The organism is Nocardioides sediminis, from assembly GCF_003047295.1.
Taxonomy (GTDB): Bacteria; Actinomycetota; Actinomycetes; order Propionibacteriales; family Nocardioidaceae; genus Nocardioides; species Nocardioides sediminis.
Genome location: NZ_PZYZ01000003.1, coordinates 282,411 through 337,436, shown reverse-complemented (window position 1 = coordinate 337,436; position 55,026 = coordinate 282,411). Strand labels below are relative to the sequence as shown.

General features: G+C 73.4%; 58 protein-coding genes and 1 other RNA gene (2 of these 59 running past the window's edge). 30 read left to right on the top strand and 29 right to left on the bottom strand.

The features are described 5' to 3' along the window. On the top strand, positions 1–382 hold the 3' portion of the coding sequence (locus DAI17_RS10515) for a GNAT family N-acetyltransferase (protein WP_107772870.1). It extends 179 nt beyond the left edge of the window; only the last 382 of its 561 coding nucleotides appear in the window; its start codon lies off the left edge, out of view; the stop codon is at positions 380–382. Positions 383–441: 59 nt separating this feature from the next. On the opposite strand, the gene DAI17_RS10510 is transcribed toward DAI17_RS10515, so the two are convergent. The 9 genes from DAI17_RS10510 to DAI17_RS20960 all read right to left on the bottom strand — a co-directional run bounded on the left by DAI17_RS10510 (position 442) and on the right by DAI17_RS20960 (position 7,503). Next, entirely contained in the window at positions 442–1,305 is an 864-nt protein-coding gene (locus DAI17_RS10510) for a universal stress protein (protein ID WP_107772869.1), read from the bottom strand. 74 nt (positions 1,306–1,379) lie between these two features. Next, on the bottom strand, positions 1,380–3,047 hold the full coding sequence (locus tag DAI17_RS10505) for a CocE/NonD family hydrolase (protein ID WP_107772868.1): 1,668 nt from the start codon (positions 3,045–3,047) through the stop codon (positions 1,380–1,382). Positions 3,048–3,062: 15 nt separating this feature from the next. Continuing rightward, positions 3,063–3,524, bottom strand: a complete 462-nt coding sequence (locus tag DAI17_RS10500; protein ID WP_234412433.1) for a methyltransferase family protein — start codon at positions 3,522–3,524, stop codon at positions 3,063–3,065. A gap of 88 nt (positions 3,525–3,612) precedes the next feature. Then, entirely contained in the window at positions 3,613–4,650 is a 1,038-nt protein-coding gene (locus tag DAI17_RS10495; RefSeq protein WP_107772867.1) for a zinc-dependent alcohol dehydrogenase family protein, read from the bottom strand. Between the two features lie 37 nt (positions 4,651–4,687). After that, positions 4,688–5,572 carry a homocysteine S-methyltransferase family protein gene (locus DAI17_RS10490; RefSeq protein WP_107772866.1) on the bottom strand — a complete coding sequence of 295 codons (885 nt, stop codon included), beginning with the start codon at positions 5,570–5,572 and terminating at the stop codon, positions 4,688–4,690. Further along, positions 5,569–5,862 (bottom strand): virulence factor, encoded by a 294-nt coding sequence (locus DAI17_RS10485; protein ID WP_107772865.1) that lies wholly within the window; start codon positions 5,860–5,862, stop codon positions 5,569–5,571. The genes DAI17_RS10490 and DAI17_RS10485 overlap by 4 nt, the downstream gene beginning before the upstream one ends. 88 nt (positions 5,863–5,950) lie before the next feature. Then, entirely contained in the window at positions 5,951–6,742 is a 792-nt protein-coding gene (locus DAI17_RS10480; protein WP_107772864.1) for an SRPBCC family protein, read from the bottom strand. Continuing rightward, positions 6,739–7,317 (bottom strand): ArsR/SmtB family transcription factor, encoded by a 579-nt coding sequence (locus DAI17_RS10475; protein WP_107772863.1) that lies wholly within the window; start codon positions 7,315–7,317, stop codon positions 6,739–6,741. Before DAI17_RS10475 ends, DAI17_RS10480 begins: the two co-directional genes overlap by 4 nt. Before the next feature lie 45 nt (positions 7,318–7,362). Then, positions 7,363–7,503 carry a hypothetical protein gene (locus DAI17_RS20960; RefSeq protein WP_159081476.1) on the bottom strand — a complete coding sequence of 47 codons (141 nt, stop codon included), beginning with the start codon at positions 7,501–7,503 and terminating at the stop codon, positions 7,363–7,365. A gap of 302 nt (positions 7,504–7,805) precedes the next feature. Here DAI17_RS20960 and DAI17_RS10470 point away from each other — a divergent pair, with 302 nt between their 5' ends. Continuing rightward, positions 7,806–8,180 carry an FtsX-like permease family protein gene (locus DAI17_RS10470; RefSeq protein ID WP_107772862.1) on the top strand — a complete coding sequence of 125 codons (375 nt, stop codon included), beginning with the start codon at positions 7,806–7,808 and terminating at the stop codon, positions 8,178–8,180. Positions 8,181–8,228: 48 nt separating this feature from the next. Here the strand turns inward: DAI17_RS10470 and DAI17_RS10465 are convergent, their stop codons facing one another. Next, on the bottom strand, positions 8,229–9,005 hold the full coding sequence (locus DAI17_RS10465) for a class I SAM-dependent methyltransferase (protein ID WP_234412432.1): 777 nt from the start codon (positions 9,003–9,005) through the stop codon (positions 8,229–8,231). 145 nt (positions 9,006–9,150) lie between these two features. Here DAI17_RS10465 and DAI17_RS21525 point away from each other — a divergent pair, with 145 nt between their 5' ends. Beyond that, on the top strand, positions 9,151–10,779 hold the full coding sequence (locus DAI17_RS21525; RefSeq protein ID WP_159081475.1) for a LuxR C-terminal-related transcriptional regulator: 1,629 nt from the start codon (positions 9,151–9,153) through the stop codon (positions 10,777–10,779). 63 nt (positions 10,780–10,842) lie between these two features. On the opposite strand, the gene DAI17_RS10455 is transcribed toward DAI17_RS21525, so the two are convergent. Both DAI17_RS10455 and DAI17_RS10450 read right to left on the bottom strand, forming a co-directional pair. Next, positions 10,843–11,508: an ArsR/SmtB family transcription factor gene (locus tag DAI17_RS10455; protein WP_107772859.1), complete on the bottom strand. Its 666-nt coding sequence runs from the start codon at positions 11,506–11,508 to the stop codon at positions 10,843–10,845. Continuing rightward, a complete protein-coding gene (locus tag DAI17_RS10450) occupies positions 11,501–12,811 on the bottom strand; it encodes an MFS transporter (protein ID WP_107772858.1) in 1,311 nt (436 codons plus the stop codon). The genes DAI17_RS10455 and DAI17_RS10450 overlap by 8 nt, the downstream gene beginning before the upstream one ends. Before the next feature lie 133 nt (positions 12,812–12,944). On the opposite strand from DAI17_RS10450, the gene DAI17_RS10445 reads away from it, so the two are divergent. Then, a complete protein-coding gene (locus DAI17_RS10445; RefSeq protein ID WP_107772857.1) occupies positions 12,945–14,261 on the top strand; it encodes an NTP transferase domain-containing protein in 1,317 nt (438 codons plus the stop codon). Between the two features lie 131 nt (positions 14,262–14,392). After that, positions 14,393–14,794, top strand: a complete 402-nt coding sequence (locus DAI17_RS10440; protein ID WP_107772856.1) for a hypothetical protein — start codon at positions 14,393–14,395, stop codon at positions 14,792–14,794. A gap of 19 nt (positions 14,795–14,813) precedes the next feature. On the opposite strand, the gene rnpB is transcribed toward DAI17_RS10440, so the two are convergent. Together rnpB and map are read right to left on the bottom strand one after the other, a co-directional pair. Then, positions 14,814–15,174: RNase P RNA component class A (gene rnpB / locus DAI17_RS10435), an RNA gene on the bottom strand. A 43-nt stretch (positions 15,175–15,217) separates the two neighbouring features. After that, positions 15,218–16,066: a type I methionyl aminopeptidase gene (gene map / locus DAI17_RS10430; RefSeq protein WP_107772855.1), complete on the bottom strand. Its 849-nt coding sequence runs from the start codon at positions 16,064–16,066 to the stop codon at positions 15,218–15,220. A 23-nt stretch (positions 16,067–16,089) separates the two neighbouring features. On the opposite strand from map, the gene DAI17_RS10425 reads away from it, so the two are divergent. After that, entirely contained in the window at positions 16,090–16,311 is a 222-nt protein-coding gene (locus DAI17_RS10425; RefSeq protein ID WP_107772854.1) for a hypothetical protein, read from the top strand. 53 nt (positions 16,312–16,364) lie between these two features. Next, entirely contained in the window at positions 16,365–16,592 is a 228-nt protein-coding gene (locus tag DAI17_RS10420) for a hypothetical protein (protein ID WP_107772853.1), read from the top strand. A gap of 6 nt (positions 16,593–16,598) precedes the next feature. On the opposite strand, the gene DAI17_RS10415 is transcribed toward DAI17_RS10420, so the two are convergent. The 7 genes from DAI17_RS10415 to DAI17_RS10385 all read right to left on the bottom strand — a co-directional run bounded on the left by DAI17_RS10415 (position 16,599) and on the right by DAI17_RS10385 (position 23,336). Continuing rightward, positions 16,599–17,801 (bottom strand): PQQ-dependent sugar dehydrogenase, encoded by a 1,203-nt coding sequence (locus DAI17_RS10415; RefSeq protein ID WP_107772852.1) that lies wholly within the window; start codon positions 17,799–17,801, stop codon positions 16,599–16,601. 59 nt (positions 17,802–17,860) lie between these two features. Continuing rightward, entirely contained in the window at positions 17,861–18,706 is an 846-nt protein-coding gene (gene panB, locus DAI17_RS10410) for a 3-methyl-2-oxobutanoate hydroxymethyltransferase (RefSeq protein ID WP_107772851.1), read from the bottom strand. 106 nt (positions 18,707–18,812) lie between these two features. Beyond that, positions 18,813–19,328 (bottom strand): hypothetical protein, encoded by a 516-nt coding sequence (locus tag DAI17_RS10405; protein ID WP_159081474.1) that lies wholly within the window; start codon positions 19,326–19,328, stop codon positions 18,813–18,815. Between the two features lie 23 nt (positions 19,329–19,351). Continuing rightward, the gene (locus DAI17_RS10400; protein ID WP_107772849.1) at positions 19,352–21,217 is read right to left on the bottom strand and encodes an alpha/beta hydrolase; all 1,866 of its coding nucleotides are present in this window, start codon (positions 21,215–21,217) and stop codon (positions 19,352–19,354) included. Further along, the gene (locus DAI17_RS10395; RefSeq protein ID WP_107772848.1) at positions 21,214–21,540 is read right to left on the bottom strand and encodes a hypothetical protein; all 327 of its coding nucleotides are present in this window, start codon (positions 21,538–21,540) and stop codon (positions 21,214–21,216) included. Before DAI17_RS10395 ends, DAI17_RS10400 begins: the two co-directional genes overlap by 4 nt. After that, complete coding sequence (locus DAI17_RS10390) at positions 21,537–22,070, bottom strand: hypothetical protein (protein WP_107772847.1); 534 nt, start codon at positions 22,068–22,070, stop codon at positions 21,537–21,539. Before DAI17_RS10390 ends, DAI17_RS10395 begins: the two co-directional genes overlap by 4 nt. Before the next feature lie 117 nt (positions 22,071–22,187). Further along, complete coding sequence (locus DAI17_RS10385) at positions 22,188–23,336, bottom strand: FkbM family methyltransferase (RefSeq protein ID WP_199905053.1); 1,149 nt, start codon at positions 23,334–23,336, stop codon at positions 22,188–22,190. A gap of 110 nt (positions 23,337–23,446) precedes the next feature. Between DAI17_RS10385 and DAI17_RS10380 the strand changes: the two genes are divergently transcribed. From DAI17_RS10380 to DAI17_RS10370, 3 genes are all read left to right on the top strand, one after another. After that, on the top strand, positions 23,447–25,492 hold the full coding sequence (locus tag DAI17_RS10380) for an NAD(+) synthase (protein ID WP_107772846.1): 2,046 nt from the start codon (positions 23,447–23,449) through the stop codon (positions 25,490–25,492). An 84-nt stretch (positions 25,493–25,576) separates the two neighbouring features. After that, the gene (locus DAI17_RS10375; RefSeq protein ID WP_107772845.1) at positions 25,577–25,957 is read left to right on the top strand and encodes a hypothetical protein; all 381 of its coding nucleotides are present in this window, start codon (positions 25,577–25,579) and stop codon (positions 25,955–25,957) included. 34 nt (positions 25,958–25,991) lie between these two features. Next, positions 25,992–26,393, top strand: coding sequence for a hypothetical protein (locus tag DAI17_RS10370; RefSeq protein WP_107772844.1), 402 nt, complete (start codon positions 25,992–25,994; stop codon positions 26,391–26,393). Positions 26,394–26,403: 10 nt separating this feature from the next. Here DAI17_RS10370 and DAI17_RS10365 read toward each other — a convergent pair whose 3' ends face one another. Both DAI17_RS10365 and DAI17_RS10360 read right to left on the bottom strand, forming a co-directional pair. Beyond that, positions 26,404–27,717 carry a sensor histidine kinase gene (locus DAI17_RS10365; protein WP_107772843.1) on the bottom strand — a complete coding sequence of 438 codons (1,314 nt, stop codon included), beginning with the start codon at positions 27,715–27,717 and terminating at the stop codon, positions 26,404–26,406. Between the two features lies 1 nt (position 27,718). Beyond that, on the bottom strand, positions 27,719–28,405 hold the full coding sequence (locus DAI17_RS10360) for a response regulator transcription factor (RefSeq protein ID WP_107772842.1): 687 nt from the start codon (positions 28,403–28,405) through the stop codon (positions 27,719–27,721). A gap of 47 nt (positions 28,406–28,452) precedes the next feature. Here DAI17_RS10360 and DAI17_RS10355 point away from each other — a divergent pair, with 47 nt between their 5' ends. Continuing rightward, positions 28,453–28,899 (top strand): hypothetical protein, encoded by a 447-nt coding sequence (locus DAI17_RS10355; RefSeq protein WP_159081473.1) that lies wholly within the window; start codon positions 28,453–28,455, stop codon positions 28,897–28,899. 62 nt (positions 28,900–28,961) lie between these two features. Next, positions 28,962–29,567, top strand: coding sequence for a hypothetical protein (locus tag DAI17_RS10350; RefSeq protein WP_107772840.1), 606 nt, complete (start codon positions 28,962–28,964; stop codon positions 29,565–29,567). Positions 29,568–29,600: 33 nt separating this feature from the next. Here the strand turns inward: DAI17_RS10350 and DAI17_RS10345 are convergent, their stop codons facing one another. After that, entirely contained in the window at positions 29,601–31,211 is a 1,611-nt protein-coding gene (locus DAI17_RS10345; RefSeq protein ID WP_107772839.1) for an AbgT family transporter, read from the bottom strand. After that, positions 31,208–32,569: a M20 family metallopeptidase gene (locus tag DAI17_RS10340; RefSeq protein ID WP_107772838.1), complete on the bottom strand. Its 1,362-nt coding sequence runs from the start codon at positions 32,567–32,569 to the stop codon at positions 31,208–31,210. Before DAI17_RS10340 ends, DAI17_RS10345 begins: the two co-directional genes overlap by 4 nt. Before the next feature lie 134 nt (positions 32,570–32,703). On the opposite strand from DAI17_RS10340, the gene DAI17_RS10335 reads away from it, so the two are divergent. The 5 genes from DAI17_RS10335 to DAI17_RS10315 all read left to right on the top strand — a co-directional run bounded on the left by DAI17_RS10335 (position 32,704) and on the right by DAI17_RS10315 (position 39,226). Beyond that, entirely contained in the window at positions 32,704–34,047 is a 1,344-nt protein-coding gene (locus DAI17_RS10335) for a glutamine synthetase family protein (RefSeq protein WP_107772837.1), read from the top strand. Between the two features lie 23 nt (positions 34,048–34,070). Further along, positions 34,071–34,784 carry a type 1 glutamine amidotransferase gene (locus DAI17_RS10330; RefSeq protein ID WP_107772836.1) on the top strand — a complete coding sequence of 238 codons (714 nt, stop codon included), beginning with the start codon at positions 34,071–34,073 and terminating at the stop codon, positions 34,782–34,784. Then, complete coding sequence (locus DAI17_RS10325) at positions 34,781–37,744, top strand: bifunctional [glutamine synthetase] adenylyltransferase/[glutamine synthetase]-adenylyl-L-tyrosine phosphorylase (protein WP_107772835.1); 2,964 nt, start codon at positions 34,781–34,783, stop codon at positions 37,742–37,744. The genes DAI17_RS10330 and DAI17_RS10325 overlap by 4 nt, the downstream gene beginning before the upstream one ends. A 77-nt stretch (positions 37,745–37,821) precedes the next feature. Continuing rightward, positions 37,822–38,472 (top strand): SatD family protein, encoded by a 651-nt coding sequence (locus DAI17_RS10320; protein ID WP_107772834.1) that lies wholly within the window; start codon positions 37,822–37,824, stop codon positions 38,470–38,472. Positions 38,473–38,482: 10 nt separating this feature from the next. Beyond that, positions 38,483–39,226 (top strand): hypothetical protein, encoded by a 744-nt coding sequence (locus DAI17_RS10315; protein WP_107772833.1) that lies wholly within the window; start codon positions 38,483–38,485, stop codon positions 39,224–39,226. A 42-nt stretch (positions 39,227–39,268) separates the two neighbouring features. Here the strand turns inward: DAI17_RS10315 and DAI17_RS10310 are convergent, their stop codons facing one another. Then, complete coding sequence (locus DAI17_RS10310; RefSeq protein WP_107772832.1) at positions 39,269–41,293, bottom strand: PhoX family protein; 2,025 nt, start codon at positions 41,291–41,293, stop codon at positions 39,269–39,271. A 118-nt stretch (positions 41,294–41,411) separates the two neighbouring features. Between DAI17_RS10310 and DAI17_RS10305 the strand changes: the two genes are divergently transcribed. The 3 genes from DAI17_RS10305 to DAI17_RS10295 all read left to right on the top strand — a co-directional run bounded on the left by DAI17_RS10305 (position 41,412) and on the right by DAI17_RS10295 (position 44,777). Further along, on the top strand, positions 41,412–42,113 hold the full coding sequence (locus tag DAI17_RS10305) for a hypothetical protein (RefSeq protein WP_107772831.1): 702 nt from the start codon (positions 41,412–41,414) through the stop codon (positions 42,111–42,113). A 110-nt stretch (positions 42,114–42,223) separates the two neighbouring features. Continuing rightward, positions 42,224–43,624, top strand: coding sequence for a PepSY-associated TM helix domain-containing protein (locus DAI17_RS10300; RefSeq protein ID WP_107772830.1), 1,401 nt, complete (start codon positions 42,224–42,226; stop codon positions 43,622–43,624). Positions 43,625–43,679: 55 nt separating this feature from the next. After that, positions 43,680–44,777, top strand: coding sequence for a threonine aldolase family protein (locus DAI17_RS10295; RefSeq protein ID WP_107772829.1), 1,098 nt, complete (start codon positions 43,680–43,682; stop codon positions 44,775–44,777). An 82-nt stretch (positions 44,778–44,859) separates the two neighbouring features. Here the strand turns inward: DAI17_RS10295 and DAI17_RS10290 are convergent, their stop codons facing one another. After that, complete coding sequence (locus tag DAI17_RS10290; RefSeq protein WP_107772828.1) at positions 44,860–45,135, bottom strand: HU family DNA-binding protein; 276 nt, start codon at positions 45,133–45,135, stop codon at positions 44,860–44,862. A gap of 145 nt (positions 45,136–45,280) precedes the next feature. Next, positions 45,281–45,811 carry a DUF6328 family protein gene (locus tag DAI17_RS10285; RefSeq protein ID WP_107772827.1) on the bottom strand — a complete coding sequence of 177 codons (531 nt, stop codon included), beginning with the start codon at positions 45,809–45,811 and terminating at the stop codon, positions 45,281–45,283. 265 nt (positions 45,812–46,076) lie between these two features. Between DAI17_RS10285 and DAI17_RS10280 the strand changes: the two genes are divergently transcribed. From DAI17_RS10280 to ctlX, 3 genes are read left to right on the top strand one after another with little or no spacing between them, the layout of a single operon-like run. After that, entirely contained in the window at positions 46,077–46,997 is a 921-nt protein-coding gene (locus DAI17_RS10280; protein WP_159081472.1) for a universal stress protein, read from the top strand. 10 nt (positions 46,998–47,007) lie between these two features. Further along, positions 47,008–47,607, top strand: a complete 600-nt coding sequence (locus DAI17_RS10275; protein WP_107772825.1) for a CBS domain-containing protein — start codon at positions 47,008–47,010, stop codon at positions 47,605–47,607. Positions 47,608–47,646: 39 nt separating this feature from the next. Beyond that, the gene (ctlX, locus tag DAI17_RS10270; protein WP_107772824.1) at positions 47,647–48,723 is read left to right on the top strand and encodes a citrulline utilization hydrolase CtlX; all 1,077 of its coding nucleotides are present in this window, start codon (positions 47,647–47,649) and stop codon (positions 48,721–48,723) included. Here the strand turns inward: ctlX and DAI17_RS10265 are convergent. Further along, entirely contained in the window at positions 48,713–49,444 is a 732-nt protein-coding gene (locus DAI17_RS10265; protein WP_107772823.1) for a GntR family transcriptional regulator, read from the bottom strand. The genes ctlX and DAI17_RS10265 overlap by 11 nt on opposite strands. Positions 49,445–49,561: 117 nt before the next feature. On the opposite strand from DAI17_RS10265, the gene DAI17_RS10260 reads away from it, so the two are divergent. The 7 genes from DAI17_RS10260 to DAI17_RS10230 form a co-directional block, all read left to right on the top strand. Beyond that, the gene (locus DAI17_RS10260; protein WP_107772822.1) at positions 49,562–50,806 is read left to right on the top strand and encodes an NRAMP family divalent metal transporter; all 1,245 of its coding nucleotides are present in this window, start codon (positions 49,562–49,564) and stop codon (positions 50,804–50,806) included. Next, positions 50,803–51,582, top strand: a complete 780-nt coding sequence (locus tag DAI17_RS10255) for a LamB/YcsF family protein (protein ID WP_234412430.1) — start codon at positions 50,803–50,805, stop codon at positions 51,580–51,582. The genes DAI17_RS10260 and DAI17_RS10255 overlap by 4 nt, the downstream gene beginning before the upstream one ends. Continuing rightward, positions 51,579–52,187 carry a 5-oxoprolinase subunit B family protein gene (locus tag DAI17_RS10250; RefSeq protein WP_107772821.1) on the top strand — a complete coding sequence of 203 codons (609 nt, stop codon included), beginning with the start codon at positions 51,579–51,581 and terminating at the stop codon, positions 52,185–52,187. Before DAI17_RS10255 ends, DAI17_RS10250 begins: the two co-directional genes overlap by 4 nt. Next, entirely contained in the window at positions 52,187–53,095 is a 909-nt protein-coding gene (locus tag DAI17_RS10245) for a 5-oxoprolinase subunit C family protein (protein ID WP_107772820.1), read from the top strand. Before DAI17_RS10250 ends, DAI17_RS10245 begins: the two co-directional genes overlap by 1 nt. Then, a complete protein-coding gene (locus DAI17_RS10240) occupies positions 53,088–53,879 on the top strand; it encodes a putative hydro-lyase (protein WP_107772819.1) in 792 nt (263 codons plus the stop codon). Before DAI17_RS10245 ends, DAI17_RS10240 begins: the two co-directional genes overlap by 8 nt. A gap of 107 nt (positions 53,880–53,986) precedes the next feature. Continuing rightward, on the top strand, positions 53,987–54,997 hold the full coding sequence (locus tag DAI17_RS10235) for a magnesium transporter (RefSeq protein WP_107772818.1): 1,011 nt from the start codon (positions 53,987–53,989) through the stop codon (positions 54,995–54,997). A 4-nt stretch (positions 54,998–55,001) separates the two neighbouring features. Then, positions 55,002–55,026: the start of an MBL fold metallo-hydrolase gene (locus DAI17_RS10230; protein ID WP_107772817.1), read on the top strand. Its footprint extends 1,358 nt past the window's final position; the window shows 25 of its 1,383 coding nt (coding positions 1–25); the start codon lies at positions 55,002–55,004; the stop codon falls past the right edge of the window.

Genomic DNA, 55,026 nt, shown 5'->3' with positions numbered 1-55,026 from the left:
CGACGAGGTGGACGGCACCGACCACGTCGCGCTGGTGCTGCTGGTCATCACCGCGGACGGGACCGAGCTGCCGCTCGGGCTGGCCCGGATCATCCGGTACCCCGACGACCCCAGCGCCGCGGACGTCGCGGTGACCGTGGTGGACGACTGGCACGGGCGGGGGGTCGCGACGGCGTTGCTGCAGGTGCTCATGTTGCACCGGCCGCAGGGTGTCGAGCGGATCAAGACGGTGGTCAGCGCGGGCAACCTCGCGTCGCTCGCCATGCTGCGACGTCTCGGCGACGCCCGGGTCGGCGAGCCGGAGGCGGGGGTGCAGCGCGTCGTGGTCGAGCTCGAGTGCTCCCCTCGGTCGAGCGAGGCGGCCACGCACCCGGTCTCGTAGGCGACGGCGCCGCCGGCGTCCGTGACCTGCCAGCGGAGTGGTACGTCGTCCGGGCCGGCTCAGTCCGGTGGGGCTGCCACGGGGACCACCGCCACCGGGCCGTGGGCGCGCTCGACGACGGTCGTGGCGATGGACCCGGTGAACACCCGGCCCAGCGAGGTCATGGGGTGGCGCCCGACGACGACCAGGTCCCACCCGCCGTGGCGCGGACCGAGCGCCTGGTCGGCGAAGCCGTGCTTGAGGGTGAGGGTGACCGGCACGTCGGGGTACTGCTCGGCGAGCCCGGCGACCGCCTCGGACAGGGCGGCGCGGAGCTCCTCGAGGTCCGGGGGCACGACGGTCTGGCCGCGGGCCTCGCGGTACTGGGCCACGGCGGCGGCCGCGTCCCAGAAGCAGTGCAGGACCGTGAGCGGCAGCCCGCGCAGGCTGGCCTGTCGGTAGGCGAACTCGATGACCGCACGGGACTCGGGAGTCCCGTCGGCGCCGACGAGCACCCCGGACTGCACAGGGTCGCCCCCCGAGGGCCGGCAGACCACGACCGGGCACGCCGACTGGGCGCTGACCGCGGCACTGACGGAGCCGAGCAGGATGCCACGCAGTGATCCCCGACCCCGGGAGCCGACGACGAGGAGGTGCGCCTCCGTCGACAGGTCGATCAGGACCTCGCGGGGCTCACCGGCCACGCTCGCACCTCGCACAGGAAGGTCGGGAGCGAGCCCGCGCGCCGCTGCGACGGCGTCCTCGGCCGCGGTGCCGGTGTCACCTGCCACCGCCACGGCCACCAACGGACGGGTCTCGAGGGCGGCCTGCTCCACCGCCCATCGCACGGCCCGGTCGGAGTGGTCTGACCCGTCGACCGCGACCACGATGCTCCCGGCGACGTCGCCGGCGGCGGTGCTGACCTGTTCCATCGGCTGGCTCATGGAGAGAGGATCGCGTGCCGGAGCACGCTGTGTCACCGTCGAAGGGCTACCGGGCAGGGGACCATGGGCCCGGTCTACAGGGGCACGCACGGCAGCAGGACCCTCGAGACGCCGCCGTCGCCGTGGAAGATCGCGCGTCGGGAGGGCGCCAGGGTGCTGCTCGTCACCGGGTCCTCGGCCGTGCCGAGGTTCCGCGCATACCGGGGGTGGGCGCCGCCGGACACCTGCAGGCGGATCCTGGTCCCGGGGGCGAAGCGGTGGGCCACGGCTTCCAGGCGCAGCCGCACGGTCCCGTCCGCACGGCCGGGCCCCAACCGGGTGAAGCCGTCGCTCACGTTGACCGACCTCCCGTCGGCAGCCGCCTCGCACAGTCGGACGAAGAGGTCGGCGTGGGGGTTGTCGGTCCGGTGCACCAGCTCGACCACCGGGCTGCCCATCACCTCCACGGCCTCGACGAGCGGCGGCCCGGTGAACGTCACGACGTCTGCTCGTTCCTCGAGGGGCCGGTTGTCGCGGTGACCGCTCATCCTCGGATTGACCACCCGGCCACCGACGGACGGTGTGGGGGCCGCCGGGTCGAAGGTGAAGGTCGTCGGACCGGAGTCGGCGGCCGGAAGGTGGTCGTCGAGCCCGCCGCCCGGCTGCAGGTGGAGGACGCGCTCGACGGTGGCAGGGGGCCAGGCCGGCAGGTGGCGCCACTCCCGGGCGCCCTCGACGTACAGGTGGACCGGGCTCGGCCGCCGACGACCGGCCGTCCTGCCGAGGTGCTCCGACAGCCAGTCCAGGCTCTCGGTCATGACGGTCCCGGCGCCCCTGGTGCCCACCTCGACGTGTGTCCATGGCCCGACCGTCAGCCCGACCTCGACCCCCCGGTCCCGCAGTCGCCGGTACTGCTCGAGCATCTGGTCGGCGAACGGGTCCTGCCATCCCGCCTGCAGCAGGACCGGTACGTCGACCCGCTCGAGCGCCTGCTCCACGCGCATGGCCCGCCACACGGCGTCCTCGGCCGCCGAGCCGGTGAGCCAGTCCAGGTAGGGCATGCCGCTCCCGGCGAGGACCGTGTCCAGGGCCCGCACGAGGGGGAGCTGCTCGAACGCGGGCGCCAGGCGCCGGCCGGCGGTCGCGGCATGGAGGGCGCCGGCGACGGGCCCGTCCGAGAGGTGCCCCAGGGCGTCGAGGAGGTCCACCACTCCCTGGAGCGCAACGGCTCCGCTGCCGTGCGTCATCTCGTGGTTGTCGTGGGCGGAGATCGCCACCACGGCCGCAGCCAGCTCCGGGGGCGGCTCCGCCATCACCGCCCATGCCGAGTAACCCAGGTACGACGCCCCCCACAGCGCGAACCGACCGCTGAACCACGGCTGCCGTCGCAGCCAGGCGACCGTGTCCGCCCCGTCGGCGACCTCCTGGGCGAACGGTCGGAAGACCCCGCCCGAGCCGGACGTCCCCCGACAGCTCTGGTTGACGACGTGGTAGCCGTGTGTGGCGAGCCAGCCCGCCGTGAGCTGGGCGATCAGGCCTGTGCGGCCGTACGGCGTGCGGATGAGCACCGTGCCGAGGGACGTGGTCGTCGGAGCGTGGACGTCGGTCAGGAGCTCGACGCCGTCACGCATGCGGACGCTGGTCCGGAGCACCGTGCAGTCGGCGCGACCCGGCGGCATCCGCAGGACGCGGGCGACGGCCGCGGCGAGCACCCGGCGGGGGAGCGCCACCGGCCGGGGTGCCGTGCTTCCTCGCTGCTCCATCACCGGGGTCCGGGATCAGGCGGTCAAGGACCGACGGTCCAGCCACCGGGGCACGGCGTCGCAGTAGGCGTCGTACTCGGCACCGAAGGACGCTCGGAGGGCCGACTCCTCCGCGGCGACCTGGAACCGGTCGATGACGCCCACGAAGACGGCCGCGGGGACGAGGGTCCTCCAGGACCCTCGGCGCACGGCGTGGGCGACGAGCACGCCGGCCATGCCGACGTACATGGGGTTGCGGCTGATCGTGTTGACGCCCGTCGTCACGAGTGCGGTCGACTTCGACGGGTCGAACGGCTCGACCGTGGTGCCCTGGCGCCGGAACTGCCACGCCGACGCCGTGGCCAGCGCCACCGACGCTGCTCCCACCGCGGCGGAGAGCAGCGCGCGCGGCGTGGAGGGGCGTGGTGCCGCGGGCGTCATCGCGCGCTGGACGAGGCCGGCAGCCAGCGCCAGGAGCGGGGGAGGTGGTCGCTTCACGGGAGCAACCCTGCCACCGCGGGGTACTCCCGTCGACGCCCCATGCAAAGGCCAGGGCCGCTCACCCGGCCGGCCGAGAGCCGGACGGTCAGCGGGCGGGGTCGACGATCGTCATCCCGGCCACGGTCGCCTGGTCGAAGCGGGGGAGCAGCGCTGCCGCCTCGTCGAGCCCGATGGTGCGCTCGACCAGGCGTTGCGGCTGGAGCCGGCCGTGTTCGATGAGCGCGAGCATGTCCGGGTAGTCGGCTGCGGCCATCCCGTGACTGCCCAGCAGGTCGAGCTCCCAACCGATCACCCGCTCCATCGGTACCCGGGGATGACCGTCCACGGGGGGCAGCAGCCCAACCTGCACGTGGCGGCCGCGACGCCGGAGGCCGAGGATCGCGTCGGCGCAGGTCTGCTCGCTGCCGACCGCGTCCACCGCGACGTGGCTGCCGCCGCCGGTGAGGTCGGCGACCGCGGCCGCGACGTCGGAGCCGTCGGCACGCACCACGTGCTCCGCGCCGAGCTCGGACGCGACGGCCAGGGCCTCCGGGTTCCGGTCGACGGCCACCACCCGGCCACCCAGCGCGCGCGCGATCATCACCGCGCTGAGTCCCACGCCGCCGGCGCCGACCACGGTCACCCACTCGCCCTCGGCGAGCCGTGCGCGGCCGACGAGGGCGCGGTACGCCGTGGCGAACCGGCAGCCGAGGCTCGCGGCGGTCACGAAGTCGACCTCCCCGGGAAGGGCGACCAAGTTGGTGTCCGCCGCGTGCAGTGCGACGTGCTCGGCGAACGATCCCCAGTGGGTGAAGCCCGGTTGCTGCTGGTCCGGGCACACCTGGGCGTCCCCGCCCACGCACCACTCGCACCGGCCGCACCCGCAGACGAACGGGACGGTCACCCGGTCGCCGACCGCCCACCGCTCCACGCCCGTTCCGACCTCGGCCACGACGCCGGCCAGCTCGTGGCCGGGCACGTGCGGGAACGCGATCTCGTCGTGCCCCGCCCAGGCGTGCCAGTCGCTCCGGCACATCCCGGTGGCCATCACGCGGACCACCACGCCGCCGTCCGGGGCCGTCGGCTCGGCCACCTCCCGGACCTCGGGACGACTACGGACGGCATCGACGACCACGGCACGCACCGGTGCATCCTGTCAGCCGAGGTGACGGCGCCCCGGCTCAGGCCGAGGACAGGGTGGCGCGGATCGCGGCGATGTGCGCGGGCGTCGAGCCGCAGCAGCCGCCGACCAGGTCGATGCCGAGGCCCGCCAGCCGGGCGGCGTGCTCGGCCAGGTCGTCGGGCGTGGCGTCGTACTCGAAGTGGTCGCCCACGACGTGCGGGAGGCCGGCGTTCGACTGGGCGACCAGGAGCAGGCCGCGGGGCCGGACCTGCGCCATCTCCGCGGCGATGAGCTCCATCTCCTCCGGACCGCGACCGCAGTTGGCGCCCACGGCGTCGGCACCCGCCGCCGCGAGGTGCGCCACCGCGTCGCCCGGACGCACCCCCATCATGGTGCGCACGTTGGTGTCGAAGCTCAGGGTGACGACGACCGGCAGGTCGGGGGCGGCCTGTCGTGCCGCGGCCAGGGCCGCGTCGGCCTCGCCGAGGTCACTGAGCGTCTCGACCAGGACCAGGTCGATCCCGCCCTCGACCAGCGCGGTGAGCTGCTCGGCGAACAGTTCCTGCGCGTCCGCGGGCGTCATGGTCCCGAGCGGTTCGAGCAGCTCGCCGGTCGGACCGAGGTCGCCGGCGACGAGGAGTCCGTGCTCGTCGGCCACGGACCGTGCGATCCGCGCGGCACTGCGGTTCACCTCGGCCAGCCGGTCCCCGAGCCCGTGCATGTCCAGCCGCGGCCGGGTGCCGCCGAACGTGTTCGTCGTGAGCACCCGTGATCCCGCCTCGGCGTAGGCCTCGTGCGCCGCCCTGACGGCGTCCGGGTTGTCGAGGTTCCAGAGCTCACCGGGGGCACCGTCCTCGAGGCCCCTGTCCTGCAGGAGCGTGCCCATGCCGCCGTCGAGCAGCACCGGACGGTCGACGCCCAGCAGCGCCGCCAGCCGGTTCATCCGGCCAGCCCGTCGAGGTACCCGGCGATCCTGTCGGCCGGCCACGCGGCATCGAGCTCGGCGACGACCCGGTCGAGCACCTCGACAGGGGTGCCTGCGGCCTCGGTCCACGGGGATCGTTCCCAGCCCGCGAGGTAGTCGTCCGTGCCGGTGTCACCGAGCCGCATCGCCGCTTCGTCGATCGCCTCCTGGAACCGCGGTGCGAGCTGGGCCTTCGCCGTCTCCTCGGCATCCCTGACCGCCACCATGGACGGCAGCTGGCGCCACCGCGTGACCTGGTACTCCGTCATGCATCGGAGCGTAGGTCCGGCGGCGCCGCTCGGCAGGGGCGTCCGGTGGTTGAACGCCTGTCGTCGCCATGGTCTCGGCGGTGAGGGTTCACGCCGGGACGGAGAGCCCTCGGAGCCACGTCTCCCAGCCCGGCTGCTCGCGCCGCACGTGATCGGCGGCGTCGGGGGAGAACAGGTAGGCCCGGACGCCCGCCAATGCCTTGCCGTCGCCCTCGTCGTACGTGAAGAGGGTGAGCATCCCGGGCACCGGGGCGATGAGCCGGACGAGCGCCTGCCGCTCACCGACGCGCTCGACCGTGCCGGTGCTGCCGCGCACCTCGAGCACCGAGCCCTCCGCTCCCAGGCCGAGCGCCTCGCGCATGGTCGACCACAGCGCCGCCGCGTCACCGGGGTGGGACGTGGTGACCTCGAGCTGCGTGGCCGCCTGGCCGGGGAAGTGCGACAGGTAGAGGCGCAGGTTGTCGAAGAACGGCATCCAGCCGGGACCCAGGTCGTCCCACCACTCCGACTCCCAGTCGGCGCCGGTCCCGAAGCCACTGGTGGTGACCCGCACGACGCAGGTGCCGCCGGACTGCGCCTCGACGACGAACTCCGACGTGAGCGGACTGAGCGAGTCGGGGTCCTGGCCCATGAGGGCGGCCCAGTCCTCCTCGTACTCGATCCGACGCGGCGGGTCCCACGCGGTGACCCGGCCGTCCGAGCCCATGTCCGGACCCATGCTGAAGTGCAGGGAGCCGCCCTGGCGCTCCTCCATCTCCGTCGGCAGGAACCAGGCGCTCATGCCGCGGGCGGTGGCGATGGCCTGCCAGACCTGCTCCGGGGTCCCGGGGACCTCGACGCTGAACTCCAGGCGGTAGGGGACGTTCGGTGTGCTGCTCATGGGTTCTCCTCGGGGAGTGGGTGGGCGGCCACGACGAGCCGGTGAGGGCGTCCGTCGTCGTGGTGGTAGCGCGCAGCCAGGTCGAGCACCGCGGCGGTGAGGTCGTCTGCGAAGGCCGCCCGGTCGGCGGCCGAGCGGAAGCCGATCTGCGTGTCGATGGTCAGCGTCGGCAGGCGCGTGCCGGAGGCTCCGGCGCGGCGCGCGAGCGCGCCGACCTCACGCACGACCCGGCCGGCCAGCGCGACGAGGTAGCCCGCCGACAGGTGGTCGGCACTGGCGCCCGGGTCCGCCGCGGACGGGCTGACCGCCGCCGGTGACACGACGTACGACGCCGCGGATGCCTGCAGGACCCGTTCGGTGATGCCGCCGTGGTGACGCTCCTCGGAGAGCTGCACCAGGCCGTGCGCCTCCAGCGCGTTGAGGTGGTAGTTGACCTTCTGCCGCGTGATGCCGACGCGGCTCGCGAGCCCGGCGGCGGAGGCGGGGACGGCCAGCTCGCCGAGCAGCCTGGCCCGGACCGGGTCCAGCGCGACGGCGGCGGCCTCCGAGTCCTCGATGACCTGGACGTCCTGCATGCCTCCACGATGCGCTTGACAAGATATGTTGTCAAGGGGTCCGGGTCACGAAGCGGCGGGGGTCGCGGCGCCGGGGTGGGTGATCGGCACCCGGCTGAAGTCACCGGCGTAGTAGCCGTTGTGGTGGTGCACGAAGGCGCCGGCGCTGACCCCTCGCTCCTCCTCGATGATGCGTGTCGCGGCCATGGGGATCATCTCCGGTGCTGGGTGGATGGCGGACTTCCTGATGACCTCCAGCCAACCCCCGAGGAGGGGTCGCGGCCCATCGTGCCCGGCGCACGTGCCCGGGGTTCCGACCGCATCCCACAGGCAGGTGGCACCGACGGACGTGCGGTATCCGCAGGGGTGCTGGCCCCCCTTGCCCCTGCGGGAACCACCCTCGCCCGGGCCTGTTCGGAGGAGCAGACTCACAGGCATGGGTAGGCAGTCCTGGTGGCACCGGCGGTCCCGTCGCGATGTCCGCTCCGCGCTGCTCGTGCTGACCGGTGATGCTGTTGCTGGCGGTCCTCATCGCCCTGCTCAGCATCGTGAACACGCTGGCCCTGTCGGTCTTCGAGCGGACCCGCGAGCTGGGCCTGCTCCGGGCGGTCGGCATGACGCGGGCCCAGGTCCGAGCGATGGTCCGCTGGGAGTCGGTGGTGATCTCGCTGATCGGCGCCCTGAGCGGGGCGGGCCTCGGCATCGGGATCGGCCTCGGGCTCTCCCAGGCGATGAAGGACGTGGGGATCAAGGCGATCTCGATCCCTGTTGCCCAGCTGGCTCTCTACGTCGCACTCGCGGCGGTGGCAGGGGTCCTGGCCGCGGTCGGGCCGGCCCGGTCAGCCGCGAAGGTCGACATCCTCGACGCCGTCGTCACGGACTGACCCATCACCGAACGGCCCGCCAGCGCTGCTGGCGGGCCGTTCGTGGCTCTAGGTCCCGTTTCGCCATGTCACGACCGTGAGCCCGCGAAGGGGGAGGGAGAGCCGGCCATCGGCGGCAACGTACGGTGCCAGCACCAGCCGCAGGTCGTTGACGATTCGGTCGTAGGCCTCGTCCGTGATCCGCGCCGCGAGCGGCGTCCCCTTGATCTCGATGGCGGCCAGGGCGTCGATGGACGGGAAGCGCGCGGTCCCGACGCGGCTTCGTGTCTCGATGACGAGCAGTCCCGCATCGTCGAGCGACCGGGTGAGCTCGGTGACGTCGCCGCAGGACCAGTACGTCGAGAGCAGGACCGCGGCGCCTGGGCCCGCGTGCCGCACCGCGACATCGACGAACGGCCCGTAACCCGGTTGCTCCGCCAGCCCCGCAAAGGTCAGCAACGCGACGGTGCCACCCGGTCGCACCACGCGCGCCATCTCGGCCAGCGCTCGCGGGAGGTCGGGGAAGAAGAACAACGCCGCCGAGCACACCACGATGTCGAACTCCGCATCTCGGAACGGCATCGCGGCGACGTCACCCTGCTGCCAGGTCAGCATGGGCGCCACGCGAGCCGCGACCTCGAGCATGGCCGGGTTCAGGTCGAGTCCGACCACCCGCCCGGAATCACCCACCCGCCGAGCAGCTTCGCGCGTGACCACTCCGGTCCCGCACGCCACGTCGAGCACCCGGTCGCCGTCCGAGATCGCGGCCGCGTCACACAGTCTGGGCGCCCATTCTCCGAACAGGGCCGGGACGAAGCGCGACTCGTACGCCTCGGCCTGCTCCACCGTGATCTGGAACGTCTCGGTCATCGGGACCACCTCCTCCCGCAAGACTGGAACGCGCCGCACGCACCCACATCGGTCAACTGACCCAAGAAGTGGCGCGATCCTGTGCCGCGTCCCCTGGTCGCGGGAACATGGAGACGTGACGGTGAGCGACGTGCTGGACGCCGTCCGCGAGGCTTCGGCTGCGGGCGAGTGGGACAGCGCGGTTCGCCTCGCCGAACAGGTGCCGCCCGGGCGGCGTTCTCCCGAGCTGCTCGAGGAGCTGGCCCGCGCGCATTGGTGGCGCGGCGATGTGCGCGCGAGCCTGCGGAGTCGGGACGAAGCATTCACCGGCTACCGCGATCGCGGTGACCGCGACGCTGCGGTGATGGTGGCCGTCGACCTCTGTGTCGTCTGGATGACCAACCTCGAGAACGAGGTCGCGGCGAGAGGCTGGGTGGCCCGGGCCCGGCGCTTGGTCGGCACGACGGATCAGGGCGTCGGCGGCTGGCTCACCCTGCTCGAGGGCTACCTCGCGTCCGATGCCGAGACCGGACATCAGTTGCTGGCACGGGCCCTCGATGTTGGCCGGGCCGGCGCCGACCGTGACCTGGAGCTGGTGGCGCTCGCCGACCTCGGGCTCGCCGCAGTCATGGCCGGGCAGGTCGACGAGGGGATGGCACTGCTCGACGAGGCGTTGGCCGGTGTGGTGGGTGGCGACTACCGGCGGCTCGAGACGTTCGTGTGGAACACGTGCAGCATGCTCGCCGCTTGTGCCACGGTCGGCGACCAGAGGCGGGCGGCGCAGTGGTGCCTGGCCGCCGACCGCTTCCAGGCCACCTATGGCTGCCCCTTCCTCCAAGCCCGGTGCCGCTCTCACTACGGGGCTGTGCTCGTCGGCTCGGGCCGCTGGCCCGAGGCCGAGGCGCAGCTCGTCCAGGCGCTGGCGATGGCCCAGGACTTGGGCCGGCAGCCGCACGTCGAGGCTCTGGCGGCACTTGCCGAGCTCCGGCTACGGCAAGGCAGCCCGGAGGCGGCGGACGCGTTGCTTGCGAGTGTGGAAGACACGTTGCCGGTGGCCGTCACGCTGGCCCGTCTGCACCTGGTCCAGGGCAACCCTTCCCGGGCCGTCTCTGTGCTGCGCGCCTGCCTGGACCGGATCGGGGACACCGGCCCGCAGTCCCATGCGGCGACCGCGATCCTGGTCGAGGCTCTGGTCGCCAGTCGCCGCCTCGAGGACGCGCGCCGGGTTGCTGAGCACCTGGGTCATGACGCCGAGGTGGCTTCCTACCCTCAGGCCAGTTCGCTGGCCGCCCGCGCGGCCGGGCTCGTCGCAGCTGCCGTTGGCGACCCGGCAGCGGCACGCCAGCACCTGTCCGCCGCGGTCCAGGGCTTCGTGCGACTGGACCTGCCGTTCGAGGCGGCCCGGACCCGCCTGGACCTCGCCCGCATCGTGGAGACGGACGACCCGGATCTCGCGGCCAGCGAGGCCTCGACCGCGCACGGGGTGCTCCAGCGTCTCGGCGCGATCACCGACGCCGACGCTGCTGCTGCGCTGCTGCGGCGCCTGGGCGTCGCCACGCGACCCGGGCCCCGCTCCGCGAACGCATTGACCACACGGGAGCGGCAGGTGCTGGAGCTGCTCGAGCTCGGCCTCAGCAATCCTCAGATCGCGGACCGACTCTGCCTGAGCCGGAAGACCGTGGCGCACCACGTGAGCAGCATCCTGACCAAGCTCGGACTGAGCTCGCGGGCCCAGGCCGCGGCCTGGGCAGCTCGGCGGACCGGCAGCTGACCAGCCGTCGAGCGTGGCGCGCGGTCGATGACGCCCGGGGACCTGCGACGTCGGGGTCGCCGGTCAGGCGGCGCCGGCCTCGATGGGTACACCGGCGAGACGCCACTCGAGGACCCCGTCGACGGCGCGGCTGGCTGCGAGCCCCTCGGCGTTGAGCAGTCGAACGGCGTCGTGAGCCAGGACGCAGTAGTGGCCGCGGCAGTAGGCGACGATCTCGTGGTTTCGGGGCAGCTCCCCGATCCGCGCGGCCAGCTCCTCGAGGGGGATGTGGATCGCTCCGGGGAGGTGGCCGGCGGCGTACTCCGGCTCGGGCCGGACGTCGAGGACGACGGCGTCACCGTCGGCGAGGCGGCGCATCAGCTCGTCGGTGTCCACGGCGCGGGTGTCCTCGGGGCCGAGGTAGGCGCGCCGGGCGAGCTCGGTGTGGGGGCGGTGCAGCTGCGCGACGCGCCGCAGATGGTCCCAGAGCCCGGCGATGTCGTCACCGACGAGGGAGTAGAAGATCCGCCTGCCGTCGCGCCGAGCCTCGACGACGCCGGCATCGCGCAGGGTCTGGAGGTGTGCGGAGCAGGTGCTCATGCCGAGGTCGGCCGCCTCGGCGAGGCCCTCGACGCTGCGGGGCCCCTGGATGAGGAGGTCGAGCAGCTCGAGCCGCTTGGGGTGGCCCAGCACCTTGCCGACCGCCGCGAACTGCGCGAACAGCGCGTCCTTGCTGGCCCGGTCACCCATCGTCGTCCGCCTGCCCGTCCGGCACCGGCGCGCGGTGCAGGGTCTCGTACATGCGCAGCGCGACCACGAGACCGGACGCGGCGGTGAGAGCGGCAACGGTCCACACGGCGGCTTCGACGCCCAGGGCGTCGGCCACCACGCCGGCGAGCAGCGCCCCGACCGCGAAGCCGCCGTCCCGCCACAACCGGTAGACCCCCACCGAGCGGGCACGCCATGCCGGGTGCGCCACGTCGCCGATCGAGGCCAGCAGCGTGGGGTAGACCATCGCGGTGCCGCCGCCGAGGAGCACTGCGGCGACGGCCCAGGCGGCGAACGAGTCCGCGAGCGCGATCAGCGCGAGGGCCAGGGCCTGCAGCCACATGCCGGAGGCGATCAGCCACTTCCGTCCCCACCGGTCGGAGAGGGCGCCGGTGAAGAGCTGCCCGACTCCCCACACCGCGGGGTAGAGCGCGGCGAGGATGCCGATCCTGCCGACCGAGAGTCCTGCGCCTGCGAACAGGATCGGGAGGAGGCCCCACGCGAGTCCGTCGTTGAGGTTGTTGACCAGGCCCGCCTGGCTGGCAGAGGAGAGGGCCGGCTCCTTGAAGCTGGTCTGCACGAACACCTGGCCGTCGGTCAGCCCTCCGTGGAGGTGGTCGTGCCTGCCGTCGGCGCGGGCGACGTGGCCGGCGGCCTCGAGGCGGGCGTGCTCGCGGGTCTCCTGCACGACCAGGGTCGACAGTCCGAGGCCGAGTGCGGCGAAGGCGATGCCGAGGAAGAAGGGCTCGGGACGCAGTCCGTAGGACTCCGCGACGTAGCCGGTGGCCAGTGCGGTGACCGCCACGGCGGCGTACCCGGCGGCCTCGTTGAGTCCCATCGCCAGGCCCCGTCGCGCCGGTCCCACGAGGTCGATCTTCATCACCACCGTGGTGGACCAGGTCAGGCCCTGGCTGACGCCGAGCAGCACGTTGGCGACGATGATCCAGGTCCACGACGGCGCCCAGATCAGCATGAAGGGGACCGGTACAGCGACGAGCCAGCCGGCCACGAGCACCGGCTTGCGGCCGAACCGGTCCGACCACGTGCCGGCGACGTAGTTGGTGGCGGCCTTGGACAGGCCGAAGGCCAGGATGAAGCTCAGCCCGGCGGTGTAGGCCGTGATCCCGAACTCCTCCTGGCCCAGGAGGGGGAGCACGGTGCGCTCCTGGCCGAGCATGCCGCCGACCAGGGCGTTGACCGCGACCAGCAGGCTGAACTGCGCGAGGTTCTGGCGGAGCCCGAGCTCGACACGAGTCCGGGGGGTTGCGACCGTGCGATGGCCCATGGGCACCTCCGGGGAGCGAGGAACTGACCCCCGCAATATTACGTCATTCCAAAGAACGATGGAATGTCGTGCAGGTGCTGCCCCGCAACCGAGCCCGGCGCGCGCAGGAGCGTGCTGACGCATACTGCGAGCCATGGACCCGCGCCCGGAGACCGAACCCCGGCCAAGGGTGACGACCGCGGTCGTGGTGACCGCGGAGTCGAAGCACCGGTCCCGCTCGCTCCAGCCGACGGTGCTGCGGCGGGTGGGCGGCGTGACCCTGCTGGACCGCACGGTCAAGGTGCTGCGCGAGGCAGGAGTGACCCGGATCGTGGTGGTGGCCGGCTACCGGAGCGAGGACGTGGCGGCGACCATCCACTCCCACGGACTCCCGGTCGAGCTGGTGGTCGACCCCGACTGGCAGCAGGGCACGTCGACGTCGGTGGTGGCCGGCCTCCGGCAGGTCGAGGAGGACCGGTGCCTGGTGGTCATGGGCGACCACGTGTTCGAGGCCGACGACGTACGGCGGCTGATGGCTGCACCGGGCCGCAACGTGCTGGCCGTCGACCGTGACCCCCAGCGTCAGGTGGGCGGCCTGGGAGGGGTGCCCCCGGTCCGGGTGCGGACCGCCGCCGACGGCCGGCTGCTCGAGCTGGCAGCCGACCTGAAGGAGTACGCCGCGGTCGACGCCGGCCTCAGCTCCGTCCATGTCGCCGACGTCCTGGCCGCGACCGCCGACGCACCAGCAATGCCGTGGGCCGCCGTGCGGCGGCGGATGCTCGACCACGGCCTGGAGATGACCACCTGCGACTTCACCGGGCTCTGGGCGGCCGTCGACACACCCGAGGGAGTGCGGGCCCTGGAGCGGGTGATGTGGCACCGGTACGGTCCGAAGCCGAGCGACCAGATCATCGCCCGGACCGTCAACCGGCGGATCTCGGGGCCCCTGACCCGCCAGCTGCTGCGGACCGGGCTCAGCCCGCACGTGGCCACGTTGCTGGCCTTCGCCACCACGCTGCTCGCGGCCGGCCTGATCGCGGTCGGCGACCGGTGGGCGATGGCCGCGGGCGGGCTCGGCGTCCTGCTCGGCTCCGCCCTCGACGGCGTCGACGGCGAGCTCGCGCGAGTGAGTGGCCGGGCCTCGCGCCGCGGCGCCGCGCTGGACACGCTGCTGGACCGTTACGCCGACCTCGCCGTGGTGGTCGGCCTGGTCATCGGCGCCGGCCACACGGAGACCGCCTGGGCCTGGGGGTTCGCCGCTGGGTGCGGCTGCCTGCTGATCTCCTACGTCCACGCGGTGGGCCGCGACACCGACGTGCGGTTGCTCTTCCGGCGCGAGGTCCGGCTGCTGATCTTCGCCCTGGCAGCGATCAGCGGCCTACCGCTGTGGGGGCTGGCGGTCGTCGCCGTCGCCGCCAACCTCGACACGGCGCGCGGCGTGGTGCTGCTCCTGCGCGCGATGCACACCTGATGCCCGCGTGGTGACGGACCACCCCTTTGTCCGCTGCATTTCCTGGAACGCCGGTCCACAGGGCACGCTAAGTCGCACCCACAGCGCTGCCCGGCGGGCCGGCGTACGTCCCCAACCCCCTGGGAGAAGGCATGAGCAACACCACGCACACCTACGACGAGGCGCGTCCCGGCACGAGCTCCGACGGCGTCGCCGAGGCATCTCCGTCGGCGGTCCGCCTCCTGGAGATGACTGCCCGCGACACCGAGCAGTGGCGCGCCGAGGCGAGGAGCGAGGCGGAGGCCGTGGTGGCCGCGGCCCGCGAGGAGGCCGAGGGCCTCAGGGAGTCGGCGCGGAGCGAAGCGGCCGAGATCGTGAACGACGCACGCGCCGAGGCCTACCGCGTGCGCGAGGAGACGACCGGGCTCCGCAAGCGCCACGACGAGGAGATCGCGCAGCTGCAGCAGGTCGCGTCCGAGCACAAGGAGCAGCTGCGGCGCCACCTCACCGAGATGCTCGACCGGGTGGAGTCGACCCCGGGAGCCGGCGAATGATCGTCGTAGGGGCCGGGGGCGAATGGGCTGGCCTGTAGGCCGGGTTCTGTCCGCCTGACGGCGGGGCGACCATCCATCTAGGAGAGCCGTTGCCGACTCCCTCGAGCGATCTACCCGTGTGCTCGGGCGGGCCGCCCTCGGACACACACTGCTCGATCTTGCTCCGGGTGGGGTTTACCTAGCTGCTCCGGTCACCCGGAGCACTGGTGGTCTCTTGCACCACCGTTTCACCCTTGCCGCTCCCCGTGGGGAGCGGCGGTCTGTTTTCTGTGGCACTGTCCCGCGGGTTGCCCCGGATGGCTGTTGGCCATCACCCTGCCCTGTGGAGCCCGGACCTTCCTCGGTCCCCGTGAGGGGAACGCGGTCGCCCGGCCAGCCCATTCGCAAGGTCGAGCATGGCAGAGCGGCCCGGGCCCGGGCCAGTCAGGGCAGGGTCAGGACCTCGGCGCCGGTCGGGGTGACGAGCAGGGTGTGCTCGAACTGGGCGCTGCGCCGGCCGTCCCGGGTCACGGCGGTCCAGCCGTCGTCCCACATCTCCCACTCGTGCGTGCCGAGGTTGAGCATCGGCTCGATCGTGAAGGTCATGCCGACCCGGATCTCGTCGTCGAAGCGCGGGTCGTCGTAGTGCGGGACCACCAGGCCGCTGTGGAACGACGTACCGATGCCGTGGCCGGTGAACTCGCGGACCACGCCGTAGCCGAAGCGGCGAGCGTAGGCCTCGATGACACGGCCGACGACGTTGATCCGGCGACCGGGCTGCACGGCCTTGATCGCCCGGTCCAGCGCCTCGCGGGTCCGCTCGACGAGCAGGCGGGACTCCTCGTCGACGTCGCCGGCCAGGAACGTCGCGTTGGTGTCGCCGTGCACGCCGTCGAGGAAGGCGGTGATGTCGATGTTGACGATGTCGCCGTCCTCGACGACCCGGGCGTCCGGGATGCCGTGGCAGACCACCTCGTTGACGCTCGAGCACAGCGACTTGGGGAAGCCTCGGTAGCCCAGCGTGGAGGGGTAGGCGCCGTGGTCGCAGAGGAACTCGTGCCCGATGCGGTCGAGCTCGTCGGTGGTGATCCCGGGGGCCACGTGCGAGCCGACCAGGTCGCGTGCCTGGGCGGCCAGCCGGCACGCGGCACGCATCCGCTCGATGGTCTCGGCGTCCTTGACCTCGCTGCCCTCGAAGGGCGTGGGCGCCGGCCGGTCGACGTACTCGGGACGGGGGATGGAGGCGGGGACGGCACGACGCGGCGAGATCGCCGCCGGGGCTAGGGCTGGCACGGGCGCGAGTGTAGTTTCTGGCCATGAGCGACTCGGAGTACTGGTACTGCCTGACCCACAAGACGGTCGAGGGGCGCGACGGCTGCCGCAACTCCGACCGACTCGGCCCCTACGCCTCCGCCGCGGAGGCGGGTCGTGCGCTGGAGAAGGTCGAGGAGCGCAACGAGGAGTGGGACAACGACCCCAACTGGAACGACGACGGTCCCGGTTCCGGTGCCGATGACGACGGGACGCCGAGCAGCTGAGCGCTCCCGGACCCGCTCCGCGTGACATCGCCTCACCGTGGGCGTTCGCGGGGATGATCGGGCTCGCGGCGGTGTTCTTCCTGCTCGCCGCGACGCCGACCGTCGTCGCCGCCCCGTGGTGGGTGACCGCCCTGCTGCTCGCGACGTGGACGGTCGCCCTGGTCCAGGGCTGTCGCTGGTTCGTACGCCGCCCGCGCGCGGTGGTCGTGCTGCCGGCGCTGCTCGCGGTGGGGTGGTTCGCGGTGGTGCTCGGCGGGGCGCGCTGGCTCGACTGGGGCTGAGGAGCGTCAGCGCGGCGAGACGCGCAACACCCTGTCGTTGCCCCCGTTGCTGGTCGTGACCAGCAGGTCGCCGTCGGGGAGACGGGTCACCGAGCGCAGGCGGCCGTGGCGCCGCAGCGCGCCCGGCGTCCACTCCCGCTGCAGGCGGAGCCGGTCGTCGAACCGGAGGAACAGCATCCGCTCGCCCCCCAGGGCCGCGACGGCGAGCGTGCCGTCGTACGCGCCCCAGCGGCTGCCCTCCACCCACGCGGCGCCCGAGGTGGCGATGGTGGGGTTGCCCGAGCTCCAGATCGCCTCGGTCTGCTGGCCGGGCAGCGACTGGTCGGTCATCGGCACGCTCTCGTCGTAGCCGGGCCCGGGCTGCCAGCCGAAGTCGGCGCCGGGGGAGAGGGCGTTGACCTCGTCGTCGCGGTAGGACCCGTGCTCGACGCTCACCACCGACCCGTCCGACGGACGCTGGGCCAGTCCCTGGACGTTGCGGTGGCCGAAGGTCCACACGAGCCGCTGACGGGGGTCGGCCGCGTCGGCGAACGGGTTGCCGGGCAGCGCCCGGCCGGTGCGCCGGTGGACGCGGAGCACCTTGCCGCCGAGCGACGTCAGGTCGCGCGGGTTGCCGGCGTCGGCGGCGTCACCGGTGCCGACGTACAAGGCCTTGGACCCCGAGTCGAGCAGCACGCGGCAGCCGCCGTGCCGCCCGCTGGTGACAGGCAGGCCGGTGACGACGTGGCGCACCAGGCTGGCCCGGCGTGCGTTGCCGCTGAGCTTCCACAGCGAGACGCGGACGTCGCGGCCGCCGCCGGCCCGCCACCCCTGGCAGGTCCAGAACCGACGCGTCCGGTCGAAGGCCGGGTCGACGGCAAGCGACATCAGGCCGGTCTCGCCGCTCACCCAGACCTTCTTCCGGGGGAATCGGACGGTACGCCGCTCGCCCTTGCGCACCACGCTGAGCCGGGCGCGGTCGCGCTCGGTGACGAGGAGCCGCCCGCCGCCGATGGGCTGGACGTCCCACGGGTTGGCGAGCCCGCCGACGACCGTGCGCACCCGGAGCCGCGGTGCGCTGGCGCGGGCGTCGGGCGCCTCGGCCTGGATGGGGGCGAAGCCGCCGGGGGCCTCACCCGCCGCCACCGGCGCCACGGGGCCGAGCGTGCCGAGCCCGAGGGCGACGGCCACGGCGAGGACGGTGGGTCGACCGGCACGGCGAGGCGTCATGGCGCGACGCTACGCGCTGGCCGGGCGGACCGCGAGGGGCAGCAGCCCGCCCCGCGCCGCTAGAAGGTGTGCTCGGGCCCGGGGAAGGTGCCGCCGCGGACGTCGTCGGCATAGGCGCGTGCGGCCTCGAGGAGCACGCCGTGGACGTCGGCGTACTGCTTGACGAAGCGGGCCATCCGGCCGGTCCGCAGCCCGAAGGCGTCCTGCCACACCAGCACCTGTCCGTCGCAGCCGTTGCCGGCGCCGATGCCGATGGTCGGGATGGCCAGCTCCTTGCTCACCTGCTCGGCGACGTCGCCGGGCACCATCTCCATGACGACGGCGAAGGCTCCGGCCTCCTGGACGGCGCGGGCGTCGGCGAGCACCCGGTCGGCCGCGTCGCCGCGGCCCTGGACGCGGTAGCCGCCCAGGGTGTGCTCGCTCTGCGGGGTGAAGCCGATGTGGGCCATGACGGGGATGCCGCCGCGGGTGCACGTGGAGATGACCGGGGCCATCTCGGCACCGCCTTCGAGCTTGACGGCGTGGGCGCCGGCCTCCTTCATGAAGCGGACGGCGGTGAGGTAGCCCTGCTCGGGGCTGGCCTGGTAGCTGCCGAAGGGCAGGTCGCCGACCACCATCGCGCGGCTGACGCTGCGCGCGACCGCGCGGGTGAGGGGGAGGAGCTCGTCGACCGTGACGGGCAAGGAGGTCTCGTTGCCGTAGACGTTGTTGGACGCCGAGTCGCCCACGAGCAACAGGTCGATGCCGGCCTCGTCGAAGGTGGCGGCGGTGTACATGTCGTAGGCGGTGAGCATGGTGATCTTGTCGCCGCGCTCCTTCATCTCCCGCAGGTGATGGGTGCGGACCTTCTTGACCGGTGCGGCCTGCGGGGCCCCGGTGCCGTACGGCGCGGTCTCTTCGCTCATGGTGCTCTCCTCTTGACATCTCGCGGCTCCCCGATGGAGTCCACGGACCACCAGTCAGGCTAGTGCGGTCTCGCGGGTAGGGCGCTGTGGCGCCGGTCACGCGCTGTCACCGGACGTAGGTGAGGTAGTCCTCGGCGGGGGCGCTCTCGGCGAAGTCGTCGCCGTCCTGGATCCCGCTGCTCCCGATGCGGATGTTGAGCCCCGACCCCTTCTTCTCGGCCGTGAGCAGCGACGCCTCGACGGTGACCGAGACGTTGCCCTTGGTCCCGGTGACGCGCTTGCGCTCGTCGTCCGCCTCGACCGTGTAGCCGTGCTCGACCAGGACGGTCTCGACCGCCGCCAGCGACTCGGTCATCGTGCCGGACGGCTTCACGATGGCTCCGCTCGCGACGTAGTCCCAGATGCCGAAGCCGCCCCGCTCGGAGAACGTCGCCAGCATGCCGTTGACCTCTCCGCCGACCTGGCCGAGGAGGTCCGGCAGCAGGGCCTTGGCCTCGCCGTCCATCTCGGCCTTGACGGTCTCGGCGTCCGGCTCGCTCCCCTCGGTGGCACCAGAGCCGGCGTCCGAGGTGCAGGCGGACAGGAGGAGCAGCACGGCCAGCCCGAGCAGGATGCGCGTCATGCCGGCCACCCTAGGTCGTGACGTCATCGCCACAGGTCCTGGAAGTCGTCGACCCGGTCACCGACCCAGTCCCGGCCGCCGTCGTAGGCGTCCTCGATCTCCCGGAGGGACTCGTCGACCTCCCTCTCCACCTGGTGGACGACCTCGTCCTCGGCCCAGTCGAGGGCCATGTCGTTGGCGTCCTGGGTCCGGCCATCCGTGACCTCGGGCTCGTCGCCGCGGACGATCGCGGCCAGGTTGTCGAGGGACTCGCGGTTGGTCTCCGGGTTGAAGTAGGACGTGTGGTTCTCGACCCCCTGGCCGATGGTGTCGGCGTGGAACTCCTCGCCGGGGGCCACCGGGAAGACGGTGGCGCCGAAGTCCTCCTGGGCGGGGTCGCGCCCCATGCCGAGGTCGCCGTCACGGCCGAGCCAGGTGACGAAGTCGTTGTCGGCGGACCCGACGTAGACCCTGCCCTCGCGCATGCCCAGGTCGCGCACGCTGTCGACGTCGTCGCCGCCGGCGCCGGGGCTGCCGATGAGGGTGAGGGAGTCGGCGTCCAGGCCGTGGTCATGGGCGGCGTGGGCCGCGGTGGTCGAGCCGTAGCTGTGGCCGATGACCGAGAGGTGCGACTGATCCCCCTCGTCGCTGGCGCGCAGTCCGTCGACGAAGTCGGCGAGCAGGGCTCCGCCGGCAATGGCCTTGTCCTCCCGGACGACGCTGCCCATGTCGACCCCGTCGCCGGGCCAGTCCAGGGCGTCCTCCGGGTTCCAGCTCGGGGCGTCGTAGCCCATCCACGCGATGGCCGCGGCGGACTCGCCGTTGCGGATGGCCTCGAGGTAGAGCGTGTAGGCGTCGCGACCCTGTCCGGCGATGTTGGTTCCGTCGTTGGTGATGCCCGGGACGATGACGGCCGTGTTGTCGGCGGTGTCGGGGTCTCCGTAGCTGACCGCCACCGCGCCGTCGCCACCGAAGGCACCCGGTTGATAGACGAGCAGGTTGACGTCGACGGGGTCCGCGACGCCGTCGCCGTCGAGGTCGGGCAGCCCCGTCGTGTCCGGGATGGCGAGCGACTCCTCCGCGGCCCGGGCCCGGTCGAGCAGCCGCTGCTCGGCCTTGGTCAGCTCCTCCCCGGCCTTCTGCTTGACGGCGAGGTTGTCGAGGTCGCGGTCCAGGGAGGTGCGGTTGGCCTCGTCCCGTTCACCGGTGGGGATGCCGTTGGTGTTGCCGACCAGGTCGGGGTCGCTGATCTTCAGCGCCTCCTGCTCGGCCTTGGTGAGGTACTTCCACCAGTCGTTGATGGCGTCCGGGTCGCCGCCGAGCGCCGTCAGCTCGGCGCGCAGCGCTGCGACGTCGGTCCGGTCGCGGGCCTCCGCGTCGGCGCCCTCACCCGTGGTGTCGACGGCCTGGAAGGCGGCGATGAGCCGGTCCTCGGCGGCGGTGACGTCGTCCCAGAAGGCGGTGATGTCGTCGACGAGCCGGTCCGCCCGCCGCTGGAGGGCGTGGGCCTCGGCCTCGAGGGCCGCGACGTCGTCGGCCGTCGATCGGCCGATCCAGGCGTGCAGGTCGTCGATGTCCTGGTTGAGGGCGCTGCGCCGGGAGACGAGGCGCTCGCGGTCGGCGGTGAGCTGGACGACCCGGTCGACGTAGCGATCACAGGCGGTGACCACGCGGGCGAACGCCGCCGTGGCGGCGGAGGCGTCCCTGGCGTAGCCCGTCATCGCGTGGTCGGCCGCCTCGGCGGCGCCGCCGGTCCAGTCGTCGGGGGCCCCGTGCGCCGTCATCCACTCGGCGACGTCCGACGTGGTCGTGGCCGTGGACCGCAGGCCGGTGGTGACCGCCGACGCGGCCGGGGTCGCGTCCATCTCGGCGATGGCCGCGACGTGGGCGGGGACCATGATCGTGGTCATCGCGGGCCCACCGTCGGGGAGACGTTGCGGTCGGCCCAGGTCAGCAACCGCTGGCTGCGCTCGACGACGTCCTGGTCGGACTGCTGGAAGAGCAGGCCGGCGTCCCGCAGTGCCTCGGCGTGGTTGCCGGCAGCGTCCTCGAGGCGCTTGACCTCCTTCTCCCAGGCATCGATGAACGCTTGGGCCGCGGGCTGCACCCGGGCACCGAGGAGGGAGGCGTCGACCTCGCCGAGGGACTTGCGACCGCCCCGCACGACCTCGCCCTGGTCCTCCCACGCCTGGGCGGAGCTGCGCAGCGCCTCGAGGTAGACGAAGAGGGTCATGGCCGGCTCCCCGTCGTGGACCGGAGCTCGGCCTGGAGGTCTGCGTGCAGCTCGGCCGGGACGTGGAGCGGGTCGCTCGTGATGGTCACCGACACCGTGTCGCCAGCTGCGCGGGCGATGAGCTCGAACGGTCCGGCCACGCCGCGCACCCGTGGGGAGCCGTCGGCGGCGGGGCGGGGGTCCCAGCCGAGGTGGACGAGGGTGTTGGCCAGTCGCCGCAGGAGCTGGACGGCACTCTCCTCGCCGAGGTCGCCGTAGCCGGCAGCGGTGACCCAGCGGCGTACCTCCGGGTGCTCCTGGCTCCACCAGTAGTCGGTGCGCGCCGTCGGCTCGCGGTCGAGCCGCTCGCTCAGGATGGCCAGGACGCGCCCGGCGTGCTGCATGCGGGCGAGGCACTGCGCGCGGGTGGCGCTCGGCTCGGCGAGCGGCGCGACCGGGGGCAGCAGCACGATGTCGACGTCGGGGTGCCGCTCGCGCAGCTCGCGCATCATCGGGTCGGCCAGGGCCGGGTCAGGTGGGAGCGAAGCCATGGCCTCCTTGTTCCGCAGGAGCCCGCGCGCCAAACCCGGTCTGTGGCGCCTGTGGAAGCGGGCTGCTGGTGCTGCTGCTGGGGCGGGACGGGGTCGCCCATCGGCCGGACCGTGGCCTCACGGGCGGTGCCTGGAGAGGCGCCGCACCCGGCGCGACACCCCCTGACGGACGCGCGTCAGACGGGGGCGTCCGGAGCCTGAGGCAAGCTCCGCGCGGAGACGCTGTCTGTCCCGGCGCAGGCGCGCCACCCTGCGGCGTAGGCGACGCACCTCCTCCCGCGCCCGAGCGGTCTCTGCGCGCTCGAGCTCGGCGGCGATGTCGGCCGCCCGCCGGTCCGCCAGCGCGCGGGCCAGGTCGTGCTCGAGCTCGCCGAACAGCGAGTCGCGGGCACGCGCGTGACTGATGCTGACGGTCAGGTCACGATCGCGGTCGTCGAACGACACGGCGATGAGACCGTCGCCGCTGAAGGACTCGCTGACGGAGTGCTCTGCGATGACGTGGGCGCCCGCCTCGAGGAGGAGCGTGAGCGCCGCCTGGTGCGTGAGGGCGTCGCCGGAGATGGTGTGGTGGTGTGTCGAGACGATGAGGAACCGGACGCGGCCGGCGCGCAACGTCTCCACCGCACGCTCCAGCAGCACGGTCTCGTAGCCCTGGATGTCCGCCAGCACCAGGTCGACGTGGTCCAGGCCCGCGAGCGCCATGAGCGAGTCCAGGTCGAACTGGGGGGTGGAGCGGCGCACGCCGTCGCTCTCCGCGAGGAACTCGATCTCCTCACCGGGTGAACCGCCGACTGCGCCGTCGACGAAGGTGACCCGGTCCGTGAAGCCGTTCAGCTCGGCGTTGAGACGGCCGACGGCCATGTAGGCCGGGTCGGGCTCGAGGGCGACGACGCGGGCTCGCGGCGCGACGTGGCACAGCCAGAGCCCGTAGTAGGTCCAGAAGCTGCCCAGCTCGATCATCGTCGGCTCCGGGGTGTCCGACACGAGGTGCCGCAGGACGGCGTCGAACACGACCTCCTCCTGCGGCTCGTGGTGACCCTGGAGGCACCGGATGATCTCCGCCATCCAGTCCCCGAAGTAACCGCCCTCGCGGACGAGCAGACCGTTGTGCATCACCTGGACCCGGTGGCCGCGGTGGTCGCGACTCTCACCGGCACCGGGGACCTTGGGAAGCGAGTCGGTGTCTCGACAGGACAGGGTCTGCACGACGCGACCGGTGATCGCCGGGTCGAGGTCGGCCAGCCGGGGCTCGGGGTGGGTGGTCACGTCGGACACCGTAGTCCGACGGGATGTCGGATCCTCCGACCACCGACGGCTCGCCGAGCGCCCACCTGTACGGGCGGGGCGGGGGAGGTCGTCACCCTAGAGTGAGGCGCGTGGACTTCTACTCCGCCTACGCCCAGGGCTTCGCGCGCGTCGCGGCCATCACCGTGCCGGTCGCGCTGGCTGATCCGGTTGCCAACGCCGAGCGGGTGATCGCGGAGGCGCGACGCGCGCACGACGAGCACGTCGCGGTCGCGGTGTTCCCCGAGCTGGGGCTGAGCGGCTACGCCATCGACGACCTGTTCCTCCAGGACACGCTGCTCGACGGCGTACGACGCGCGATCGACGAGGTGGTCGCGGCGAGCGCCGACCTGCTCCCGGTCCTCGTGGTCGGGGCACCGCTGGTCCGGGGCAACCGCGTCTACAACTGCGCGGTCGTCATCCACCGGGGCGAGATCCTGGGGGTGGCGCCCAAGTCGTACCTGCCGAACTACCGCGAGTTCTACGAGCGGCGGTGGTTCGCGCCGGGCGACGACACGCACGGCGAGTACATCGAGGTCGGGGGAGCGGAGGTCCCGTTCGGCCCCGACCTCATCTTCCGCGCGACCGACGTCGCCGGGCTGGACCTGCACGTGGAGGTGTGCGAGGACTTCTGGGTGCCGATCCCGCCGAGCGCGGAGGCCGCGCTGGCCGGCGCGACCGTCCTGGTCAACCTGAGCAGCAGCCCGATCACCGTCGGGCGGGCCGAGGACCGGCGGCTGCTGGTCCGCAGCGCCAGCTCGCGCTGCTCCGCGGCGTACGTCTATGCGGCCGCGGGCCAGGGCGAGTCGACCACCGACCTGAGCTGGGACGGCCAGACGCTGGTCTACGAGTGCGGTGACCTGCTGGCCGAGGGCGAGCGGTTCCCGGCCGACGCGGTGCACACGGTGACGGACGTCGACCTCGATCGCATCCGCCAGGAGCGGCTGCGGCAGGGGTCCTTCGACGACAACCGTCGGGGTGTCGGGTCCCGCCCGTTCCGGGTCGTCGAGCTCGAGCTGCGCCCGCCGGGCGGCGACATCGGGCTGCGACGCAAGGTCGACCGGTTCCCCTTCGTGCCCGACGACCCCGAGCGGCTCGCGCTCGACTGCTACGAGGCCTACAACATCCAGGTCTCGGGGCTCGAGCAGCGGATCGTCGCGATCGGTGCGCCCAAGGCCGTCATCGGCGTCAGCGGCGGCCTGGACTCCACCCACGCGCTGATCGTGGCCGCCAAGGCGATGGACCGCCTCGGCCGTCCCCGCAGCGACATCCACGCCTTCACGATGCCCGGCTTCGCCACCGGCGCGAGCACCAAGTCCTACGCCACCCGGCTCAGCAAGGCCCTCGGCGTGACGTTCGAGGAGATCGACATCCGGCCGGCGGCCGAGCAGATGCTCGACGACCTCGACCACCCCTACGCCCGCGGCGAGAAGGTCTACGACGTCACCTTCGAGAACGTGCAGGCAGGACTGCGCTACGACTACCTCTTCCGGCTGGCCAACCACCGCGGCGGCATCGTCGTCGGCACCGGCGACCTCAGCGAGCTCGCGCTCGGCTGGTGCACCTACGGCGTGGGCGACCAGATGTCGCACTACTCGGTCAACGCCGGGGTCCCCAAGACCCTCGTGCAGCACCTCATCCGCTGGGTCATGTCGCACGGCGAGTTCGACGAGGACACCAACGAGGTCCTCGGCGAGATCCTCACCCAGGAGATCACCCCCGAGCTCGTGCCGACCGAGGAGGGCAGCAAGCCGCAGGCGACCGAGGACTCGGTGGGCCCCTACAACCTCCAGGACTTCACGCTCTTCCACGTCGTACGACGCGGGCACCGGCCCAGCAAGATCGCCTTCCTCGCCTGGCACGCCTGGCGCGACGTGGCGGCGGGCGAGTGGCCGCCGGGCTTCCCCCAGGACGCCCACGTGGCCTACGACCTGCCGACCGTCAAGCGGTGGCTCGAGGTGTTCGTGAAGCGGTTCTTCGCCAACCAGTTCAAGCGCTCGGCGCTGCCCAACGGCCCCAAGGTCAGCGCCGGCGGCACGATGAGCCCGCGCGGCGACTGGCGGATGCCGAGCGACGCCAGCGCCGCGGCGTGGCTGGCCGAGCTCGCCGGCGTGCCCGACGAGGACCCGCGGCCTTAACCCCGCCTTAGCAGTCGCATGGTTCGCGCTTAGCGACTCCTCGACGAGTCTCCTCCGTGTCACCCCGACCGAAGGAGAACCGCAGTGAACCGCACCAGGATCATCATCGCGACCGTCGTGGCCCTCGTCGTCGTCGCCGGCGTCGGCGGCCTCGTCTGGTGGCAGACCGGCGACGACGAGGTCCGCCGGGCCGGGTCGTGCGACGGGGCGTCGTACACCCTCGAGCGCGAGCGCGAGGACGACACCACGGAGGTGTCGTTCGAGGTGCAGGCGAGCGCGCCCGGGGAGACCTGGGAGGTCCGTATCGAGCAGGGCGACGAGGTGCTCGTCGAGGGCACCCGCACCACCGACGAGGACGCCGAGATCGACGTCGACGCCTACGTCGCGCAGGACGCGACGGGCGACATCACCGCCTCCGCCACGCAGGACGACAGGACCTGCACCGCCACCATCACCGCCGGCTGACCGCGGTCCCCACCAACGCCGTCAAGGAGATCCCATGAGCACCACCACCCGCATCACCGTCCTGACCGCCGCCGCGACCCTCGTCGCCGCGCCCCTGACCCTGGCCGTCGTCGCGCCCGCCCACGCCGACGTCGACCGCAACGGCGCCTGCGGCGCCGGCCGCTACGAGCTGAGCGTCGACCGGGAGCGGCGCGCGGGCCAGCGGGGCTTCGAGGTCGACGCCGGGCTGGAGGGCGTGGCGCCCTACTCGCGCTGGACCTTCGTGCTGCGCCACGACGGCAACCGCGTCCTGGAGGTCACCCGCACCGCCGACGACGAGGGCGACGTCGACGTCGACGCGTTCCGCCGCAACAGCGCCGGCAAGGACCGCTTCTCCGTCCGCGCCACCCAGGTCGGCGGCACCACGAGCTGCGGCGCCAGCATCACGGTCCGCTGACCAGCAGCACTCAGGCGGGTGGTCCCAGCTCCACGACCACCCGCCCGCCGCCGGCGGGCGACGTGCCGACGACCAGGCCGCCACCGGACTCGGTGGCGGTCCGGTCCGCGATCGCGAGCCCCAGCCCCGTCGAGTCGGCGCCGCTCTGCCCCCGACGCACCACGTCGACCCCGGCCGGGAAGCCGGGCCCGGCGTCGTCCACGGTGAGCACGAGCCCGCCGCCGTCCTCGCGGGGGGCCACCGTCACGGAGACAGCGGTCCCCTCGGGCGTGTGCGTGAACACGTTGTCGAGCAACACGTCCACCAGCGCCTCCAGGTCCGGGCGGCTCGCGTGCACGACGACCTCCGCCCCCGGCGGTGCCGTCACGGTGAAGGCGCGACCCTGGTCCTCGGCCAGCGGCGCCCAGAACGCCGCCCGGTCGGCCAGCACGGCGACGGCCGGGGTGCCGGCCACCAGCCCCTCCCGCTCGGAGCGCCGGGCCTCGTCGACGACGTGGTCGACCATCACCTGGAGCCGGTCGAGGTCGTCGGAGAGCCGGGCCCGGTCGTCGCCGGCCGGCAGCGCGTCGATGCGCAGCCGCAGCGCCGTGATCGGCGTACGGAGCCGGTGGGAGAGGTCGGAGACGGCCTCGCGCTCCCGGTCCAGCAGCAGCTCGATGCGCCCGACGAGGCGCTGGAGGACCTCGCCGAGGTCGCGGACCTCGCGCGGTCCCGACGGCTCCGGGGGAGGGGTACGCCGGTCGCCCAGGGCCTGCGCGTAGGTGGCGAGCCGGCCGATCGGCTGGACGAAGGACCGCCCCACCCGGTCGGCGATCAGCAGTGCGCCCAGCAGCAGCACCAGGCCCAGCCCGGCGAGGACGAGGTAGGCCAGCGTCGTCGGGCCGGACGTCAGCCCGGGTTCGGGCACGAACACCCGGATGACCGGGGTGCTGGCGGCGCTGCCCGACGAACCGCCCAGGGAGACTGGCACCAGGATCTGGGCGCCGCCGTCCACGTCGTCGACCCGCGCCTGCCCGGTCTCGCGGGCCTGCCGGACCCGCGCATCCTCTCCCGGCTGCGGGCCGATGTCGGTGCGGTCGCCCGGGTAGAGCACGGTCGTGACGGTGTCGGACGCGGCGTTGATGCGGGCCAGGTAGACCGCCACGTCCCCGTCGTCGTCGCCGGCACCCGACACCACCGACTCGGTCGCCTGAACCTCCAGCGCGGCACTGGCCAGCCGGTCCTCCAGCGCGTAGTCGCGCAGCAGGATCGCCATCGGCACCAGCATCGCCAGCAGCACCATCGCGACGGCCGAGGCCACGGTCAGGATCAGGCTGCGCCGCACGTCACGCCTCGGGAGCCGACAGGCGTACGCCGACCCCGCGCACGGTGTGCAGGTAGCGCGGCTCCGCGGCCGACTCGCCGAGCTTGCGGCGCAGCCACGACAGGTGCACGTCGACCGTCTTGTCCGACCCGCCCCACGCCTGGTGCCACACGTCGACGAGCAGCTCCTTCTTGCTCACGACGTCGCCGGCGCTGTCGGCGAGCCGGGCCAGCAGGTCGAACTCCCGCGGGCTCAGGTCGAGCAGCCGTCCGTCGAGGGTGGCCGTCCGCGCCAGCACGTCGAGGGTCAGCCCACCGACGACCACGGCGCGGGGCCGCCCGGCGCCGGACGACGTGCGCCGCATCACCGCGCGGATCCGAGCCTCCAGCTGGGCCGTCGTGTAGGGCTTGACGACGTAGTCGTCGGCGCCGGCGTCCAGGCAGCCGATGAGCGACGGGTCGTCGTCCCGGGCGCTGGCGACGATGACCGGCACGTCGCTGACCGCGCGGAGCATCGAGAGCACCTGGGTGCCGTCCACGTCCGGCAGCCCGAGGTCGAGGATCACCAGGTCGGGCCGGGTGTCGACGGCCATCGTGAGCCCGGCCATGCCGCTCGAGGCGGACGAGACGGCGTACCCCAGCTCGCCCAGCGACCGCATGAGCAGGGGGCGGATGCGGGGGTCGTCCTCGATGATGAGCACCTGGGCCACGCCCCGAACCTAGCGGCCGGCTCCCCGCCGTCCGCCACACTGTGTCCGTGGGCAGTCGAGGCGCGTGGGCGCGACCGGTGGGGCTGGTCGTCGTGTGGTTCGCCGTCGCGGCGGTCGCGGTGACGGTCGGCGTCGTCGCCGTCACCCGCGTGGGTGCCACGCTGAGCGACCGGGGGCCGCTCGGCAACGAGGCGGTCCGCAGCGACCTCCTGGAGGGGCGGGCCACCCCCGACCCGGACCAGCCCCTCGTGGAGCGGACCATCCGCGAGGAGTTCGGCGAGATGGACGTCGCCTGCCGGGGCGAGTACGCCCTCGGCCTCGCCGTGCGGCCCGACGAGGACGCCGGGTGGCGGACCGTGAGCTACGAGACCGGGCCCGACGACGACGTGGACGCGGTCTTCGCCAAGCGCGACCGGTCCATCGAGGTGGAGGTCTTCTGCAACCTCGGCGAACCCACCGTGGGTGAGGTCGAGCGCAACACGCTCCCCGACTGATGCAACCGTCCGCCCGCCGGGAGGCGTCCTCGGAGCACCAGACACGCCACCCGGGAGGACCCATGCACGTACGACGCGCAGCCGCCACGCTCGCCCTCACCCTCGCCGCGACGCTCGGCGCCGCAGGCACGACGCAGGCCGCGCCCACCGCCGACCCGGACCGGGCCGCCGGCAAGCGCACCGTCCTGACCTTCGAGGTCGCCGACTGCGAGGGCTGCCGGTTCCGGCTCACCCAGGGCGTCAGCACCCTGGACGCCGACGAGCCGCGGATCTGGACGTCCCGGGAGCGTCGGGTCGAGGACGGGCGGGTGACCTTCCGGCCGCTGACGCGCCGTACGCACGGGCTCTCGGTCACCGTCGTCGCCCCGTGGGAGGGCCACACCGGCTACCTCACGACCGTGGCCTGGCGCTACGCCGGGAAGTCCGTCGGCGACCCGGTGACCCTCGAGGAGGCCGTCACCGAGGAGCGCGCCTCGGCCTGCTGGGAGGGCACGCGGCGACGTCGCCTGACGATCCCGGTGGTCGTCGCCGAGGTCGAGGTCGACGGCGTCCACGAGCGGGTGCCGGGCAGCATCGCCTTCGTCCCGACCACCCAGTCGTGGCTGCGGCCCATGCGCGAGGTCTGGGACGGGGTGCTCGGGTCGCAGGACGTGAACATCTGCCGGTAGCCGCTCGACCCGCTCGCTGCTCGACCAGCGACGTCACTCGATGCGGATCCCCACGCCGGGACCCACGTCGGCGCCGGTGAGGTAGAAGACGGTCAGCACCGCGACCCATGCCAGCCAGAAGGGGACCACGAAGGGCAGCATCCGCGAGATGACGGTGCCGAGCCCGGCCTCCGGCTCGTAGCGCTTCAGCATCACCAGGAAGATCCAGATGTAGGGGTTCATCGGGGTGATGACCTGGGTGGCGGAGTCACCGACCCGGAACGCTGCCTGGACGAAGCCCGGCTCGTAGCCGAGCAGGGCGAACAGCGGCACGAACACCGCGCCCATGAGGGTCCACATCGACGACCCGCTCACGATGAACAGGTTGAGCACCGAGGCGAGCAGGATGAACCCGATGATCGCGGCATAGCCCGTCAGGCCGATCGACTCCAGCCCCTCGGCCCCGGACACGGCGAGCGCGGAACCGACGTTGGTCCAGTTGAAGAGCGCGATGAACTGGCCGAGCATGAAGGCCAGGACGATGAAGGCGGACATGTCCTTGATGCCCAGCCCCATCACCTTCGGGACGTCCGAGGCGTGGCGCAGCGAGCCGCTGACGAAGCCGTAGACGAGGGCAGGCACGAGGAAGAGGACGAACACGATGAAGACCGTGGAGTCCAGGAGCGGCGACTCGGGCAGGAACCCGCCGTCCTCGTTGCGCCACGGTGACCCTCCGGGCAGTACCGCGACCAGGACGAGGGCGGCGAGCGCGAGGGTGACGAGCACCGCCACCCGCAGCGCGCGCCGCTCCGCGGGCTCGAGCTGGGGGGAGAGGTCGGTGGGGGCGGCGCGGAGGGCCGGTGCGACGTCCTCGTCGTCCGTGCCGGGGCCGCCCTCGAGGGTGGCGTCCGAGTCGGCCTCCGCGATGTCGGTGGGCGCCTCCTCGCGGACCAGCCGCGGTTCCACGAGCTTGTCGATCACCAGGCCGGCGACGAGCGCGAGCACGACCGACGACGCGATGTTGAACCAGAGGTTGGACACCGGCGTGACCGTGGCGCCGGCCTCGGGCAGGCCCGCGGTCACGGCGTTGGTGATGCCGGCGAAGAGTGCGTCGAGGCTGGTCACCAGCGGCGAGGTCGAGTAGCCGGCCCCGACCGCGGCGAACCCGCCGACCAGCCCGGCCAGCGGGTGCCGGCCCGCGGCCTTGAAGACCATCGCCGCCAGCGGCGGCACGACGATGAAGGCGGCGTCGGCCATCACCGAGGCGCTCACCCCGACGAAGCCGACGGCGTAGGGCAGCAGCCAGCGCGGCGCGGCCCCCAGGCTCGCCCGGATGCCGGCCGCCAGCATGCCCGTGCGCTCGGCCACCGTGACGGCGAGCAGGATCGTCACCACGGTCACCAGCGGCGGGAAGCCGATGAAGTTGGCGCCCAGGTTGACCGTCAGCCAGCTCAGCCCCTCGCCGGTGAAGAGCCCCCGCACCGCGGTCTCCTCGTCCGAGCCCGGGATGGTCACCGAGGTGCCGGCGAGCTCGAGCGCGGTGGAGATCCCGCCGACGAGCAGGAACAGGCCGAGGAAGAGCAGGAACGGGTCGGGCAGCCGGTTGCCGAGCCGCTCGACGGTGGCGAGCGCGCGGTCGGTGCGGGTGGTCGTCGTCGTGGTCACCGGGCCGTCTCCTGACCGAAGTAGGAAGGCACGTCGACGGCGCCGCCGGCGGCCTCGAAGTCGTCGACGGCGGCCTGCCGCAGGGCCGGGTCGCTGAGCCAGTCGGCGCTCACCGCCGCCATCGCCCACGCGGAGTCCAGCACGACCCGGTCGGCCTCCTCACCGACGGCCGCGTCGGCGAACTCCCGGGTGTGGAGCGACAGGTCCTCGTCGGTGATCTTGACCATCGCGTGCACCCCGGGGACGCGGTAGGAGACGTTGCCGAAGTCGGTCGAGCCGGCGAACATCCGTGGCACCACGTCCGGCGACAGCACGCGGCGGCCGCGCTCGCCGTACCGCGTGCTCCAGGCCGCCGCCAGGGCGGCGTTGCCGCGCACCGGCAGGTACGGCGGCGACTCGTCCCACGACAGCTCGACACCGCACCCGGTCATCAGCGCCGCTCCGCGGGCGATGTCGGCGATCCGGTCGCTGAGCACGGCCAGGCTCTCGGGGTGCTCGCTGCGCAGGTAGAACAGCATCTCGGCGTGCTCGGGGATGACGTTGGGCCGGTCGCCGCCGGCCGTGACCACTCCGTGCACGCGGTCGGTGGCCGGCATCTGCTGGCGGTGCAGCCCGACGCCGGTGTACATGAGGTTGACGGCGTCGAGCGCGTTGCGACCCATGAACGGCTGGGCCGAGGCGTGCGAGGTGACCCCGGTGAACGTGGCCCGCAGCTGGCGGCGGCCGAGGAACAGCGGGTCGGCGATGTCGTAGGTGAACGGGTGCACCATCAGTGCCGCCTCGACGCCGTCGAGGGCGCCGTGCGCGGCCATGATCTCCTTGCCGCCGCCCCCCTCCTCGGCCGGCGTGCCGAGCCACACCACGCGGCCGGGCAGTCGGTCGCGCACCGCGGCGAGCGCCAGGAAGGCGCCCAGCCCGGCGGTGGCGATCACGTTGTGGCCGCACCCGTGGCCGATGCCCGGCAGGGCGTCGTACTCCGACATCACCGCGATGGTGGGCCCGGACGGGTCCCCGACCTCGGCGCGGAGGGCGGTGGGGAGGCCGTGCGCCTCGCGGACCACCTCGATGTCGTGCGCCTCGACGACGTCCGCCAGCGCGGCCGCCGACCGGTGCTCCTCGAAGGAGACCTCCGGGTGCGCGGAGAGGTCGTGGCTGGCCTCCAGCAGCGTCGGGCCGAGCTCGTCGACGGCGTCGCGGAGCGCGGCCAGCAGGTCGGGGTCGGCGCCCGTCGTCGTGGCGAGCGGCGCACGCTCGGTGAGCGCGCGCCGACGGGTCTCCTCCGCGAGGTGGCCGAGCAGGAACCCGTCGGGTGCCGTCGGTGTCGAGAGGTCCTGCGAGATGTCGTGGGTGTTCCTCATGTGCAGCTCCCATTCCCGTGTGAGCGGGCCCGAGTCGGGCGGCTGGTCCAGCGAAGGTAACAGCAACGGCTCGCGCAGGGCCGCTGTGCGACCTCCGCGCCCGGCGCCCCGCCGGTTCCCCCTAGGCTGGCGACATGGGCAAGCAAGAGGACTTCGTACTCCGCGCTCTCGAGGAGCGTGACGTCCGGTTCGTGCGGCTGTGGTTCACCGACGTGCTGGGCTTCCTCAAGTCCGTGTCGGTGGCGCCGGCCGAGCTCGAGGGCGCGTTCGACGAGGGCATCGGCTTCGACGGATCGGCGATCGAGGGGTTCGCCCGCGTCTACGAGGCCGACATGCTGGCCAAGCCCGACCCGTCGACGTTCCAGATCCTGCCGTGGCGTGGCGGCGGCGAGGGCCCGGCGACGGCGCGGATGTTCTGCGACATCGTGATGCCCGACGGCAGCCCGTCGTACGCCGACCCCCGCCACGTCCTCAAGCGCACCCTCGGGGTGGCGGCCGACAAGGGCTTCACCTTCTACACCCACCCCGAGATCGAGTTCTACCTCTTCAAGGACGGCCCGGTCGCCGGCGCCGACCCGATCCCGGTGGACCGCAGTGGCTACTTCGACCACACCGCGCAGTCGCGCGGCTCGGACTTCCGCCGCGAGGCCATCTCGATGCTCGAGGCGATGGGCATCTCGGTGGAGTTCAGCCACCACGAGGGCGGCCCCGGCCAGCAGGAGATCGACCTGCGGTACGCCGACGCGCTGAGCACCGCCGACAACATCATGACCTTCCGCACCGTCGTGCGGGAAGTGGCGCTGAGCCAGGGCATCTGGGCCTCCTTCATGCCCAAGCCCTTCACCACCCACCCGGGCTCGGGGATGCACACCCACGTCAGCCTCTTCGAGGGCGACCGCAACGCGTTCTTCGAGGCCGGCGCGGAGTACCAGCTCTCCAAGACCGGCCGCCAGTTCATCGCCGGGGTGCTGCGCCACGCCAACGAGATCAGCTGCGTCACCAACCAGTGGGTCAACTCCTACAAGCGGCTGCTGGGCGGCGGCGAGGCTCCGTCGTACATCTGCTGGGGCCACAACAACCGCTCGGCGATGATCCGGGTCCCGATGTACAAGCCCAACAAGGGCCAGTCGACCCGCGTCGAGCTGCGCACCATCGACGCCGCCAGCAACCCCTACCTCGCCTTCGCGGTGATCCTGGCCGCCGGCATGAAGGGCATCGAGGAGGGCTACGACCTGCCCCGCGAGGCCGAGGACGACGTGTGGTCGCTCACCGAGCGCGAGCGCAAGGCGCTGGGCATCCAGCCGCTGCCCAAGAGCCTGTACGACGCCATCGGCATCGCCGAGGACTCCGAGCTGCTCGCCGAGACGCTGGGCGAGCACGTCTACGACTTCTTCCTGCGCAACAAGCGCAAGGAGTGGGAGGACTACCGCACGCAGGTCTCGGCCTACGAGCGGGACATGATGCTGCCTGTTCTGTGAGCACTGTCTGTGAGCAGCGTCCGGTGAGTCCGCGCATCCTCGTCGTCGAGCACCAGGCCTCCTGCCCGCCCGCCCTGTTCGGCGAGTGGCTGGAGGAGGCCGGGGCCGAGCTCGACGTGTGCCGTCCGTGGGCCGGCGACGCCCTGCCCGCGCTCGCGTCGTACGACGGGTTGCTGGTGCTCGGCGGGGAGATGGGCGCCGACGACGACGCCACCGTGCCGTGGCTGGCGCCGCTCAAGGAGCTCGTGCGGGAGGCCGCGGGCACCGGGCTGCCCACCCTGGGGATCTGCCTGGGCCACCAGCTCGTCGCCGTGGCGCTGGGCGGGGAGGTGCGCCGCAACCCGCTCGGCCAGTCCGTCGGCGTCCTCGCGACCGGCTGGACGGCGGAGCGCGCGGCCGACCCGCTGACCGGCGGCCTCACCGGCACCCGCGGCATCCACTGGAACAACGACGTCGTCACCCGCGTCCCCGACGGCACCGTGGTGCTGGCCGCGTCCGCGGCAGGCGAGGTGCAGGTGGCGCGCTTCGCGTCGGCGGCATGGGGCGTGCAGCTCCACCCCGAGGCCGACGGCCGGGTCGTGCAGGCCTGGGCCGAGAGCGACCGCGCCGACCACCTCGAGCGGGGTCTCGACCAGGAGGCGGTGCTGGCCGAGGTCGACACCGCCCGCGCCGAGCTCGACGCAGCGTGGCGACCGCTGGCGCACCGCTTCGCCGCGCTCGCCGGGGAGCGCCGATGACCACCGCCGGCCGGCTGGTCCGCCTCGGCTTCCAGGACGGCGCGGCCGCGCTCGCCGGCGTCGAGCGGCTGGGCGCGGCCGGCGAGGCCCTCACCGCCCACCTCGCGGCCACCGCCGACCCCGACGCTGCCCTGGCCGGGCTGCTCCGGCTCGCCGACGAGGTGGAGGACCGCGACGCCATGCTCGCCGAGGTCGCCGACGACGAGGGCACCGCGATGCGGCTGTGCTCCGTGCTCGGCGCCAGCACGGCGCTGGCGGCCCACCTGGCCCGCCACCCCGAGCACTGGCAGGAGCTCACCGACCCGACACTCGGCACGACCCGGCCCGCGGCGTACGCCGTCCGCGAGGCGCTGCTGGTCGCGGTCGGGGCCGACCCCCAGCACCCCAGCCCCGTCGCGACGCTGCCGGACGCCGAGGCGGTCGACGCGCTGCGGGTCGAGTACCGCCGGATCCTGCTCCGGCTGGCGTCCCGCGACCTGGCCCACCACCTCGGCGTCGACGACGCGGCCGCCGAGATCGCCGACCTGGCCGCCGGCACCCTCGAGGCGGCGCTCGCAGTGGCGCGCGCCCGGGTGGGGGAGAGTGCCGCGACCGCGCGCCTCGCCGTGGTGGCGATGGGCAAGTGCGGCGGGCACGAGCTCAACTACGTCTCCGACGTGGACGTCATCTACGTCTTCGAGCCGGCCGAGGGCGCGGAGGAGTCGACGGCCCTGCGCGCCGCGACCCAGCTCGCCTCGCACCTGATGCGGGTCTGCTCCGACCACACCGCCGAGGGCACGATCTGGCCCGTCGACGCCAACCTCCGTCCCGAGGGCGCCTCCGGCCCGCTGGTGCGCACCCTGGCCAGCCACCGTGGCTACTACGAGAAGTGGGCCAAGACCTGGGAGTTCCAGGCCCTCCTCAAGGCCCGGCCGGTGGCCGGCGACCTCGCACTGGGACGGGCGTACGTCGAGATGATCTCGCCGATGGTGTGGACGGCGGCCGAGCGCGACGGCTTCGTCGCCGACGTCCAGGCGATGCGGCGTCGGGTGGTGGACCACATCCCGGCGCACGAGGCGGAGCGCCAGCTCAAGCTCGGGTCGGGCGGCCTGCGCGACGTGGAGTTCGCCGTCCAGCTCCTCCAGCTCGTGCACGGCCGCGCTGACCCCACCCTCCGGTCGGGGGCCACGCTGAGCGCACTCACCCACCTGACCGCCGGCGGGTACGTCGGCCGCGAGGACGGCGAGGCCCTCCACGAGGCCTACGAGTTCCTGCGGACCCTCGAGCACCGCATCCAGCTGCACCAGCTGCGGCGCACCCACGTGGTGCCCGACGACGAGGCCTCCCTGCGTCGGCTGGGCCGGTCGCTGGGGCTCTTCTCCGAGCCGGTGGTGCAGCTCGACAAGCAGTGGCGCTACCACCGCCGCGAGGTGCGCCGGCTGCACGAGAAGCTCTTCTACCGCCCGCTGCTGGCCGCCGTCGCCAAGCTGCCCGGCGAGGACGCCCGGCTCTCCCTCGACGCCGCGCAGGAACGGCTCGCCGCGCTCGGCTACCTCGACCCGCGCCGCGCGCTCCAGCACCTCGAGGCGCTCACGAGCGGGGTCTCCCGGACCTCCGACATCCAGCGCACCCTGCTGCCGGTGATGCTCGAGTGGTTCGCCGACTGCCCCGACCCCGACGCCGGGCTGTTCGGCTTCCGCCGGATCAGCGAGAGCCTCGGCACCTCGCCGTGGTACCTCAAGATGCTCCGCGACGAGGGCCAGGTCGCCCAGCGGCTGGCCGTCGTGCTCGGCACCTCGCGCTACGCCACCGACCTGCTCGAGCGCGAGCCCCAGGGCGTGCGGATGCTGGGAGAGTCCCTGGCACCGCTGTCCGCCGAGGCGCTGACCACCGAGATGCTCGCCATCACCGGCCGCCACGACCAGCCCGAGGACGCCGTCCGGGCCGTGCGCGCCGTACGCCGCCGGGAGCTGTTCCGGATCGCCTGCGGCGAGCTCTTCGAGGAGGTCGACGTCGCCGACGTCGGCAAGGGGCTCTCCCGGCTCACCGACGCGACCCTCGAGGCCACCCTCCGCGTGGCCATGGAGTCGGTCCGGGTCCAGCGGTCCCTGGACGCGCAGCCGACCCGGATGGCGGTCGTGGCCATGGGCCGGTACGGCGGCTTCGAGCTGTCCTACGGCAGTGACGCCGACGTGATGTTCGTCCACGAGCCGGTGGCCGGGGTGGAGCCGCGGGTCGCGGCGTCGTACGCCCAGGCCGTGGTCGGCGAGCTGCGCCGGCTGCTGTCGGTGCCGGCCACCGACCCGCCGCTGAAGGTCGACGCCGACCTGCGTCCCGAGGGCAAGCAGGGGCCGCTGGTGCGGACCCTGGAGTCCTACGCCGCCTACTACGCCAAGTGGTCGCACGTGTGGGAGTTCCAGGCCCTGCTGCGTGCGGACGCCGTCGTGGGCGACCACGCCGTGCGGGACCGCTTCACCGCGCTCATCGACCCGCTGCGGTTCCCCGAGGAGGGGATCAGCGACGACGACATCGTCGAGGTGCGACGGATCAAGGCCCGCGTCGACGACGAGCGGCTGCCCCGCGGCGCCGACCCCCACACGCACCTCAAGCTGGGTCGCGGTGGCCTCGCCGACGTCGAGTGGACCGTCCAGCTGCTCCAGATGCGCCACGCCGGCAGGGTCGAGGGCCTCCGCACGCCGCAGACCCTGGCCGCCCTCGAGGCCGCGGTGGAGGCGGACCTCGTCAGCCGCGAGGACGCCGAGACCCTGGCGGCGGCGTGGCGACTGGTGAGCCGGCTCCGCAACGCCGTCACCCTGGTCCGCGGCAGGCCCTCCGACCAGCTCCCGCGCGACGCCCGGGAGCGTGCCGCGGTCGCCGCCGTGCTCGGCTACGACCCCGGCTCCTCGGACGTCATGGTCAACGACTACCTGCGCACCACCCGCCGCGCGCACGCGGTCGTGGAGAAGGTCTTCTGGGGCTGAAGGGAGGCCAAACTGAAGAACATGACTTCACCACGGGAGTGTGAAGTGATATTCTTCTTTTTCTGCGAGGTGAAGCCATGACCGCAACGACCCTCATCGGGGACCTGATCGGCTCCCGGGGGAGCGCCGACCGGCGGCGCCTGCACCGCACGTTCGCCGACGTGCTCGACCGCGTCAACACCGAGCTGTGCCCGCCCACCCCGGTCCGCATGCAGGTGGGCGACGAGTACCAGGGCGTCTTCGCCAGCCTCGGCGACGCGCTGCACGCGTCGCTGCTCGTCCGGCTGGCCCTGCTCCCCGACGCCGACGTCCGGCACGGGATCGGGCGCGGACCCGTCGAGGTGCTCAGCGAGGACCCGCGGGTCGAGGACGGGCCCGGCTGGTGGGCGGCTCGCGCGGCGATCGAGCGCGTGGAGGAGGCCGAGGGGCGACCGGGGGAGCGGTCGCTGCGCACGGCGTACGTCGCGACGTCGGACCCCGCCGGGCGCGACGAGGCGGTCGTGGCCCAGGAGGCCGCGGTCAACGCGGCGCTCGTGCTGCGCGACCACCTCGTCAGCGGCCTGTCGCCGCGCTCGGTGTCGGTGCTGCGTGGTCTGCTGGACGGAGCGTCGCAGCGCGACCTCGCCGAGGCGCTCGGGATCAGCCCGTCAGCCGTCTCCCAGCGGGTGCGGGGTGACGGACTGGGGGCGATCATCGCCGCCCACGAGCTGACGAGGGGGATGCCATGAGGGGGATGCGGTGAGCTGGATCGCGGTGCTGCTGATCGGCTGCGCCACCGCCGACCTGGTCCACTCCGTGCGGCCCGTGCGGGTGGTGCCCGAGGCGACCGGCGCCGTCGTCGCCGTGCTGGTCGGGCTGCTGGCCGGCCTCACCGAGCCGCTCGACCTGGTCGCCCTGGTCGTCATCGCCGCGGTCGTCCTCGCGTGGGGACAGACGGTGACCCACGGGTTCGCCCACCGCATCCCGGTGTGGGTGCCGTTGGTCGTCCTCGGCGGCGGGATCGGAGCGGCCGTCCTGGTCTCCGGCGCCGCCGGGCAGGCGGGTGGCGCGTGGGGAGCGTGGCTGGAGGGCAGCGGGCTGCCCGCTCTGGCGGAGGCCGACCCCGACCGGGCGCTGCTGCTGGTGGCCGCGTTCCTCGTCCAGCTGAGCACCGGAAACGTGGTCGTCCGCCTCGTGCTCGCCGCGACGGGCACGGCCGACCCCGACGAGCACGGCTCGATCGAGGCCGACCCCTCCGTCGTACGCCTCAAGGGCGGGCGGCTGCTCGGTCCCATGGAGCGGGTCTTCATCCTGGCGCTGGCCCTCGCGGGCCAGATCACGGCCGCCTCGATCGTGGTGGCGGCCAAGGGGCTGCTGCGCTTCCCCGAGCTCTCCTCGCGCGGGGAGCAGGAGCGCATCCACCAGCTGACGGAGTACTTCCTGGTGGGCAGCTTCATCAGCTGGCTGGTCGCGCTGGGCTCACTGCTGCTGCTCAGCGTGTGAGCGCGTGGCCCAGCGCGACCGTCGGTGCCGTCGGATGGCCGCTCAGCGGCGGGTGACCTGCACGACCGTGGGGCGCGGGCCGGCGAACTCGCCCCGGCGCGGGGTGCCGCCGGCGCCCACGAAGTCAGGGAAGTAGGACGTCTGCGCGTCCCAGGAGCCGTCCTCGCCGGGGTGTTGCACGGCCACGAAGACCGACCCGTCGCGGTCGTGGATCACCGGGCCGCAGGTCTCCGCGTCCGTCGGGACCGCGAGGAACTGCTGGACCCGACCGCGCTCGGGGCCGGCGACCGGGACCTTGAAGAGGCCGTCGGACTTCTTGATGGAGCTCGGCTGCCCGTCGGTCGACACCCACAGGTTGCCCACCGAGTCGAAGGCGACGTTGTCGGGGCAGGAGATCGGGGACACCGGGCCGGTCCAGCCGCCGAAGTAGCGCCCGGCCGACGCCTCGTCGCCGCAGATGAGGAACAGGTTCCACGCGAAGGTCGGCGCCGTGTGGTCGCCGCCCGCGGGCATCATCTCGACGACGTGGCCGTCCTTGTTGGCGGCCCGGGGGTTGGGCTCGTCGACCTGGGCGGCGGTGCGGGCCGTGTTGTTGGTGCACGCGACGTAGATGAAGCCGTTGACGTAGTTGGGCTCCACGTCCTCGGGGCGGTCCATCTTGGTCGGCTGGACCTTGTCGGCCGCGAGGCGGGTGTGGACCAGCACCTGCTCGGTGCTCATCCCGGGCACCACCGACTGGCCGTTGACGGTCAGCGGGAGCCACTCGCCGGTGCCGTCGCTGACGCCGTCCTCGAGACCGTCGCCGGTGAATCGGGCCACCGACAGGTCGCCGTGGGAGAGGAGGGTCTTGTTGTGTGCGCGGTCCCGCTTGGCGCCGCCCGGGCGGTAGGTCTCGCTGGAGACGAACCGGTAGACGTAGTCGAAGCGCTCGTCGTCGCCCATGTAGGCCACGACGTGGCCGTCGCCGTTGACGATCACGTTGGCACCCTCGTGCTTGAAGCGACCCATCGCGGTGTGCTTGACCGGGGTCGAGCGCGGGTCCTCGGGGTCGACCTCGACGACCCAGCCGAAGCGGTGGGGCTCGTTCGGGTTCTTGGTCGCGTCCCAGCGGTCGTCGTACAGGCGCCACTGGCGGGAGTCCTGCGTGCCGAGGCCGTAGCGCTTCTCCTCCGCCGTCGGGGTCCGGACGTCGGGGTCGATGTAGAAGTACTGGTTGAAGTTCTCCTCGCCCGAGAGCACCGTGCCCCAGGGCGTGGTGCCGCCCGCGCAGTTGTTCATGGTGCCGCGGACCTTGGTGCCGGTCGGGTCCTGCGCGGTCCGCAGGAGCGGCGACCCGGCGGCCGGGCCGTCGACGGTGAACACCGTGTCCAGGGTGATGCGGCGGTTGCGGCGGCCGGTGCGGTCGTAGGTCCACCGCTCGCCCGCGTGCTTGCGCCGCAGCTCGACGACGGCCATGCCGTGCGCCGCCCAGGCGGTGCGCACCTTCTCCTCCGCCGACATCGACGGCGGGAACATGATGCCCTCGTTGGTGTACTCGTGGTTGGCGACGAGCAGGGCGCGGGTGCCCTTGCGGTCGGTCACGATGATGTCGAGGTAGTCGCAGTTGTAGCCGAACTGCTGGGCCTGCGCCCGGTGGTTCTGGCCCTCCTGGTCGAACTCGGGCGCACTGGCGGTGATCGGGTCGCCCCAGCGGATGATCGGGTCCCAGCGGTAGCCGCTCGGCACCGTCACGTCGTCGACGGTGGAGGCGACCGGGCCGATCGCGTCGAAGGCGAGGCCCGCGCGGCCGGGGCCCTGCGGTCGGGGCGCGGAGCCCGGAGCGGCCACGGCGCGGCCGGTGGTCTGGGGTGCGAACGCGACGGTGGCGGCACCGGCGGCCGCGGCGCCGAGGATCGTACGACGCGACAGCGCCGTCGCGGCCACGTCGCGGAAGTAGCTGGTCTCGGTGGTGTTGGGCACCTCGGTGAAGCAGGCGTCGCCGCAGCGGAGGTGGCAGGTGACGGCGCTGCGGTTGCCGTGGGTCCGGCCGGCCATGGGCAGCAGGCGGCGCTGGGGGGTGAGGGTCATCGAGGAGCTCCTGGAAGAGGCGTTCGAGTGGTGGGGGACTGCTGCCGAGGAGCCAACCGGCGGCGTCTGGCCGCACGGTGACGGACACGTGAACAGCGGCTGATGGGAGGATGGGCGCATGCCCACCCGCCCCGACGCGCTCCTGCTGTGGGGACGCGCCGGGGTGCTGTCGGGCTTCACCTTCCTCGTCGGGGCCCTCGGCCACGTGACCGGCGGCGGCCTCCTGCCGGGCCTGCCGGGGCTGGTCCTCCTCCTGGCGGTGGGCACGGCGCTGGCCGCCACCTTCCTCACCCGGCCGGCCTCCGCGCGCCTGCTCGTCTCCCTCGTGGTCGGGGGGCAGGTGCTCGTGCACGGCGCGCTGAGCCTCACCGCCGGTCACGCCGGCGGACACCACACGGCTCCGGCGCCGGCGCCGGACGCGGCTCCGGCCCCGCTGCCGGGAGCGCTGCCGACCTCCAACGGCGGACGGATCGGCTCCCTGCAGGACCACTACGAGGCCACGGTGGGCGTCCCGGCCGCGACGGGGCTCACCGTCCCGGACCCGGCGGCCCTGCTCGAGCACGCCCCCATGTTCCTCGCGCACGCCGCCGCCGGCGTCCTGGTCGGCCTCTGGCTGGCCGCGGGCGAGCGGGCCGTCTGGACGCTCCTCGCCCTGGCCGTGCGGACCGTCCTGGCGCCGCTGGTCGTCCTCCTCCCGCCGACCCCGACTCGTCGTCCGCGTCCGGCGGTCGTGCACCGCCACCCGCTGCACCGCAGCCCCCTCGACCGCGTCGCCCGCAGCGTCGTACGTCGTGGTCCGCCGGCCCTCCTCGCCGCCTGACCCGACCCGCTTGACACCGCCTCCCCGCCGCACGCCCGACGTGCGGCGGGTCGAGGCGTCGTACCCGCTCGAGGAGACCCGTGACCACCGCACCACCCCGTCCTGCCCGCATGCCTTCGGAGACGCGCCGGCGACCCGGCCCCTCCGGCTTGTTCCGTGCCCTCTGGCGCTGGCACTTCTACGCCAGCTTCCTCGTCGTCCCGGTCCTGCTGGTGCTGGCCGTGACCGGGCTGATCTACCTGTTCCGCTTCCAGCTCGAGCCGCTGCTGCACCCGGACCTGATGAAGGTCTCGGCGCCGAGCGACACGGCCATTGAGCAGCCCTACGCCAACCAGCTGGCGGCCGTGGAGCGCGCCCACCCCGACGCCACGGTGGTGTCGATGGCCGAGCCGCGGGAGGACGGCCGAAGCACCGTCTTCTCGATCACCACCGAGGACGGCGCGGCGCGCGACGTCTTCGTCAACCCCTACGGCGCGGAGGTGCTCGGCTCCCTCGACCCCGACCGCACCGTGTCGGGGATGGCGGTGCTCCTGCATGGCGAGCTGATGAGCGGGCGGCCCGGCGACCTCGTCATCGAGCTGGGCGCCTGCTGGGCGATCGTGATGGCGCTGACCGGCTACTACCTCTTCGTCCGCGGCCGGAAGGCACGCCGGCGCAGGCTGGCCAAGGGCGCCCCGGGAGCGCGGCTGCGGTCCCGGCACGGCGTGGTCGGCGCGTTCGTCGGCGTCGGCCTGCTCCTCCTCCTCGGGTCGGGTCTGCCCTGGACCGGGGTGTGGGGTGAGCGGGTCCAGCAGCTCGCCACGGCCCAGGGCTCGTCGCTGTGGAGCGAGGACCACGGCGCGCTGTCCGACCCGACGTCGTCGCTGGACGAGTCGCTGCCGCACAGCCACTCCGTCGAGGTGCCGTGGGGGATGGGGGAGTCGGAGGTGCCGCGGTCCACGCCCGGCGACCACGACGACGGCGAGCGCAGCGTGGCCAACCTCGACACGGCCCTGCTCGTCGCCGACGAGGCCGGCCTGCGGCGCCCGATGACCGTCGCGCTGCCGAGCGGCGACGACGGGGTCTTCTCGGTGATCGGCTACGCCTTCGACGCGCCCTCCGACGAGCGCACGGTCCACGTCGACCGCTACGGCGGTGAGGTCGTCTCGACGTACGGGTTCGAGGACTACCCGGTGCTCGCGCAGGTGGTCTCCCACGGGATCGGGCTGCACGAGGGTCGCTCGTTCGGCGCCTGGTCGATGGTCGGGACGACGCTCATGTGCCTGGCGATCATCGCCTCCTGCGTGACGGGTCCGCTGATGTGGTGGCGCCGGCGTCCGACACGGTCCGGCTCGGTGGGGGCGCCGCGCGGGCGGATGCCGCTGCGGACCACACCACTGCTCGTGGTGGCCCTGGTCGCGCTCGGGGTGTTCCTGCCGCTCTTCGGGCTCTCGGTGCTGGCGATCCTGGCCCTGGACCAGCTGGTGGTGCGCCGGGTGCCCGCGCTGGCGGGCTGGTTCGACGCGGCCTGACCCGCGCGTCGAATCCGTTTGCGGGCGGCGGCGCGGACCGGCGAGGGTGACGCCCATGACCGACGAGAACACCTTCGCCGACCGGTTCCGCGCCGCCTTCCGCTCGTGCGAGCGAACCGTCTTCTGGCGGATGACCACCCCGGCGGACGACCTCGCCCGGCTCGCGAAGGGCTGCGAGGAGCTGGGCGTCGACGACTGGGACCGCTACGGCTCGCGCGGCGCGGTGACCATGCTGGAGACCCAGGTCGCCGACCTGCTCGGCAAGCCGGCGGCCCTCTTCGTGCCCAGCGGCACGATGGCGCAGCAGGCGGTGCTGCGCATCTGGTGCGACCGGACGGGTAGCCGGCGCGTCGCGCTCCCCGAGCTCTCGCACCTCGTCCACCACGAGGAGGACGGGCCCCGGCGCCTGCACGGCCTGGAGTGGGAGTTCCTGACCACCGGGCGGCGCACGCCGGTCGCCGCCGACCTCGAGGCGCTCCCCGGCGTGCTGGGGGCGGCGCTGACCGAGCTGCCGCTGCGCGACGCCGGCTGCCTGCTGCCGTCGTGGGAGGACCTTGTCGGGCTGTCGACCACGGCGCGGGAGGGCGGCGTACCTCTCCACCTCGACGGGGCGCGGCTGTGGGAGTCGCAGCCGTTCTACGACCGTCCGCACGCCGAGATCGCGGCGCTCTTCGACAGCGTCTACGTGTCGTTCTACAAGGGGCTGGGCGCGCAGGCCGGTGCGTGCGTCGCTGCCGACGAGGACGTCGTCGACGAGCTGCGGACGTGGCGCGCGCGGATGGGCGGCACGCTCTTCGGCATGACTAGCTATGCCGTCGGTGGCCTGCTCGGCCTGCGCGACGAGCTGCCGCGGATGGGGGAGTACGCCGCGTGGGCGCGGTCGCTGGCGGCGGCCCTGCCCGCGCACGGCATCCGGGTCCACCCGGCGGAGCCGGGCACCTGCACGTTCGAGGTCTATGCCGACGGGGACGCCGACGCGGTCAACGAGCGGCTGCTGGCCTTCATGGAGGCCGAGCGCCTGCAGCTGTGCGGGCCCTTCCGCCAGACCGACGACCCGGGGACGGTCGTCACCGAGCTGACGGCCTACGCCGCGGCGACCGAGCACGACCCGGAGGTCGTCGCGGGCTGGCTGGCGTGCGTGGTGCACGGCTGAGCGGCCCCGCGGCCGAAATGGCCGCTGGGACCTGAGTCACCGGGTGACTCAGGTCCCAGCGGTGGGAACCGGGTGGGTTCGATCAGCCGTTGACGGCCGACTTGAACGCGGCGCCGGCCTTGAACGCGGGGGCCTTGCTGGCCGCGATCTCCATGGTCTCGCCGGTCTGCGGATTGCGGCCGGTGCGGGCCGAACGCTCGCGCGACTCGAACGTGCCGAAGCCGGGAAGGGTGACCTTCTCGCCCTTGGCCACGGTCGAGGTGATCGAGGTGATCACGGCCTCGAGGGCCTTGTCGGCCTGCGCGTTGGTCAGGTCGGCGTGCTGGGCGATGGCGTCGCGAAGCTCGGTCTTGTTCACGTGGTGACTCCTTGTTTCGATGCTTGGGATTCCGCCCCACCCAACAGGATCCAGGGGTTGATCCCCAAACCTGGGCGAGGCGCTCGGTGAGCAACGCTATAGGCACACCCCGTCCCGGCGCGGCACCGATACCCGCAACCGCGCGTCACGGTGTCGCTCCGGACGCCCCGCGACGGCGGCCGCTGGCTCTCGCCACGACGCTCGGCAGGACCACCAGGAGGAGCAGCGCGACACCGAGCAGCACCCCGCCGGCCACCCATCCGGCCGTCCTGCCGACCACCACGTCGAAGACCAGCGTGGCGACCCCGACGATGAGGAGGGCGACCGCGCCCAGCACCACCTGTGACATCGGGTGTGCCGTGGCCACCAGCCACTGCTTGACCCCCTCGCCGAACAGCCGCCGGTGCACCGCGATCGGCACCAGCATCATCAGCGTGGTCAGGCTGGCCAGCACCAGCACGGCCAGGTAGAGACGACGCTGGTGGTCGTCGAGCTCGGCGAACCCGCTCTGGAAGGGCAGCGTCACCAGGAACCCGGCGAGCAGCTGCACACCGGTCTGCATCACCCGCAGCTCCTGGAGGAGATCGTTCCAGTTGCGGTCCAGCCTCTCGTCCGCCGTCTCGTGGCGGCGGCTCCCGGGTCCGTCGTCGGGCCGGTCCTCGTGCGTGCGTCCCACCTGCTGACGGTACCCACCCGCGGGCCGCCCGATGCCGGCGAGGGCGCCTCGACGTGGTTCCGCGGGCGGCCCCGGTGAGCAGGAGGGCAAGCCGGCCGGCACCGTCCACCTCGCTCTCGGTGCGCGAGGTCGCCGGGGGCCCTGGCGGGCTGACCGGGACCCGGGTGACGTCCGTCGTCGGTCCCGGGTCCTTCGGCCCTCCCGCCCGGTCCGCGGCCGCGGCACCGTGGGGGCAGGACCCACCCGCGAGACCCAGGAGGCCCCCATGTCCGAGCACACCGTCCCGCCCGTCCTGGTCGCGGTCGGTCACGACCAGAGCGACGCGGCGCTCGAGTACGCCGCGCGGACGGCCGTGCGGGAGGGCTGCGGGTTGCACCTGCTCCACGTGCTGCACCGCGTGTCCCAGGGTGCGGAGACGGCGCTCGTCGACATCGTCGACCTCGAGCACACCGCCAGGAGCACCCTGGCCGCGGCCGAGGAGCGCGCCCACGACCTCGTGCCCGACGACGTGACCGTCACGACCCAGCTCGTGTGGGGAGGGCCCGTCCACTCGATCGTCACGGCCTCGAAGGATGCCCGGATGGTCGTCCTCCAGCGGCGCCCGCTCTCGCGGATGATGCGCGTGGTGACCCGGTCGACCTCGAGCGGCGTCGCGGCCCACGCCCACGTGCCGGTGGTGTCGGTGCCGGCTGCCTGGACCTCCACCTCGGGGGAGGACGGCCCGATCGTGACCGTCGGCGTCGACGTGCCCGAGCGGGCCGAGAACGTGCTCCGCGCGGCCGTGCACGAGGCGCGCGGCCGGGGCGCCACCCTGCGGGTGCTCCACACCTGGTCGTTCCCCGGCGCCTACGACGACATCATCGTGTCGCGCGTCGAGCACGACGAGTGGGCCGAGCGGGCCACCAAGGACATCCACGAGGCACTGGCCAAGCTGGGGGAGGAGGCGTCCGGGCTCACCGTCGAGGTCGAGGCACGGCACGCCCACCCGGGCGACGCCCTGATCAAGGCCGCCCGTCGGTCCGACCTCCTCGTCATCGGGCGGCACGACCCCCTGGTGCCCGCCGGGTCGCACCTCGGCCCGGTGGCGCGGGCGGTGCTGCGCGAGGCCACCTGCCCGGTCCTGCTCGCCGACCCGCGGCCCCGGCACCACTGGGGCACCCGCCACGAGCGCGCCGACGTCGTCTGAGGGGGCCGACGTGCTGGTGCGCGAGGTGATGAGCAGCCCGGCCGTGACCGTGCAGGACACGGCGACGGTGAAGCAGGCCGTCGCCCTGCTCGAGCGCCACGACGTCTCGGCCATGCCGGTGGTCGATCGCGACGGTCGGCTCGTGGGCGTGGTCAGCGAGGCGGACGTGATCCGCGACATGGTGGCCCCCGACGACCGCGCCCACGAGATCCCCGTCCGGCTGACGGCCACGCCCTTCGGCGTGCAGGTCCGAGACGTGATGTCCACCCACCCGATGACGGTGGACGGGAGCACCGACCTGGCCGTGGCGACCGAGCTGATGACCAGCTCGGCGGTCAAGAGCCTGCCCGTGGTCGAGCACGGACGGGTGGTCGGCGTCGTCAGCCGACGCGACGTCATCCGGGTGCTGGCGCGCTCCGACGAGACCATCGAGGCCGAGATCGACGAGCTCTTCCGCCAGGCGGGTCGGGACTGGCTGGTCGAGGTGGGCGAGGGGATCGCGATGATCGACGGTCCGGCCGGCGAGGCCGAGCGGGGCGTGGCCCGGGCCCTGGCCCGCAGCGTGCCCGGCGTGGTCGACATCCGCTTCGCCGTCGGCCGCTCCGCCTGACCCCGCGATCCTCCCCGTCATGGTCTAGATTGCGCTCCCGTGAGTGCCCAGGCCCCGTCCGCAGTGATCCTCGTCCGCGCCCAGCGGTTCACCCCCAACCCGGCGACCGCGGCCGACAACGCCTTCCAGGCCGACGCCCCCGCCGGGCAGTCCGACGACGACACGTCGGCCAGGGCCCTGGCCGAGATGGACGCCCTCGCCGAGGCCCTGCGGGCGGCCGGCGTCCGGGTGCACGTGTTCGACGACGAGGACCACACCCGTCCGGACAGCGTGTTCCCCAACAACTGGCTCTCCACCCACGCCGGCGGCATGGTGGCCGTCTACCCGATGTACGCCTCCAACCGCCGCCACGAACGTCGGGCCGACGTGCTGGAGATGCTCAAGTCGTCGTACCGGGTCCAGACGATCGTCGACTACTCCGGCCTCGAGCCCGACGGCATCTTCCTCGAGGGCACCGGGGCGATGGTGCTCGACCACATGTCGCGCGTCGCCTACACGGCGCGCAGCCACCGCGCCGACACCCACGTGCTGGAGCGCTTCTGCGCCGACTTCAACTACGAGCCGATGGCCTTCGACGCCGTGGACTCCGACGGGGTGCCCGTCTACCACACCAACGTCATCGCCTGCATCGGCACCGACGTCGCCCTCATCGCCCTGGAGATGATCCCCGACGCCGACCGTCGCGCGCAGGTCCGCGAGCGGCTCACGGTCAACGGCCGCACGGTCGTCGAGCTCACCGAGGCGCAGGTCCACGAGTTCGCCGGCAACGCCGTCGAGCTCTGCGGCCGTACGCCGGAGGGCCGCCGTCGCTACGTCATGGCCATGTCCGCCCGGGCGCACCGCAGCCTGCGGCCCGACCAGGTCGCGGCGATCGAGGAATCCTGCGAGATCGTGTCGGTCGACATCCCGACCATCGAGCTGGCGGGCGGGTCGGTGCGCTGCATGATCGCCGGCGTCCACCTCGACCGTCGCCCGGCCGCCGAGCCCGAGCTGACCGAGGCCGTCGAGGCGATCAACGAGGACGCCCCGGAGACCCTGGACGGCAGCGACATCATCCTGGCCGACGAGGCCGGGACGGCGGACGCCGCGCACGCCTCGGCCGGGGCTACGCGCTGACCTGACCGGCGGCCGAGTAGGCCTCGACCAGCTGGGCCTCGGCGGCGTCGAGGTAGTCCGCGATGGCCTTCTCGGCGCCCTCGAAGTCCTCGGCGAGCAGCAGCTCGAGGATGGCGCGGTTGTCCGCCAGGTAGCTCTCGTGGAAGGCCTGCGGCGCCGCCATGACGTGGAACACCAGTCGCAGCTCGGCGAGCAGGTGGCCCATCGCCTCGTCGACCCGGGGGCTCTGCGCCAGCGCCGACACCGCCTGGTGGAAGTGCATGTTGGCGGTGCCCACGTCGAGCCACCGGCCGCGCTCGGCGGCCGCCTCGCCCTCCTCGACCGCGGCGCGGACGGCGTCGAGCAGCGCGGGCCAGCGCTCGGCGGTCGCGGTGCCGGCATGGCGCTCGGCCCCGCGGCGTACGGCTCCGCACTCCAGGATGCGGCGCAGCTCGTAGAGGTCGCGGACGTCCTCGACGGTGAGCTTGCGGACGAAGACCCCGCGGTTGAACTCGTGCACCAGCAACCGCTCGTGGCCGAGCAGCCGGAACGCCTCGCGCAGGGTGTTGCGCGAGACCCCGAGCGCGGCCCCGATGTCCTCCTCGGAGAGGCGGGTGCCGGGGGCGAGGCTGCCCTCGGTGATGCGGGTCCGCAGCACGTCGGCCACCCGGCCGGCGGTGCTGGCGCGACCCAGCCGGGGGGCCTCGGCCCGGAGCTCGCTGAGCCAGTCGCTCTTCGTCACACCAGTCACAGTATCCGACCGGGGTATTGACGGATTGTTCAACAATCCCTCACTCTGGTGTGACGGGGACCACCCCGGAGGCGACCGGCCCCGGGGAACCGACCAGATGGGCGCGACATGAGCAACGACGCGAGCGGCACCAGCAGAACGGCGCAGGCACCCGGCACCTCACCACGATCCGGAGCGGCCCGCGGGGCGCTGCTCGGCGCCATGTTCCTCATGGCGACCAGCGCCATCGGCCCCGGCTTCATCACCCAGACCACCGTCTTCACCGCCGAGCTCGGAGCGGCCTTCGCCTTCGCGATCCTGGTGTCGATCCTCGTCGACATCGCCGTCCAGCTGAACGTGTGGCGGGTCGTCGGCGTCAGCGGGATGCGGGCCCAGGAGCTGGCCAACACGGTGCTCCCGGGCGCCGGCTACCTGCTGTCGGCGCTGGTGGTGATGGGCGGTCTCGTCTTCAACATCGGCAACATCGGCGGCACCGCCCTCGGCGCCAACGCCATGCTCGGGCTCGACGTCAAGATCGGCGGCGCCGTCTCGGCGGCGATCGCGATCGGCATCTTCCTCAGCAAGCGGGCCGGGATCGCTATGGACCGCATCGTCGTCGTGCTCGGCGCGCTGATGATCGGCATGGTGCTCTACGCCGCCATCGCCTCGGGTCCGCCCGTGGGGGACGCGCTGCGCCAGACCGTGCTGCCCGACGAGGTCGACTTCCTCATCATCACCACCCTGATCGGTGGCACCGTCGGCGGTTACATCACCTACGCCGGCGCCCACCGCCTCGTCGACTCCGGCATCACCGGCAGCCGGCACGTCCGGGAGATCACCCGAGGGTCGGTCACCGGCATCCTGGTGACCGGCGTGATGCGGGCCCTGCTGTTCCTCGCCGTGCTCGGCGTGGTCGCCGGCGGTGTGACCCTGGCGGCGGACAACCCGCCGGCCTCCGCCTTCCAGGCCGCGCTGGGCGAGGTCGGCGTGCGGGTCTTCGGCATCATCCTGTGGGCCGCGAGCATCACCTCGGTGATCGGCGCGTCCTACACCTCGGTCTCGTTCCTCGCCGGCTTCTCCCAGCGGCTCGAGGCGCGCCGCAACCTCGTCACGGTCGCCTTCATCGTCTTCTCGACCGCGATCTACCTCGCGCTGGGCAAGGCGCCCGTCACGTTGCTGGTCCTCGCCGGGGCGCTCAACGGCCTGATCCTGCCCGTCGGCTTCGCGGTCATCCTGTGGGTCGCCGCACGCCGCAGCGACCTGCTCGGCGGCTACCGCTACCCGCGGGCGCTCCTCGCGATCGGCGTCGTGGTGTGGGTCCTCACGGTCTACCTCGGTTGGCAGTCCCTCGGCGGCATCGCGGAGCTGTGGTGACGACCCCCCGGATCGACCTCAACGCCGACCTCGGCGAGGGCTTCGGCGCCTGGACGCTGGGCGACGACGACGCGCTGCTCGAGCTGATCACCAGCGCCAACGTGGCCTGCGGCTTCCACGCCGGCGACCCGACCGTGCTGCGCCGCACCTGCGAGCGCGCCGCGGAGCGCGGCGTCGTGATCGGGGCCCAGGTGGGCTACCGCGACCTCGCCGGCTTCGGCCGTCGCTTCCTCGACGTCGACCCGCACGAGCTGACCAACGACGTGCTCTACCAGCTCGGGGCGCTCGAGGCCTTTGCGCGGGTGGCCGGCACCCGGGTCCGCTACGTCAAGCCGCACGGGGCGCTCTACAACGCGATCGTGCACCACCGGGACCAGGCCGAGGCCGTCGCGGAGGCCGTACGGCGCTACGACCCGACCCTGCCCGTCCTCGGACTGCCGGGCTCGGTGTGGCTGGAGGCGGCCGAGGCCGTCGGCCTCACCCCGGTGCCCGAGGCGTTCGCCGACCGGGCCTACACGCCGGAGGGGACGCTGGTGTCGCGGCGCGAGCCCGGTGCCGTGCTGCACGACCCGGACCACGTCGCCGAGCGCAGCGTCCGGATGGCGACTCACGAGGAGGTGGTCGCCCACGACGGCTCGGTCGTGCAGGTGCGGGCGGCCTCCGTCTGCGTGCACGGTGACAGCGACGGCGCCGTGGCCCTGGCGGCCGCCGTACGACGCGGTCTCGAGGAGGCCGGCGTGCACGTGGCCCCCTTCGTCGGGGAGGACGCCGGATGAGGCTCCTCCCGTGCGGCGACACCGGGCTCCTCGTCGAGCTCGGTGACCTCGACGACGTGCTGGCGCTCTACGCCGAGCTGGTCGACGCACCGCCCGACGGCGTGGTCGACCTGGTGCCGGCCGCCCGCACCCTGATGCTGCGGATCGACCCGACCCGCACCGACCCCGACCGGGTCGGTCGCGCCGTGCGCGCCGTCGAGGCGCAGCCCGGCAACCGCCCCGACGCCGGCGACCTCGAGGTGCCGGTCACCTACGACGGCGAGGACCTGGCCGAGGTCGGCCGGCTCACCGGGCTGGGGGAGCGCGGGGTCGTGGAGGCGCACACCGCGCAGGAGTGGACGGTCGCGTTCTGCGGCTTCGCCCCCGGCTTCGGCTACCTCGTCGGCACCGACGAGCGGCTGACCGTCCCCCGGCGCAGCGTGCCGCGCACCCGGGTGCCGGCGCGGTCCGTCGCCCTGGCCGGCGAGTTCACCGGCGTCTATCCCCGCGAGTCGCCCGGCGGCTGGCAGCTCATCGGGCACACCACCGTCCAGCCCTGGGACCTCCACCGCGACCCGCCGGCCCTGCTGGTGCCCGGCGTGCGCGTCAGGTTCGTGGAGGCGTGATGCTGCTCGGCAGGACGGCGTCGGAGCCGCCGTGGCTGGAGGTCCTCAGCCCCGGCCCGCTGGCGACCGTGCAGGACCTCGGCCGGCCCGGGCTCGGCGCCCTGGGGGTCGGCCACTCGGGCGCGGCGGACGCGCCCGCCCTACGGCTGGCCAACCGGCTGCTCGGCAACCCGGAGTCGGCGGCCGCCCTCGAGGTGACCTTCGGCGGCCTGGAGGTCCGGGCCCACGGCAGCATGTGCGTCACCCTCACGGGGGCGCCCTGCACGGTCACCGTCGACGGCCGCCACGCGGGGGCCTATGGCGTCGTCTGGCTGCCGGACGGGGCGACCCTGAGGCTCGGGACGCCCGACACGGGGCTGCGCAGCTACCTCGGGGTCCGCGGCGGCATCCAGGTCGAGCCCCGGCTGGGCTCCCGGGCCGCCGACACGCTCGCCGCGCTGGGACCCGACCCGCTGGTGCCCGGTGACCGGCTGCCCGTAGGCCCCGCCTGCGGCGCGTTGCCCGGGGTCGACCTGGCGCCGGTTCGCCCGCCCGAGGGCGGGGACGTGACGCTGCGGGTCGTCGACGGCCCGCGCGCCGACTGGTTCACCGACGCCGCGCGCGAGGCGCTGGTCGCCGAGCCCTACGAGGTCACGTCCGAGAGCAACCGCGTCGGCATGCGGCTGGCCGGGACGGCGCTCGAGCGCACGCACGACCGGGAGCTGCCGAGCGAGGGCATGGTCTGCGGCGCCCTCCAGGTGCCCCCGTCCGGGCAGCCCACGCTCTTCCTCGCCGACCACCCCGTCACCGGCGGCTATCCCGTGATCGCCGTGGTCGTCGCCACCGACCTGCCGCGGGCGGCCCAGGTCCGGCCCGGCCAGCGCGTCACCTTCACCCGAGTGTCCACCCGAGGAGCCACCGATGACTGAGACCGCAACCCCCGCCGCACTCGCTCCCGACGAGGCACGGGCCCGCTTCCGCGCCGGCCTGCGCGTGCCCACGTCGGGCTGGTGCGCCGGCTGGACCCAGGCCAACCTGCTGGCCGTGCCGCGTGCGCTGGCCTACGACTTCCTGCTCTTCGCCCAGCGCAACCCCGCCGCCTGCCCGGTCCTCGACGTCACCGAGCCGGGGGCGGCGGGCAGCCCACGGTTCGCCGGCGACCTGCGCACCGACCTCCCGGCGTACCGGGTCTACGAGCACGGCGAGCTCGTCGCCGAGGTCGACGACGTGACCGACCGCTGGCGCGAGGACATGGTCGCGTTCCTCATCGGTTGCAGCTTCACCTTCGAGGACGCCCTGCTGGAGGCCGGCGTGCCGGTGCGCCACATCGAGCAGGGGAGCAACGTGCCGATGTACCGCACCGGCATCGACTGCCGCCCCGCCGGCGAGCTGTCCGGGCCGCTCGTCGTGTCCATGCGCCCGATGGCGGCCTCGCAGGTCGCCACCGCCGTCCGGGTGACCTCGCGCTACCCCGCCGTCCACGGTGCCCCCGTGCACGTGGGATCGCCCGCCGAGCTCGGCATCACCGACCTCGACGCCCCCGACTTCGGGGACCCCGTCGAGGTCCGCCCGGGGGAGGTGCCCGTCTTCTGGGCGTGCGGGGTCACGCCGCAGGCGGCGGTCATGCAGTCCCGCCCCGAGCTGGCGATCGGCCACGCCCCGGGGCACATGGCGATCACCGACATCCGCGAGAGCGAGCACGTCGTCCCCTGACGCCGGGCCGCGGGTCCGACGGAGCCCGCGCCGGGGCCGTTGGTCCCTAGGAGGTGGGGTCTCCACGCGAGATCGTGGAGTCCCCACCGACGCCGAGAGGGTGCCCCGTGACGACCGCCCACGCATCCCAGCCGCCGCCCTCCGCACCGCCCCGCCTGCCGGGGCCGGTCGACCAGTACGTCTCCCTGCGCATCCCCGTCTGCGGTCCCACCGACACCGCCGAGGACGTGCTGGCGCTGCTGAGGGCCACCCCGCACGACTCGGTCGCCGACGTCGCGGTCTGCACCCAGCGTCGTACGCCGTCCGAGCTGCTCGGCCTGGTGCCGCTCGGCGTCCTGCTGGCCGCGCCCACCGGGACGCGGGCCGTGGAGCTGGTGGACGCCGACCCGCCGGTCGTCGCGCTGGGCCACGACAGCGAGCAGGCGGCGTGGAAGGCCGTCCGGCACGGGGAGTCCAGCCTGGCCGTCGTCGACCAGGACGGGTCCTTCCACGGGCTGGTGCCCTCGTCGCGGCTGCTCGGCCTCCTGCTGCGCGCCCACGACGAGGACTTCGCCCGGCTCGGCGGCTACCTCGCCTCGTCGAGCGCCGCGCGGGTGGCCATGGAGGAGCCGGTGGCGCGCCGGCTGTGGCACCGGCTGCCGTGGCTGGTCCTCGGGCTGGCCGGGGCGGCGTTGTCGGCCTGGGTGGTGGGGCTCTTCGAGGGCCGGCTCACCGCCGACGTGCAGCTGGCGTTCTTCATCCCCGGTGTCATCTACCTCGCCGACGCCGTCGGCACGCAGACGGAGGCGCTGGTGGTCCGGGGGCTCTCGGTCGGCACCTCCCTGCGGACCTCGCTGCGGCTCGAGGCGCTCACCGGGCCGATGCTCGGGCTGCTCCTGGCGGCGGTCGGCTGGCCGGCCATCTGGCTGGCGCTCGGCGACGCGGCCATCGCCACCACCGTCTCGATCGCGCTGGTCGCGGCGTGCAGCACCGCCACCGTGGTGGCCGCCGTGCTGCCGGTGCTGATGGCGCGTGCCGGTCGCGACCCGGCGTTCGGGAGCGGGCCGCTGGCCACCGTCATCCAGGACCTGCTCTCGCTGGTCATCTACCTGGTCGCCGCCGTCGCGGTCATGGGGTGACGACATGGTCCAGCCCATCCTGACCTTCC

Coding starts and splice junctions, on each gene's coding strand:
- DAI17_RS10510 (WP_107772869.1), bottom strand. CDS start 1,305: ATGAGCCAGCCGATGGAACAGGTCAGCACCGCCGCCGGCGACGTCGCC.
- DAI17_RS10505 (WP_107772868.1), bottom strand. CDS start 3,047: ATGGAGCAGCGAGGAAGCACGGCACCCCGGCCGGTGGCGCTCCCCCGC.
- DAI17_RS10490 (WP_107772866.1), bottom strand. CDS start 5,572: ATGAACCGGCTGGCGGCGCTGCTGGGCGTCGACCGTCCGGTGCTGCTC.
- DAI17_RS10485 (WP_107772865.1), bottom strand. CDS start 5,862: ATGACGGAGTACCAGGTCACGCGGTGGCGCCAGCTGCCGTCCATGGTG.
- DAI17_RS10480 (WP_107772864.1), bottom strand. CDS start 6,742: ATGAGCAGCACACCGAACGTCCCCTACCGCCTGGAGTTCAGCGTCGAG.
- DAI17_RS10475 (WP_107772863.1), bottom strand. CDS start 7,317: ATGCAGGACGTCCAGGTCATCGAGGACTCGGAGGCCGCCGCCGTCGCG.
- DAI17_RS20960 (WP_159081476.1), bottom strand. CDS start 7,503: ATGGCCGCGACACGCATCATCGAGGAGGAGCGAGGGGTCAGCGCCGGC.
- DAI17_RS10470 (WP_107772862.1), top strand. CDS start 7,806: ATGCTGTTGCTGGCGGTCCTCATCGCCCTGCTCAGCATCGTGAACACG.
- DAI17_RS10455 (WP_107772859.1), bottom strand. CDS start 11,508: ATGGGTGACCGGGCCAGCAAGGACGCGCTGTTCGCGCAGTTCGCGGCG.
- DAI17_RS10450 (WP_107772858.1), bottom strand. CDS start 12,811: ATGGGCCATCGCACGGTCGCAACCCCCCGGACTCGTGTCGAGCTCGGG.
- DAI17_RS10445 (WP_107772857.1), top strand. CDS start 12,945: ATGGACCCGCGCCCGGAGACCGAACCCCGGCCAAGGGTGACGACCGCG.
- DAI17_RS10440 (WP_107772856.1), top strand. CDS start 14,393: ATGAGCAACACCACGCACACCTACGACGAGGCGCGTCCCGGCACGAGC.
- DAI17_RS10425 (WP_107772854.1), top strand. CDS start 16,090: ATGAGCGACTCGGAGTACTGGTACTGCCTGACCCACAAGACGGTCGAG.
- DAI17_RS10420 (WP_107772853.1), top strand. CDS start 16,365: ATGATCGGGCTCGCGGCGGTGTTCTTCCTGCTCGCCGCGACGCCGACC.
- DAI17_RS10415 (WP_107772852.1), bottom strand. CDS start 17,801: ATGACGCCTCGCCGTGCCGGTCGACCCACCGTCCTCGCCGTGGCCGTC.
- panB (WP_107772851.1), bottom strand. CDS start 18,706: ATGAGCGAAGAGACCGCGCCGTACGGCACCGGGGCCCCGCAGGCCGCA.
- DAI17_RS10405 (WP_159081474.1), bottom strand. CDS start 19,328: ATGACGCGCATCCTGCTCGGGCTGGCCGTGCTGCTCCTCCTGTCCGCC.
- DAI17_RS10400 (WP_107772849.1), bottom strand. CDS start 21,217: ATGACCACGATCATGGTCCCCGCCCACGTCGCGGCCATCGCCGAGATG.
- DAI17_RS10395 (WP_107772848.1), bottom strand. CDS start 21,540: ATGACCCTCTTCGTCTACCTCGAGGCGCTGCGCAGCTCCGCCCAGGCG.
- DAI17_RS10390 (WP_107772847.1), bottom strand. CDS start 22,070: ATGGCTTCGCTCCCACCTGACCCGGCCCTGGCCGACCCGATGATGCGC.
- DAI17_RS10370 (WP_107772844.1), top strand. CDS start 25,992: ATGAGCACCACCACCCGCATCACCGTCCTGACCGCCGCCGCGACCCTC.
- DAI17_RS10350 (WP_107772840.1), top strand. CDS start 28,962: ATGCACGTACGACGCGCAGCCGCCACGCTCGCCCTCACCCTCGCCGCG.
- DAI17_RS10340 (WP_107772838.1), bottom strand. CDS start 32,569: ATGAGGAACACCCACGACATCTCGCAGGACCTCTCGACACCGACGGCA.
- DAI17_RS10335 (WP_107772837.1), top strand. CDS start 32,704: ATGGGCAAGCAAGAGGACTTCGTACTCCGCGCTCTCGAGGAGCGTGAC.
- DAI17_RS10325 (WP_107772835.1), top strand. CDS start 34,781: ATGACCACCGCCGGCCGGCTGGTCCGCCTCGGCTTCCAGGACGGCGCG.
- DAI17_RS10320 (WP_107772834.1), top strand. CDS start 37,822: ATGACCGCAACGACCCTCATCGGGGACCTGATCGGCTCCCGGGGGAGC.
- DAI17_RS10310 (WP_107772832.1), bottom strand. CDS start 41,293: ATGACCCTCACCCCCCAGCGCCGCCTGCTGCCCATGGCCGGCCGGACC.
- DAI17_RS10305 (WP_107772831.1), top strand. CDS start 41,412: ATGCCCACCCGCCCCGACGCGCTCCTGCTGTGGGGACGCGCCGGGGTG.
- DAI17_RS10300 (WP_107772830.1), top strand. CDS start 42,224: ATGCCTTCGGAGACGCGCCGGCGACCCGGCCCCTCCGGCTTGTTCCGT.
- DAI17_RS10295 (WP_107772829.1), top strand. CDS start 43,680: ATGACCGACGAGAACACCTTCGCCGACCGGTTCCGCGCCGCCTTCCGC.
- DAI17_RS10280 (WP_159081472.1), top strand. CDS start 46,077: ATGTCCGAGCACACCGTCCCGCCCGTCCTGGTCGCGGTCGGTCACGAC.
- DAI17_RS10260 (WP_107772822.1), top strand. CDS start 49,562: ATGAGCAACGACGCGAGCGGCACCAGCAGAACGGCGCAGGCACCCGGC.
- DAI17_RS10250 (WP_107772821.1), top strand. CDS start 51,579: ATGAGGCTCCTCCCGTGCGGCGACACCGGGCTCCTCGTCGAGCTCGGT.
- DAI17_RS10245 (WP_107772820.1), top strand. CDS start 52,187: ATGCTGCTCGGCAGGACGGCGTCGGAGCCGCCGTGGCTGGAGGTCCTC.
- DAI17_RS10240 (WP_107772819.1), top strand. CDS start 53,088: ATGACTGAGACCGCAACCCCCGCCGCACTCGCTCCCGACGAGGCACGG.